Origin of the sequence: Nonomuraea sp. 10N515B (assembly GCF_052245915.1) — a bacterium.
GTDB lineage: Bacteria > Actinomycetota > Actinomycetes > Streptosporangiales > Streptosporangiaceae > Nonomuraea.
Genome location: NZ_JBQQBQ010000030.1, coordinates 56,450 through 114,120, shown reverse-complemented (window position 1 = coordinate 114,120; position 57,671 = coordinate 56,450). Strand labels below are relative to the sequence as shown.

Annotated in this window: 44 protein-coding genes (2 of these 44 running past the window's edge); 22 read left to right on the top strand and 22 right to left on the bottom strand. The window is 69.1% G+C overall.

The window, feature by feature from the left end:
* On the top strand, positions 1 to 224 hold the end of the coding sequence (locus tag ACTWQA_RS35310) for a protoporphyrinogen/coproporphyrinogen oxidase (protein ID WP_443163319.1). It extends 1,165 nt beyond the left edge of the window; only the last 224 of its 1,389 coding nucleotides appear in the window; the start codon falls outside the window, past its left edge; the stop codon is at positions 222 to 224.
* 6 nt (positions 225 to 230) lie between these two features.
* Here ACTWQA_RS35310 and ACTWQA_RS35305 read toward each other — a convergent pair whose 3' ends face one another.
* The gene (locus ACTWQA_RS35305) at positions 231 to 1,868 is read right to left on the bottom strand and encodes a lysylphosphatidylglycerol synthase domain-containing protein (RefSeq protein ID WP_443163318.1); all 1,638 of its coding nucleotides are present in this window, start codon (positions 1,866 to 1,868) and stop codon (positions 231 to 233) included.
* 175 nt (positions 1,869 to 2,043) lie between these two features.
* Here ACTWQA_RS35305 and ACTWQA_RS35300 point away from each other — a divergent pair, with 175 nt between their 5' ends.
* From ACTWQA_RS35300 to ACTWQA_RS35275, 6 genes are all read left to right on the top strand, one after another.
* Positions 2,044 to 2,943: an NAD-dependent epimerase/dehydratase family protein gene (locus ACTWQA_RS35300; protein WP_443163317.1), complete on the top strand. Its 900-nt coding sequence runs from the start codon at positions 2,044 to 2,046 to the stop codon at positions 2,941 to 2,943.
* Positions 2,940 to 4,337: a hypothetical protein gene (locus tag ACTWQA_RS35295; RefSeq protein ID WP_443163316.1), complete on the top strand. Its 1,398-nt coding sequence runs from the start codon at positions 2,940 to 2,942 to the stop codon at positions 4,335 to 4,337. The genes ACTWQA_RS35300 and ACTWQA_RS35295 overlap by 4 nt, the downstream gene beginning before the upstream one ends.
* A 40-nt stretch (positions 4,338 to 4,377) precedes the next feature.
* Positions 4,378 to 5,397: an iron ABC transporter substrate-binding protein gene (locus tag ACTWQA_RS35290; protein WP_443163315.1), complete on the top strand. Its 1,020-nt coding sequence runs from the start codon at positions 4,378 to 4,380 to the stop codon at positions 5,395 to 5,397.
* Positions 5,398 to 5,409: 12 nt separating this feature from the next.
* Positions 5,410 to 6,957, top strand: coding sequence for an ABC transporter permease (locus tag ACTWQA_RS35285; protein ID WP_443163314.1), 1,548 nt, complete (start codon positions 5,410 to 5,412; stop codon positions 6,955 to 6,957).
* Entirely contained in the window at positions 6,954 to 7,955 is a 1,002-nt protein-coding gene (locus ACTWQA_RS35280; RefSeq protein ID WP_443163313.1) for an ABC transporter ATP-binding protein, read from the top strand. The genes ACTWQA_RS35285 and ACTWQA_RS35280 overlap by 4 nt, the downstream gene beginning before the upstream one ends.
* Before the next feature lie 197 nt (positions 7,956 to 8,152).
* The gene (locus ACTWQA_RS35275; protein ID WP_443163312.1) at positions 8,153 to 8,377 is read left to right on the top strand and encodes a hypothetical protein; all 225 of its coding nucleotides are present in this window, start codon (positions 8,153 to 8,155) and stop codon (positions 8,375 to 8,377) included.
* 225 nt (positions 8,378 to 8,602) lie between these two features.
* Here ACTWQA_RS35275 and ACTWQA_RS35270 read toward each other — a convergent pair whose 3' ends face one another.
* The 10 genes from ACTWQA_RS35270 to ACTWQA_RS35225 all read right to left on the bottom strand — a co-directional run bounded on the left by ACTWQA_RS35270 (position 8,603) and on the right by ACTWQA_RS35225 (position 19,318).
* Entirely contained in the window at positions 8,603 to 9,088 is a 486-nt protein-coding gene (locus ACTWQA_RS35270; protein ID WP_443163311.1) for a hypothetical protein, read from the bottom strand.
* A gap of 148 nt (positions 9,089 to 9,236) precedes the next feature.
* Positions 9,237 to 10,535: an Nramp family divalent metal transporter gene (locus ACTWQA_RS35265; protein ID WP_443163310.1), complete on the bottom strand. Its 1,299-nt coding sequence runs from the start codon at positions 10,533 to 10,535 to the stop codon at positions 9,237 to 9,239.
* 28 nt (positions 10,536 to 10,563) lie between these two features.
* Positions 10,564 to 12,213 (bottom strand): chaperonin GroEL, encoded by a 1,650-nt coding sequence (gene groL / locus ACTWQA_RS35260; RefSeq protein ID WP_443163309.1) that lies wholly within the window; start codon positions 12,211 to 12,213, stop codon positions 10,564 to 10,566.
* 41 nt (positions 12,214 to 12,254) lie between these two features.
* Positions 12,255 to 13,280: an NAD(P)-dependent alcohol dehydrogenase gene (locus tag ACTWQA_RS35255; protein ID WP_443163308.1), complete on the bottom strand. Its 1,026-nt coding sequence runs from the start codon at positions 13,278 to 13,280 to the stop codon at positions 12,255 to 12,257.
* The gene (locus ACTWQA_RS35250; RefSeq protein WP_443163307.1) at positions 13,277 to 14,002 is read right to left on the bottom strand and encodes an iron-sulfur cluster assembly protein; all 726 of its coding nucleotides are present in this window, start codon (positions 14,000 to 14,002) and stop codon (positions 13,277 to 13,279) included. The genes ACTWQA_RS35255 and ACTWQA_RS35250 overlap by 4 nt, the downstream gene beginning before the upstream one ends.
* The gene (locus ACTWQA_RS35245) at positions 13,999 to 15,027 is read right to left on the bottom strand and encodes an amidohydrolase family protein (RefSeq protein ID WP_443163306.1); all 1,029 of its coding nucleotides are present in this window, start codon (positions 15,025 to 15,027) and stop codon (positions 13,999 to 14,001) included. The genes ACTWQA_RS35250 and ACTWQA_RS35245 overlap by 4 nt, the downstream gene beginning before the upstream one ends.
* A 15-nt stretch (positions 15,028 to 15,042) precedes the next feature.
* Positions 15,043 to 15,393: a propane 2-monooxygenase effector subunit MimD gene (gene mimD / locus ACTWQA_RS35240; RefSeq protein WP_206061129.1), complete on the bottom strand. Its 351-nt coding sequence runs from the start codon at positions 15,391 to 15,393 to the stop codon at positions 15,043 to 15,045.
* 1 nt (position 15,394) lies between these two features.
* Entirely contained in the window at positions 15,395 to 16,510 is a 1,116-nt protein-coding gene (locus ACTWQA_RS35235; RefSeq protein ID WP_443163305.1) for an aromatic/alkene monooxygenase hydroxylase subunit beta, read from the bottom strand.
* A gap of 34 nt (positions 16,511 to 16,544) precedes the next feature.
* Positions 16,545 to 17,585 (bottom strand): FAD-binding oxidoreductase, encoded by a 1,041-nt coding sequence (locus ACTWQA_RS35230; RefSeq protein WP_443163304.1) that lies wholly within the window; start codon positions 17,583 to 17,585, stop codon positions 16,545 to 16,547.
* A gap of 89 nt (positions 17,586 to 17,674) precedes the next feature.
* Positions 17,675 to 19,318 (bottom strand): hypothetical protein, encoded by a 1,644-nt coding sequence (locus ACTWQA_RS35225; protein ID WP_443163303.1) that lies wholly within the window; start codon positions 19,316 to 19,318, stop codon positions 17,675 to 17,677.
* A 202-nt stretch (positions 19,319 to 19,520) separates the two neighbouring features.
* Here ACTWQA_RS35225 and ACTWQA_RS35220 point away from each other — a divergent pair, with 202 nt between their 5' ends.
* Positions 19,521 to 21,320 (top strand): sigma-54-dependent Fis family transcriptional regulator, encoded by a 1,800-nt coding sequence (locus ACTWQA_RS35220; RefSeq protein ID WP_443163302.1) that lies wholly within the window; start codon positions 19,521 to 19,523, stop codon positions 21,318 to 21,320.
* Positions 21,321 to 21,833: 513 nt separating this feature from the next.
* Positions 21,834 to 23,276, top strand: coding sequence for a serine/threonine-protein kinase (locus ACTWQA_RS35215; protein WP_443163301.1), 1,443 nt, complete (start codon positions 21,834 to 21,836; stop codon positions 23,274 to 23,276).
* Positions 23,277 to 23,532: 256 nt separating this feature from the next.
* Here ACTWQA_RS35215 and ACTWQA_RS35210 read toward each other — a convergent pair whose 3' ends face one another.
* Positions 23,533 to 27,432: an ALF repeat-containing protein gene (locus tag ACTWQA_RS35210; RefSeq protein ID WP_443163300.1), complete on the bottom strand. Its 3,900-nt coding sequence runs from the start codon at positions 27,430 to 27,432 to the stop codon at positions 23,533 to 23,535.
* A 281-nt stretch (positions 27,433 to 27,713) separates the two neighbouring features.
* On the opposite strand from ACTWQA_RS35210, the gene ACTWQA_RS35205 reads away from it, so the two are divergent.
* Positions 27,714 to 30,242: an FG-GAP-like repeat-containing protein gene (locus ACTWQA_RS35205; protein WP_443163299.1), complete on the top strand. Its 2,529-nt coding sequence runs from the start codon at positions 27,714 to 27,716 to the stop codon at positions 30,240 to 30,242.
* Between the two features lie 200 nt (positions 30,243 to 30,442).
* Here ACTWQA_RS35205 and ACTWQA_RS35200 read toward each other — a convergent pair whose 3' ends face one another.
* Positions 30,443 to 31,510 carry a flavin-containing monooxygenase gene (locus tag ACTWQA_RS35200; protein ID WP_443163298.1) on the bottom strand — a complete coding sequence of 356 codons (1,068 nt, stop codon included), beginning with the start codon at positions 31,508 to 31,510 and terminating at the stop codon, positions 30,443 to 30,445.
* 49 nt (positions 31,511 to 31,559) lie between these two features.
* On the opposite strand from ACTWQA_RS35200, the gene ACTWQA_RS35195 reads away from it, so the two are divergent.
* The 7 genes from ACTWQA_RS35195 (at position 31,560) to ACTWQA_RS35165 (ending at position 36,599) form a co-directional block, all read left to right on the top strand.
* Positions 31,560 to 31,901, top strand: coding sequence for an ArsR/SmtB family transcription factor (locus ACTWQA_RS35195; RefSeq protein WP_241564472.1), 342 nt, complete (start codon positions 31,560 to 31,562; stop codon positions 31,899 to 31,901).
* 141 nt (positions 31,902 to 32,042) lie between these two features.
* Positions 32,043 to 32,180, top strand: a complete 138-nt coding sequence (locus ACTWQA_RS35190) for a hypothetical protein (protein ID WP_443163297.1) — start codon at positions 32,043 to 32,045, stop codon at positions 32,178 to 32,180.
* 32 nt (positions 32,181 to 32,212) lie between these two features.
* Positions 32,213 to 33,628, top strand: coding sequence for an FAD-dependent oxidoreductase (locus tag ACTWQA_RS35185; RefSeq protein WP_443163296.1), 1,416 nt, complete (start codon positions 32,213 to 32,215; stop codon positions 33,626 to 33,628).
* A 14-nt stretch (positions 33,629 to 33,642) separates the two neighbouring features.
* Positions 33,643 to 33,912: a hypothetical protein gene (locus ACTWQA_RS35180; RefSeq protein WP_443163295.1), complete on the top strand. Its 270-nt coding sequence runs from the start codon at positions 33,643 to 33,645 to the stop codon at positions 33,910 to 33,912.
* Positions 33,909 to 35,147 (top strand): MFS transporter, encoded by a 1,239-nt coding sequence (locus tag ACTWQA_RS35175; RefSeq protein WP_443163294.1) that lies wholly within the window; start codon positions 33,909 to 33,911, stop codon positions 35,145 to 35,147. The genes ACTWQA_RS35180 and ACTWQA_RS35175 overlap by 4 nt, the downstream gene beginning before the upstream one ends.
* A 31-nt stretch (positions 35,148 to 35,178) precedes the next feature.
* Positions 35,179 to 35,556 carry a metalloregulator ArsR/SmtB family transcription factor gene (locus ACTWQA_RS35170; RefSeq protein ID WP_443163293.1) on the top strand — a complete coding sequence of 126 codons (378 nt, stop codon included), beginning with the start codon at positions 35,179 to 35,181 and terminating at the stop codon, positions 35,554 to 35,556.
* Entirely contained in the window at positions 35,553 to 36,599 is a 1,047-nt protein-coding gene (locus ACTWQA_RS35165) for an ArsO family NAD(P)H-dependent flavin-containing monooxygenase (protein ID WP_443163292.1), read from the top strand. The genes ACTWQA_RS35170 and ACTWQA_RS35165 overlap by 4 nt, the downstream gene beginning before the upstream one ends.
* 132 nt (positions 36,600 to 36,731) lie before the next feature.
* On the opposite strand, the gene ACTWQA_RS35160 is transcribed toward ACTWQA_RS35165, so the two are convergent.
* From ACTWQA_RS35160 to ACTWQA_RS35150, 3 genes are read right to left on the bottom strand one after another with little or no spacing between them, the layout of a single operon-like run.
* Positions 36,732 to 37,205, bottom strand: a complete 474-nt coding sequence (locus tag ACTWQA_RS35160) for a DUF6463 family protein (protein WP_443163291.1) — start codon at positions 37,203 to 37,205, stop codon at positions 36,732 to 36,734.
* Positions 37,202 to 37,804: a DUF2867 domain-containing protein gene (locus ACTWQA_RS35155; protein WP_443163290.1), complete on the bottom strand. Its 603-nt coding sequence runs from the start codon at positions 37,802 to 37,804 to the stop codon at positions 37,202 to 37,204. Before ACTWQA_RS35155 ends, ACTWQA_RS35160 begins: the two co-directional genes overlap by 4 nt.
* Complete coding sequence (locus tag ACTWQA_RS35150; protein WP_443163289.1) at positions 37,801 to 39,723, bottom strand: fumarylacetoacetate hydrolase family protein; 1,923 nt, start codon at positions 39,721 to 39,723, stop codon at positions 37,801 to 37,803. Before ACTWQA_RS35150 ends, ACTWQA_RS35155 begins: the two co-directional genes overlap by 4 nt.
* A gap of 89 nt (positions 39,724 to 39,812) precedes the next feature.
* Here ACTWQA_RS35150 and ACTWQA_RS35145 point away from each other — a divergent pair, with 89 nt between their 5' ends.
* Entirely contained in the window at positions 39,813 to 40,379 is a 567-nt protein-coding gene (locus ACTWQA_RS35145) for a TetR/AcrR family transcriptional regulator (protein WP_443163288.1), read from the top strand.
* A gap of 731 nt (positions 40,380 to 41,110) precedes the next feature.
* Positions 41,111 to 42,319: a L,D-transpeptidase gene (locus ACTWQA_RS35140; RefSeq protein WP_443163287.1), complete on the top strand. Its 1,209-nt coding sequence runs from the start codon at positions 41,111 to 41,113 to the stop codon at positions 42,317 to 42,319.
* Positions 42,320 to 42,534: 215 nt separating this feature from the next.
* Here ACTWQA_RS35140 and ACTWQA_RS35135 read toward each other — a convergent pair whose 3' ends face one another.
* The gene (locus tag ACTWQA_RS35135) at positions 42,535 to 44,010 is read right to left on the bottom strand and encodes a SulP family inorganic anion transporter (RefSeq protein ID WP_443163322.1); all 1,476 of its coding nucleotides are present in this window, start codon (positions 44,008 to 44,010) and stop codon (positions 42,535 to 42,537) included.
* Positions 44,011 to 44,367: 357 nt separating this feature from the next.
* A complete protein-coding gene (locus tag ACTWQA_RS35130; protein ID WP_443163286.1) occupies positions 44,368 to 44,757 on the bottom strand; it encodes a MerR family transcriptional regulator in 390 nt (129 codons plus the stop codon).
* A 336-nt stretch (positions 44,758 to 45,093) separates the two neighbouring features.
* Here ACTWQA_RS35130 and ACTWQA_RS35125 point away from each other — a divergent pair, with 336 nt between their 5' ends.
* The gene (locus tag ACTWQA_RS35125; protein ID WP_443163285.1) at positions 45,094 to 45,270 is read left to right on the top strand and encodes a hypothetical protein; all 177 of its coding nucleotides are present in this window, start codon (positions 45,094 to 45,096) and stop codon (positions 45,268 to 45,270) included.
* 7 nt (positions 45,271 to 45,277) lie between these two features.
* On the top strand, positions 45,278 to 45,730 hold the full coding sequence (locus ACTWQA_RS35120; RefSeq protein WP_443163284.1) for a TIGR03618 family F420-dependent PPOX class oxidoreductase: 453 nt from the start codon (positions 45,278 to 45,280) through the stop codon (positions 45,728 to 45,730).
* A gap of 522 nt (positions 45,731 to 46,252) precedes the next feature.
* On the opposite strand, the gene ACTWQA_RS35115 is transcribed toward ACTWQA_RS35120, so the two are convergent.
* Positions 46,253 to 52,375, bottom strand: coding sequence for an RHS repeat-associated core domain-containing protein (locus tag ACTWQA_RS35115; RefSeq protein WP_443163283.1), 6,123 nt, complete (start codon positions 52,373 to 52,375; stop codon positions 46,253 to 46,255).
* Between the two features lie 9 nt (positions 52,376 to 52,384).
* A complete protein-coding gene (locus tag ACTWQA_RS35110; RefSeq protein ID WP_443163282.1) occupies positions 52,385 to 55,105 on the bottom strand; it encodes a LamG domain-containing protein in 2,721 nt (906 codons plus the stop codon).
* Between the two features lie 199 nt (positions 55,106 to 55,304).
* Here ACTWQA_RS35110 and ACTWQA_RS35105 point away from each other — a divergent pair, with 199 nt between their 5' ends.
* Complete coding sequence (locus ACTWQA_RS35105; RefSeq protein ID WP_443163281.1) at positions 55,305 to 55,655, top strand: hypothetical protein; 351 nt, start codon at positions 55,305 to 55,307, stop codon at positions 55,653 to 55,655.
* Here ACTWQA_RS35105 and ACTWQA_RS35100 read toward each other — a convergent pair.
* Positions 55,615 to 57,528 (bottom strand): BTAD domain-containing putative transcriptional regulator, encoded by a 1,914-nt coding sequence (locus tag ACTWQA_RS35100; RefSeq protein WP_443163280.1) that lies wholly within the window; start codon positions 57,526 to 57,528, stop codon positions 55,615 to 55,617. The genes ACTWQA_RS35105 and ACTWQA_RS35100 overlap by 41 nt on opposite strands.
* Positions 57,529 to 57,627: 99 nt before the next feature.
* A protein-coding gene (locus tag ACTWQA_RS35095) for an nSTAND1 domain-containing NTPase (protein WP_443163279.1) crosses the window boundary here: on the bottom strand, positions 57,628 to 57,671 show its final stretch. The gene runs 3,658 nt beyond the window's last position; the window shows 44 of its 3,702 coding nt (coding positions 3,659-3,702); its start codon lies beyond the right edge, outside the window; the stop codon is at positions 57,628 to 57,630.

Sequence of the window (57,671 nt, the reverse complement as noted above, 5' to 3'; positions counted from 1 at the left end):
ACGAGCAGGGCTATGCCCGGCACCTGCGCGGCTTGGACGACTGGGCTGACTCGCTGCCGGGCGTGACCACGTTCGGCAGACTGGGGCTCTTCGCTCACGACAACACCCACCACGCGATGGCCATGGGGTACGACGCGGTGGCGGCCCTGGGCCAGGAGGGATGGGACGCGGCGGAGTGGCGGGCGGCTCGTGGGCGCTTCGCCGCCCACGTCGTCGAGGATTGACCCGGCTCAGGGAGAGTTGAGCTCGCGATGGACGGCCGGGATGACCATGCGGAGGTAGCGGCCTAGTTTCACGAAGGACTCGCCGCTGATCCGGAACGCGTACCGGATCGGGACCTCCTGGTAGAGGTATCCCTTGGCGAGCAGGTCCAAGGTCAGCACCTGGGCGTAGTTGTAGTCGTGGATCACCTCGGCGTCGCGGGCGGCGGCGGGCGAGAAGGCGCGATACCCGCTCTGCCCGTCGGTGATGTCGTGCCTGGTCATCCATCTGACCCACCGGGTGAGCACACGGTTGCCGAACCGTCGGTGGGCCAGCATGCGCTCGATGTTTCCCGCGAACCTGGACCCGACCACGTAGTCGGCCTGGCCGGACAGGATGGGGGCCGCGACCCGTTCGATGTCCTCGGGGAAGTACTCCAGGTCCGCGTCGAGGTAGACGATGGCGGCGGGCGAGAGCCGTACGGCTTCGGACAGCCCTCGCCGGACGGCGGCGCCCAGCCCCAGGTTGCGGGGTTGCGCGAGCACGGTCGCGCCCGCCTGCGCCGCTCGTGCGGCGGAGTCGTCGATGGAGCCGTCGTCCACGACCAGGACATGCAGTCTTCTGCCACCCACGGTGGCCGGTAGGCGGCTGACCACCGTGCCGATCGTCTGCTCCTCGTTGAACATCGGGATGAAGGCCACGACGGGAGCCTCGGGGGTCACCGGCGCGGGCTCGGGACGGGACGGCAGGTGGCGGGGCAGCCGGAGGCGGCCGTAGTATCCCGGCTTTGGCACCGCCAGTGCGATGCCTCCGGTGGCGAGCGCGTAGGCCGTCTTCAGGGCGTGCGTGATGAAGGCGACGGCGAACGCCGGCCCGGCGGCGACACCGAGGGCGGTCAGGGTGGCGGCCGCGGCCGCCTCGTAGGACCCGAACCCGCCGGGGGTGACCGCGACGGTCTGCGCGGCGATCGTCACGGCCGTCACCGCGACCGCCTCTCCAGGCGACAGCTCGATCCCGGCGAGCCGGGCGACCTCGTACACGACCACGGATTCCAACACCCAGGCGGCCGCCGCCGCGAAGAGGATCACGGGCATAACGGCCGCCCACCTCGTGGTCTTCTCTCCGTCACCGGCCGTGGAACGGATCAACAGGACCAGACCGGCGAGCATCGCCACGCCCAGCCCGCAGACGATCGGCCAGAACCAGGGGACGGCGTTCCCCGGCAGGAGGCCGGGCGCGGCGACGGCGGCGAGCAACGCGACCGCGAGCAGGTCGGCGGAGCGCAGGCTCACGGTGGAGGCGATCACCGGACGCGCCGCCAGGTGCGTGCGGCGTGTCACCGACGTCACGCGCAGCACCTCACCCAGCCGGAACGGCAGCACGTGGTTTCCGAGCAGCGAGACGTGCAGGGCCGCCCAGGCCTGACCGAGCGGGAGCGCGGGAAGGACCAGCCGCCACGACCATGCGCGCAGCCCGAACGCGCCGGCGTACGCCACCAGCGCTACGGTCACCCCAACCGGGTCGGACAGCAGCGCGCCGAACCCGGACGCCAGGTCGCTCCCCGAGGCGATCCGCGTGAGATAGATCACCGCGATCACCAGCACGACCAGGCCGATTCCCCGGCGCGCGGCGGCGATCAGCGAGCGACCACGGGGTGGGACGCGCACAGGATCCTCACAGGTTTCTATCGGCAAGCTTTAATTTTGGACAAAGGTGAGGTTAGGCTAGCTTTACCTCACCCCGCAATGCCCGGGCCAGGCGGCCTGCCTGGAAATCCGGCAGGCGTCGGTCAGGTGCTGGAGTTCGACAGTTCGGCCGTTCAGGCAGAGGGGCAAGGCGCGGGTGACCTCGATCGTGACCGGATCCGCAGGTTTCATCGGGCGGATCCTGACCGAGTTGCTCATCGACTCGGGCGAGAAGGTGATCGGGATTGACCGGCGGTGGCAGCCTGAGCTACCTGGCTTGACGCGCATCACCGCCGACCTGCTCGATGACGACGACCTGGTGCGCGCCGCGCTCGAGAGCGCCGACGCGGTGTTCCACCTGGCCGGCTGCCCCGGAGTTCGGGACAGTGACCCCGGCATCACGGCGCGCCGGCACCGCGACAACGTGCTGGCGGGCGCCCGCGTGCTCTCGCTCGTCCCCGAGCGGGTCCCGCTGGTGGTGGCGTCCTCGAGCTCGGTGTACGGCGGGGCGCGCGACGGCCGGGCCAGCCACGAAAACGATCCATTGCGGCCCATCGGCGGGTACGCCGAAAGCAAGGTGCGCCTGGAACGGCTCTGCGCCCCCCGTATCGAACGTCGCCGCCCGACCGCCGTCGTCCGGCCCTTCACCGTGGCCGGGGAGGGCCAGCGGCCCGACATGGCGCTGTCGGTCTGGCTGGAGGCCGCCCGCCGCGGCCGTCCGCTGCGCGTGCTTGGCTCGCTCGAACGGACTCGTGACATCACCGACGTGCGGCAGGCGGCTCAGGCGATCATGGATGTCGCCGGATCCAGCGGCGTCGTCAACGTGGGCACCGGCAGAGGGCGCACGCTCCGCGAGATGGCGCAGGCGGTCGCGGAGGCGCTGGACACGGAGGTCACCTTCGCCGTCGAACCGGCCGCGGCCGTCGAGCCCAGCGATTCCCTGGCCGACGTCCGGCGGCTGCGCTCGCTGATCGGCTGGTCCCCCGAGACCGATCTCGCCGCTCTCGTGCGCCGCCAGGCGAGCACCGGGCAGCCGGCCGCGGCGGTGGCGCTATGACGGCTGTGACCGGCACGGCCACCGAGCGGCGGCTGCGGTCGGCGATGGTGCTGGTAGCCGCGGTGGCGATCGCGGCCGCCGCCCTCGGCATCGGCGTGCGCACCGGATTCGGGCACCACGTCTCCTCCGACGAGCCGCAGTACCTGCTGACCGCGCTGTCCCTGTTCGAGGACCGCGACCTCGACGTCTCCGACGAGATCGCCGAGCGGCGCTGGGCGGTCTTCGGGGGCACGTACCTTCCGCGCCAGACGGCCGTCCTCGCCGACGGCCGCGAGCTCAGCCCCCATGATCCGCTGCTCGCCGTCGTCCTCGCGCCCGCGATGGGCCTGTTCGGCTGGGTCGGCGCGAAGGCCACGCTGTCGCTGCTGGCCGGAGCGCTCGCCGCGCTGGTGTTGTGGGTGGCGGTCCGGCGGTTCGCGATCTCGCTCCCGCTCGCCACGGCCGGCGTGCTCGTCGCCTTCCCAAGCGCCCCCTTCGCGGTGTACGGGCAGCTCGTCTTCCCCGAACTGCCGGCCGCGCTCGCGGTGACAGGAGCAGTGGCCGTGCTCACCGGGGACCGGCCCCGCCCGCTCGCACTCGGCGCGCTGATCACCGCGCTGCCCTGGCTGTCGGTCAAGTACCTGCTCCCGGCGGCGATCCTGGCGGCGCTGGCGCTGATGAGGTGGCCGAACCGCAAGCCGTTCGCCGCCTGGCTGGCGGTCATGGGCGCGCTCTATCTCCTCATCCACCGGCTGGTGTGGGGCGGCTGGACGGTCTACGCCAGCGGCGTGCACTTCCAGAACGACAACGGCGAGATGGGCGTCATGATCGGGCGCGGCTTCAAGATCGTGGCCCGGCTGCTGCGCCTGGTCGGCCTGTTCGCCGACGAGGGCTACGGGATCGCCACCTGGCAGCCCGCCTGGCTCCTGCTCATCCCCGCGCTGGTGGCCGTGCTCCTCCTGCGACCGCCCAACTGGGAGGTCCTGGCCGCGCCACTGGCCGGCGGCTGGCTGGTGGCCGCGTTCGTCGCCAGCACCATGCACGGCTTCTGGTGGCCCGGCCGCCAGCTCGTGGTGGTCCTCCCGCTCGCCCTGCTGATCGTCTTGTGGTGGCTGGATCGTGCCACCCCTGGGCTCCGTACCGCCGCCGCCGTCGCCGGCGCCTCCGGGGTGGTGGCCTACGGCTGGCTGCTGGCCGACGGTTACGCCCGTCAGATCGCCTGGGCGAGCGAGTTCACCGCGACCACCTATCCGGTGTACCGGCTCATCGAACCGCTGCTGCTGCCCGACTACCGGTCGGGCTTCACCGGCTCGCCCCTGCCGCTGCTGGGCTGGCTGGCCGTGTTCGGGCTGCTCGCCTGGTACGGCTACCGCTCCGCGCGGGAGCCCGCGAACCCCCCACCCTCACGCAAGTGAGGGCAGGCTAAGCTAACTACAGGAATGTAAGGAAGAGCACATGTCGCCGCTGCGCAGGCTGATCGCCGCCGCACTCATCCCCATCGCCCTATGGACCACTGTGGCCTGTGGCGATGACAGCCCCACCTTCGACGACAACGCCCTGGTCATCTACTCCGGCCGGAACAAGAACCTGGTGAGCCCGCTGCTGGAGAAGCTGAAGACGGCAACCGGACTCAACGTCCAGGTCCGCTACGGCGACAGCGCCGAGCTGGCCGCGCAGATCCTCGAGGAAGGCGACGACACCCGAGCCGACCTGTTCTTCTCCCAGGACGCCGGTGCCCTCGGCGCGCTCGGCAAGGAGAACCTGCTCACCGCGCTCCCCCCGCAAGCCCTGGACCGGGTGGCCGCAAAGTATCGCGGCTCGCAGGGCACCTGGGTCGGCGTCTCCGGCCGCTCCCGTGTGATCGTCTACGATCCGCGCACCGTGCCGGCGCCGCCCACGTCCGTGTTCGAGCTGACGGACCCCAAGTACAAGGGCAAGGTCGGCTGGGCGCCCACCAACGCCTCCTTCCAGGCGTTCGTCACCGCGCTGCGGGTGCTCTCCGGTGAGGACAAGGCCCGCCAGTGGCTGGAGGCCATGCAGGCCAACGGCACGCAGAAGTTCCCCAACAACGTGTCCATCCTCGACGCCGTGGACGCGGGCAAGCTCCAGCTCGGGCTGATCAACCACTATTACTGGTACGAGAAGGTGGCCGAGAAGGGCCAGGCGGCGGTTCCTTCCAAGCTGGCCTTCCTGCCCGGCGGCGACCCCGGCGCGCTGGTCAACGTGGCGGGGGTAGGCGTGCTCAAGGCGTCCAAGCACGGTCCGGCGGCGCAGAAGGCCGTCGACTATCTGCTCGGCGCCGAGGCGCAGAAGCACTTCGCGGACCAGACCAAGGAATACCCGCTGGTCACCGGCGTGGCCACGGCCCCGGGCCTGCCCGCGCTGGACTCGCTCAAGGGACCGGACCTGGACCTGTCCAAGCTCGACTCGCTGGAGCAGACCCTCGAGCTCCTCCAAGACGTGGGTCTGGTCTAGGTCGCGCCGGTCATGTCCTCCGCACACGTGTCCGACCGCCCCAGGCCCGCCCGCCGGGGCGGCGGGCGGATCCCGGCCGCGCTGCTCGTCCCGTCGCTGCTCGCCGCCCTGCTGGCACTGTCACCGATCGCCTACCTGGTGGTGCGGGCGGGCGAGGGCGGCCTCGGCACGGCCGTCCGGGTGCTGTCGAGGCCGCGCACGCTGGAACTGGCCGCGCGCAGCATCGGGCTCGCGGCCACGGTGACCGCCCTGTGCGTGGCCATCGGGGTTTCGCTCGCCTGGCTGGTCGTGCGGACCGACCTGCCCGGGCGCCGCGTGTTCGGGGTGCTGGCCGCGCTGCCGCTCGCGGTCCCCTCATACGTCGCGGCCTACACCTGGGTGGCGGCCGTGCCCGATCTCACCGGATTCGCGGGGTCGGTGCTGGTCCTCACGCTCTGCAGCTATCCGTACGTCTACCTGCCGGTCGCCGCGGCGCTCAGCCGGATGGACCCGGCAATGGAGGAGGTCGCGCTCTCTCTGGGCCGGGGCCGCATGGCCGTCGTGATCCGCCAGCTCCGGCCGGCAGCGGCGGCCGGCGGGCTGCTGGTCGCGATGTACGTGCTCGCCGAGTTCGGCGCCGTGTCCATCATGCGCCTCGACGTGTTCACCACGCAGATCTACACCTCCTACCGGGCCGGCTTCGACCGCACTCCGGCGGCGGTGCTCGGGCTGCTGCTCGTGCTGATCACCCTCATCATCGTGGTGGCCGAGGCCCGGACGCGGGGAAAGGCCGCCTACGCCATGCGGGGCAGCCCGCCGCGCCGCCGTACCGTGATCCACCTCAGGGCCAGGGCTCTCGCGCTGGCCTGGTCCGGCGGTCTGGCCGCACTGGCCGTGGGATTTCCTCTGGCCAGCATCGGTTATTGGCTCGCGGGAGGCTCCTCAGCGAGCCTGCGTCCCGGCGAGCTCGCGGCGGCCGTGGGAGCGACACTCTCCGTGTCGGCAGCCGGCGCGCTGCTCACCACCGCGCTGGCCGTTCCGATCGGAATCATCGCGGCCCGGCACCGGGGCCGGACCGCGGCCTTCCTCGAGCAGTCCTCCTACGCCGGGCACTCACTGCCCGGCATCGTGATCGCGCTGTCCTTCGTGTTCTTCGCCGTCCGCTACGCCGAGCCGCTCTACCAACGTTCCCCGCTGCTGGTCCTCGCCTACGCGGTGCTCTTCCTGCCTGCCGCCGTGGGCGCCGTGCGCGCCTCGGTGCTGCAGTCGCCGCCGGTTCTGGAGGAGGTCGCCCGGTCGCTCGGCCGCACGCCGCTCGGGACGGTCCGCGAGGTCACGCTTCCGCTGGCGTTCCCGGGCGTCCTGGCGGGGGCCGCGCTGGTGTTCCTCACCGCGATGAAAGAGCTCCCGGCCACGCTCCTGCTACGCCCCACCGGCATGGAAACGCTCGCCACCCAGCTGTGGACGGAGACCGGTTCGGGCGCGTACGGCGCGGCCGCCCCGTACGCCGCGCTGCTGATGGCGCTCGCCGCCATCCCAGGGTTCCTGCTCGGCCACCGCTCCGTCAGGGAGTCGACATGAAAGTGACCGTCACCGAGGTGACCAAGTCGTTCGGCGGCACGCCGGTGCTCATAGGCTGCTCTCTGGTGGTGGAGGAGGGACAGCTCGTCGCGGTGCTCGGCCCGTCCGGCTGCGGCAAGACCACGCTGCTGCGGATCGTCGCCGGGTTCGAACGCGCCGACGCCGGGGCGGTGACGATCGGGGATCGCGTGGTGACGGGACTGCCGCCGGAGAAGCGGGGGGTAGGGATCGTCCCGCAGGAGGCGGCGCTGTTCCCCCACCTGACAGTCGCCCGGAACGTGGGCTTCGGCCTGCCTCGCGGCTCCCGCGACCGGGTCGCGGAATGTCTGGAGCTCGTGGGGTTGGCGGGGTTCGGCGAGCGCATGCCGCACGAGCTGTCCGGAGGGCAGCAGCAGCGCGTCGCCCTGGCCAGGGCGCTCGCCCCCAAGCCGGGCGTGGTCCTGCTGGATGAGCCGTTCAACGCGCTCGATCGATCCCTGCGGGTCAGCGTGCGCGACGACGTGCGCGCCGCGCTCAAGCGAGCCGGGGCAACGGCCGTGCTGGTCACGCACGACCAAGAAGAGGCCCTGTCGATGGCCGACACCGTGGCGGTCATGCGCGAGGGTCGCATCGTCCAGAAGGGGACACCCGCTTCGGTTTACGCGGCCCCGCACGACCTCGGCGTCGCGACGTTCATCGGTGAAGCCGTCGTCCTGCAGGCGCATGCGGCCGGCGGCATCGCCTCGTGCGCCCTGGGCGACCTCCCCCACCACGCCAATGGCGCCGACGGTCCGGGCCACGTCGCGCTGCGGCCCGAGCAGTTCGAACTGTCCGAGCGGGACACGGGGGTGAACGGCCGGGTCGAACGGGTGGAGTTCTTCGGCCACGACGCCGCGGTCACCGTCAGGCTGGACTCCGGCACCACGATCCGCGCCCGAACCCGCGGAGACATGCCGTACCGGCCCGGCAAGAGGATCGGCGTCACCGTCCAAGGCAAGATACTGTTCTACCCGGTCTGAGCAGAGCCTGGGCTGAGGGGCGGCGTGGTCAGCGCGAGCGCGGGGTCAGAGGTGGGCGTCCGGCTCGAACTTGACCTTGGCCTCGCGGGCCGGTCCTTGCTCTATACGGAGCCGGTAGCCGTCGTGATCGTTCGGTTGAGGCTGGGTTGTCTCACGGTGAGACGCGCGCCGTCGACGTGACGGGGTTAGATGTCTGCATGGAGTTGGTCACGCTCGCGGAAGCCATGGCACGGCTCGGCGCGCTCGGCCTCGGCACTGCGATCGTGAACGTCATCGCCCTGCGGCTGGTCCGGGTTGACGAGGTACCCGGCTGGGTCCAGGTCCGGATCCGCTGGTGGCGCGCGCACAACCCGGCGTTCCTGATGGCCAGCGCGGCGGTCATGGTCGTCGGCCTGGTGGCCCTCGCGGCGACCGCGCGCTGATTGCGGCGGTGGCCGAACGCGACCGCGACGCTGGTGCCGACCCGCCGCCGTCGACCAGCGAGGCCGCGATCATCGGCATCGACTGGCTGACAAGTCCGACTACGCCGAGACCACAAAACGACGTCCGGGCGTTGGAGGCACAGCAGTTCGTAGTTCGTGCCGCTCGGTGTCGTCGCGAGAGGCGATCCGGGACTTGGCCTGCGCCGAATGCTGGAGACCTCGTGCTCAACCGGATGCGGCCTCGCGGCGCCACGGCAGCACGACGCCCTGCCCGAGAACCGCGTCCCACGCCTGGAAGATCTGCATGACTCCGATTGCGGACGCGTCGTCGAGCAGGTTGCGCGGCCCCGACGCGACGGCGAGGAGCGCGTAGGAGAAAACCAGGCAGGTCTGCTTCTCTGGCGAGTTCTGGTGAGTCTCCAGCTCCCCCAATGCGGCCGGGATCACGCGTTTGGCGAGCCGGCTGATCCCGCCGATGCCACGGGTGGCGAAGTCGTGGGCTCCACGCACAATCTGCGCTCGGGCAGCGATGATCTCCGGCGTCGGCGCAGGCACTTCCGACGGGGCGAACCGCGCCGAGTTGACGATCGCGCCGAACAGGGCGCTCACGACGCGGCTGCCGTGCTCGACGGTGTACGGGGGTTGCCGGGGTCCGGCTCCCATCAGGTACTCAGCGATGTCGTCGAGGAGGAGCACCTCGACCGCGGGCATGGCATCGACGGTGAGCGCCGCGAGTCCGTCGAGACTCGCTTGCTGCCAAGACTTGCCGGTCATGGTGCTCCAATCTGGACTGTGCGGGGCCGCCCGCCGCGACTCGGCCAATTCGGTCACTGGACACGCATTCCCTCATCAACTACCACTAGCTGGTCAGTACGAGGTCGGTGATCACGAATCCGTTGAGCGCCAACACGACCGTCGTGACGACCACGCCGAAGAGGGTGGTCCGCACGCGGTTGGCGAACTCACCCATGAGGTCACGGCGAGCCGTGAAAATCATCAGGGGAACGAGCGCGAACGGCAGGCCGAACGCGAGTGCGACCTGGCTGAACACGAGCGCCTCGGTGGGGTCGCTCACCAGCGCCAGGACGACCAGTGCGGGAACCGAGGACACGGCCCGGCGCAGCCACACGCTGCTGTTGCGCCGCAGGAATCCTTGCATGACCGCCTGCCCGCTGTAGACACCCGCGCACGCCGAGGCGAGCCCGGAAGCGAGCAGCGCCACCGCGAAGACCGCCGCGAACAGCGCCCCCGAGCGGTCGAGGAACGCCGCGTGCACCGAGACGAGCGAGTCGCCGGTGCCCGCGGGCAACGAGGTCGCCACCAGGAGCATCAGGAGGTTCACCACGCCGGCCACGCCCAACGCGATGACCACGTCGCGGCGCAGGAACCGCAGGACGGCCTGTGTGCGCAGCGTGCCCTGCCGGTTCGGGGAGAGGCCGCCGATCAGCGAGGAGTGCAGGAACACCGCGTGCGGCATCACGGTGGCACCGATGATGCCGCACGCGAGCAGCGCGCTGCGGGAGTCCGGCAGGCCCGGCACCAGACCCGACACCGCGGCGACCGGATCCAGCGGTGAGTTCACCACCAGGTAGAGGAACGCGAGCGCCAGCACGAACAGCAGCCCGACGACGACGGCGGAGAAGCCCTCCCGGCCGCGCAGGCGCATCCGCAGGATGACCATGGTGGCCGCTGCCACGATGAGCCCCCCGTTGAACAGCGAGATGTCGAACAGCAGGTTCAACGCGACCGCGCCACCGACGAACTCGGCGAGGTCGGTCATGATCACCACAGCCTCGGCGACCAGCCACAGCCCCAACCGCACCGGCGTCGAGGTTTGGTCACGGCAGACCTCGGCGAGGCTGCGTCCGGTCGCCAGCCCGAGCTTGGCCGCCAGGTACTGGACGAACATGGCCATCAGGCACGCGGAGACCACCGCCCAGATCAGCATGTAGCGGTAGTCGATGCCGGCGCTGACGTTGGTGGCGACATTGCCGGGATCCACGAACGCGACCGCGGCGACGAAGGCCGGGCCGATGAGCCCCAGGAACCGGCCGCGGGCGAGGAACCCGTGGCCAGTCTTCGGGTCGACACCGGGCTGCTCAGGAGCGGGCGGCGCGTAGGCGACGTGCGCGTCGGCGGGGGGCAGTTGCGGGTTCATGTCGACTCCTGACGGGTCCGGCCGAGCGTCACGGGATGTTCGACGGCCGCACGAGACCTTCTGCGAGGTCACCGAATCCGGGTGCGTGGATCGCGCCCGGATTGCCCACGACCTCCTCGACGATCAGCGTCTCGGTGGTCAGCAGCAGCGCGGCGATGGAGGCGGCGCTCTGCAGGGCGGAGCGGGTCACCTTCAACGGGTCGATGATGCCGAAGTCGAACATGTCCCCGAAGTCACCGGTGACGGCATTGAACCCGTGCCCCGTCGGCAGGTTCTTGACGGCGTCGACGATCTCGTCCCCGTGGTAGCCCGCGTTGATGGCGATCCAGCGCAGCGGTTCCGCGAGGGCGTCGCGCACGATCCGGGCGCCCAACCCCTTCTCGCCCGGCAGTTCCAGCGCGTCGATCGCGCCGCCCGCCTGCACCAGCGCGGCGCCGCCGCCCGCCACGACGCCCTCTTCGAGCGCCGCCCTGGTCGCCGACAGCGAGTCCTCGACCCGGTGCTGCTTCTCGGTGAGCTCGACGCCGGTGGCCGCGCCGACGTGGATGACCGCGACGCTGCCGGACAGCCGGGCTATCCGGGCCTGCAGAGCGTCCCTGTCGTGGTCGTTGGCGGCCCGCTCGAACTCCGTCTTGAGCTGCTCGATGCGCGCGGAGACCTCGCGGTCCGCGCCGGCGCCGCCGACGAGCGTGGTCGTGTTGTCGGTGACGGTCACCCTGCGGACCTGGCCCAACTGGTCGAGTCGCACGGTGTCCAGGGCGAGGCCGGCGTCGGAGGTGATCACCTGGCCGCCCATCCAGATCGCCAGGTCGCTCAGCTCGGCGACGCGCCGATGGCCGAAACCGGGCGCGCGCACGACGACCGAGCGGAACGTGTTGTGCACGTTGTTGGCCACGAGCATGCCCAGTGCCGGGCCTTCGACGTTCTGGGCGAAGATCAGCAGCTGGCGACCGGACCTGGTGACCTGTTCCAGGACCGGCATCAGCTCCTGGACCTTGGTGATCTTCTCCGACGTGAGCAGCACGTAGGGGTTGTCGAAGACCGCTTCCATGCGTTCGCGGTCGGTCACCATGTAGGGCGAGATGTAGCCGTTGTCGATCTCGACGCCGTCGACGTAGGTGACGTCGAGCCCGAACGTCGGCGACTCCTCGACGGTGACGACCCCGCGGCGGCCGACCCGGCCGATGGCTGACGCGATCGCCTCACCGATCTCGCGGTCGTTGTTGGCCGACAACATCGCCACGCTCGCCAGGTCGGACGGGCCGCTTACTTCACTGGCCTCGCTGGACAACCGGTCGAGCACGGCTTCGACGGCGGCCTCGATGCCGACCTTGAGCAGCATCGGGTTGGCGCCCTCGCCCACCGCCCGCAGGCCCTCGCGGACCATGGCCTGCGCCAGCACGGTCGCGGTGGTGGTGCCGTCGCCCGCCACGCCATTGGTCTTGGTGGCCACCTCCTTGACGAGCTGTGCACCCATGTTGGCGAACGGGTTGCGTAGCTGGATCTCCCGCGCGATCGTGACGCCGTCGTTGGTGATCGTGGGCGCGCCGACCAGCTTCTCGATGACGGCGTTGCGCCCCTTGGGACCGAGGGTGACCTTGACCGCGTCGGCGAGCGCGTTCACGCCGGTCTCCAGCAGTTGCCGCGCCTCGACGTTGAACCGCAGATCCTTGGCCATGACGTCCTTCTTCCGGGGTGTGTGGTGGTGGCTGCGGGGATCTAGGGCACGAGGATCGCCCGGCCGCGGACCTCGCCGCGGTCGAGGTCGTCCAGGGCCTTGGCGAAGTCGGACAGGGCGTACGTGGAGGTGTGCAGGGTGACTTTGCCTTGGGCGGCCAGGACCATCAGCTCGGCAAGGTCGTTGTAGGAGCCGACCAGGTTGCCGATGAAGTTGATCTCGGTGGAGATGATGTCGATCGTCGGCACCTTGAGGGCGCCGCCGTAGCCGATGACGTAGTAGCTGCCGTTGCGGCGCAGGCTCGCGACGCCGTCCTCGATCGCGCCGCCCTCGCCGACGAAGTCGATGACCGCCTCGGCGCCGTTTCCACCGGTCAACTCCCGGACGGCGTCGATCTGGTTGCCGTCGGCGAGCACGGTGTGGTCGGCGCCGAGCTGCTTGGCCAGTGCCAAGGCGTCGGCGTTGCGGTCGACCACGATCATCTCCGCCGAGGACAACGCGCGCAGCACCTGGACACCGATGTGGCCGAGCCCGCCCGCGCCGATGACCAACGCCTTGTCACCGGGGCGCAGGACGCGGGCCGCCTTGGCCACCGCGTGGTAGGCGGTAAGCCCGGCGTCGGCGAGCGCTGCCACGTCGGCCGGCTGGAGCGAGTCGTCGAGCCGGATCGCCGACCGTGCCGTCGTCTTCAGGTACTCCGCGTACCCGCCATCCGTGTCGATGCCGGGGAACGAGGAGTTGACGCAGTGCACGTCGTCGCCGAAGCGGCAGGCCCGGCACAGCCCGCAGGTCACCAGCGGGTGCAGGATCACCGCGTCGCCGACGGCCACGTTGGTCACGGCGCTGCCGACCGCCTGTACCCAGCCCGCGTTCTCGTGGCCGATCGTGTACGGCAGATCCACATTGGACTTCTTCGCCCACTGGCCTTCGATGATGTGCAGGTCGGTTCTGCAGACACCGGCCCCGCCGATCCGGACGATCACGTCCAGCGGCGAGTTGATCTCCGGATCGGCGACGTGGACCAACTCCGGCGCCGCGTGATACTTCCCGAGCTGGACGGCCTTCATGCCGACGCCTCCTGTTCCGGGTGACGGGGTCGCTGGTCGGCGGCCGCGTGCGGGTAGCGGGTGGTGAGCAGGCCGCGGCAGAAGTGCGCGTTGCCTTCGATGCTCACGCGGACGGTGCGGGCGAACCGGAGCTGGAGCGGGATCTGCTCCGCCGGCACCGGTTCGCCACCTTCGTCGACGAACACCGGCGAGTCGGCTGCCACCGGCAGGCCGATGTCGGCGCGTCGACGCAGCAGGCTGGCGCGTTCGGGGCTGTCCGGTAGATCTCCCAGGTGCGCCTGGGACAACCCCTCGACCGTCCAGCCGTCCTTGATGAGCCGCCGGCAGGCGCGTTCCAGGCACGCGGTGTGCGCCTTGCGCTGGAAGGTGCGCCGCAGGTCGTGCAGTTCGGCCACGGCCTCCCCGGGGAACGAACCGACGAAGCCCGACTCGGCCGCGACACCTGCATTGATCTCGGCGGCGGCGAAGTGCTCCTCCAGCACGACGGACACGTGATCGACGCCCTCGACGGCCATCGCGGCGTCGTATGCGTCGGCCACCATGAGGTAGGCGAAGTTCGGCGCGCAGAAGTACGTCGGCAGCCGGAGCCGCACTTCCGCGCGGCCGCCCACGACCGTGGTCTCCGTGACGAATCCGAGGTCGACGATCGACTCGTCCAGCTCCGGATCCCGAACGGTGCTCAACGCGGTGACCACCGCACCGCGCGGGTCCTGGGCGATCATGCCGACGCACCCACCGCGACCTCGGCCGCGGGCTCCACCGGGATCTTCGACGCGAGCCCTTCCGGTACGGCCAGATCGTAGAGCCGGGCGGCGGTGAGGCCGAGGATCTTCCGCTTCACATCGGTCGTGAGCGGCGCGTACTCGTCCAGGTCCGCCGGGATCTGGAAGTCCACGAACTTCTCGATCAGCCACTTCGGCGTCCAGAGCGCGTAGTCGCTGGAGAACATGATCCGGTCCTCCCCGATCCAGTAGAGGAGCTCGCCGATGATCTGGGCGAAGTACCGCGGCCTGGTGTGGATGAACGGCATCGCGACGGCCAGTCCGCCGTAGACGTTGGGCTCCTGAGTGGCGATCCAGCAGAAGTCCTCCAGACGCGGCAGTCCGACGTGCTCCACGATGAAGTTGAGGTCGGTGAAGTCCGTCGCCACGGCGTCGATGTCGGCGACGTCGAAGGAGTCCCGGTCGAGCGGGCGGATCGTCGGTCCCTTGTGCACGTGGATGTTGGTGATGCCCAGTTCCTGGCAGGCTTCCAGGTACCGGTACAACCACGGGTCGGTGAGCTTGTAACCGCGGGAGTCGCCGTGCCACTCGGCGGTGTAGAGCTTGACTCCCTTGAGCCCGAACCGTTCGGCGTCCGCGCGCAGCCGGTCGAGCCCGGCCTGCTCGTTGCGCGGGTCGAAGTTGTGGTTGTACGTGAGCTTGCCGGGATGCTGCTGGGTCAGCGCCCACGCCTCTTCGGTCTGCCCGAACCCGTTGCGGTAGAAGTCGCCGAGGTAGGCCGGTTGGAAGATCGCGTGGTCGACGTAGCCGTCGGTGAAGAGGTCCTTCATCAGGCGTTCACCGCCGTAGTAGGTGTACTCGTCGTACGGCCACACGGCGTCTTCGGGGCTCAGGTTCTTGTGGTAGTCGTAGAAGCAGTCGATGAACTGCTTGCCGTGGATGTTGCGGCAGTTCTGCTCGCGGCCGTCCCACAGGGCGATGTGCGAATCGACGATGAAGTAGTCCTCGCCGTCCTTGGTGTACATCTGTTCGGATCTCCTCTACTCCACGGGCGTGAGATCGAAGCCGATGTACTCGGCGGCGTCCTCGGGATTGGCGAACATGATCGTCTTGTCGTCGAGGTGGACCATGCGGCCGTAGTGGGTCGACATGATCTCCTCGAAGTCCGATCCGTCGAACTCCGTGCCCAGAGCCTCGGAGATCTCCTGGTAGTCGAAGACGATCTTGTTTTGACCGTCCACGCGGATCATCGACGGGTACTCGGAGATCACGATGCCGTCCTTGGCGCCCATCACCTCCGCGACGACGTAGCCGTTCTGGTTGTTCATGAGCGTGACGCCGCACATGTTGGACGACGTCCGGTTGACGTCGAAACTCGCAGAAGAGGTCACTTCACTGCTCCTTCGCCGCGATGAGGCCGAGGTCGGTGATCAGGGTCTGGAAATCGGCGGTCGCGGCGGCGTACGAGTCCGCGAAGGTGACCACCCGGTCCGCCGGCTGCGACCAGATGGGCTGCAGCTCGTACGCGGCGCGCCGGCTGACCGGCACCCACTTGTCGAGCCAGCCCTGCATGACGGACCTGTTCTGCTCGCCGTGCTCGGCGTCGTTGGCCAGCAACGAGAACAGCGCGCGGGTGTAGCGCAGGTCGCGGGTGTAGTCGTTCTCGCCCGCGCCGATCAGCGTCGGGGTGATGTAGTCGCCGTTGCGCGCCGCGATCTGCATGATGAGGTCGCTGCGGAACAGCACACCCACGAGGGGCTCGAACACGACGTTGGTCGCGAACACCGCCTCGGCCCAGTCCTCGACCGCGGTCAGCAGTTCCACGTTCTCCCGAACCCCTTGCCACGACGGGTTGTCCTTCCATGTGGCGCGGTGCGCGCCGCCGTCGAAGGCCTCGAGGGACTGGCTCAGATCCAGGTTGTACAGCGCGATGTCCTGCGCGAAGCGCAGCCGGTGGACGCTGTTCACGGCGATCGCATTGTTGATCATGTTGGTCGGCGCGGACCGCTGCGCGGACACGAAGACGTGCATGCCCAGGCCCTGCTCGGCGTGCATCCAGGCGCCGACGTTCTCGGCGACGAACCGGGTCCAGGTCGGCGACCAGTGCGCGTAGGCGCCGGCCTCCTTGGCGTTCTGGAGGTTGAGTTCGATCTGCCGCACCACGTTGGCGTTGTTGCGGTAGATCGTCTGCTCCCACTCCTCGTTCGGGTCGAGGAAGGCGTGCCAGTTGCCGCTCTTGAGCGCGGTCCAGTCGAGCGGGTAGCCGCCTTCGCCGTCCGCGAACCCGTAGATCCAGCCCTGGGTGAGGTGCCGCTCCGGGTCCGGCTGGACGTCGGTGGTGACGTCCTCGTAAACGGTGGCGCGCATCTTCTTCGGTTTGAAGTAGTTGTAGGACCTGCTGTTGGAGCTCGGGAATTCCAGCATCCCCGCCTCCGCACCGGTGAACTCGGGCTTCGGGAAGCTGACGGGAGCCTGGTGCTGCCGCTTCTCCTTGGCTGGCGTGCTCATGAACAGCCTTCTTTCCTGGTGGTGTGGCGGGCGGTCAGTCGTCGCCGGATTCGGCGGTGATGGTGAACTTGTCGAAGTGGATCTGCTCCCGCGGGACGCCCACCTCGCTCAGCAGTCCCAGTGCGGCGTCGATCATGGGGGGCGGCCCGCACAGGTAGACGTCGCACGACGACAGCGAATCCTCGTGCCGGCCGACGACGTCGTGGACGAAGCCGGTGGTGGCCTCGTTCCAGTCCTCGGGCCAGGACTCCGACAGGCACGGCACGAACGTCAGTTGCGGCAACCGTTCCCGCAGTTCCGCGATGTCCTCGAGCGAGATCAGGTCCGCTTCGGTGCGCGCCCCGTAGTAGAAGACGACCTCGCGCTCGTTTCGGCTCTCGGCCATCTGCCGCAGCAGGGCCAGCATCGGCGCCATCCCGGCGCCACCGGCCGCGAACACGAGCCTGCGTTCCGAGGAGGCCTTGAGGGTGAACGTCCCGTACGGGCCGGTCACGTCGAGCTTGTCGCCGACGTCCAGATGCCCTTCCAGGAGACCGGAGAAGTGACCGCCGGGGTAGCGCTTGATGATGAACTCGAGCATCCCCTCCGGGGACGCCGGCGCCGCCATCGAGAACGACCGGTGCTCGTCGTGGTCCGGGATCCGGATGTCGACGTACTGGCCCGGGTAGAAGCGCAGCTCCCCCTCCACGATCCGCAGCACCAGCCGGGTGATGTCGCGGCTCAGGTCGGTCATCGACACGATCTCGGTGCTCACCGTCACCACCGGCAGCCCGGAGTGGATCATCTCCTCGTCGAAGTTGATCAGCTCGATCTGCAGGTCGGAGTAGGCGTGCGACCGGCAGAGCAGGACATATCCCTCGTCGCTCTCGTAGTCGGCGAGCGCGAACGTCGAGTAGCGGTCCATCTGGACGTCGCCGTCGAGCAGGAACGACTTGCACGCCGAACACTGGCCTTCTTTACACCCGTGCATGAGCATCACGCCCTGCCGGAATGCCGCGTCGAGAACGGTCTCGTCCTCGGACACCTCGATCTCGATGCCCACGGGCTCGAAACGCACCTTGTGCTGATCGTCCATCGCCTTGCCGCCCTTTCGACGCGGGTTCGGGACCCGTGCAGCGCGAGTGGGTGATGTGTATTGCCCACTCGCTCTGGTCACGGCGTCGGTCACACGCCCGACGGCGTCCGGTTCGGGTTGGCCCGGTAGGAGGCGGCCCACGCCTCGCGCTCGGCGTCGGTCATCTCGTTGAGGGTCACATTCGGGCTGCCGAACGGGATGCCGCGCACGTCGTCGAGCGTCCACAGCTTCTTGGGGTCGCTGAGGTCGAGGTGCGGTTGCGGGATGAGGGTCTTGCCGTCGTCCCGGACGTAACCGAGGTCGGAGATGATGTCGGCAAGGTCCTGGCCGTGGTACAGCGTTTCCCACTCCCGCGTGCCGGTGAGCCGCCCCATGTTCGGGGTGTCCCTGCCCTCGTACTCGGGCCGGAACGCCACCGCGTCGGTCCAGTGGCAGGTCTCCGAGCAGTAGGTGCGCCATTGGCCGTCGACCTTCTCGACGACCATGTCCTCGCGGATCAGCGCGGGCACCATGCACGTCCAGCAGCGGTGCGGGTACTCGTAGCCGACGTTCTCGAAGGCGATCGGCTTGTTCCTGCCGGGGTAGGCGAGCCGGTTGTAGGCCTCCCACCAGTTGCCGAACTGTTCGTACCAGCCGGGATACTTGTGCTCGAACCACTCGAAGTCGGCGTCGGTCATGGCGTCGATCCGCCAGTAGTTGACCGGCCAGCCGGTCGCGAAGAACTGCGCGACGCGGTGCACGTAGTGCTGGTTGTAGATCCGGTCCCACGCCTTCTCGACCAGGTCGTGCGGGATGACCAGGCCGTACTTCTCCAGCGGGATCAGGTAGCTGCGGTAGTAGTCGTCGTAGATCCACCGCCGCCACATCTCGGCGTAGGAGTCCCGGTCCTTGCGGCGGTCCTTCGTGCCGTACTCGATGAACGTGCCGATCGCCGCGTCCACGACGCAGTGGTTGTTCCACCAGGCGTAGCGCAGGTCCCGTTCCAGCAATTGGCGGTTGTCCTCGTCCGCCAGCGCCATCAGCAGGATCGAGTAGCCGTTGCTGATGTGCCGCGACTCGTCGGACTGCACCGAGTGGAACACCGTCGGGAGCAGGTAGTCGCCGTTGGCGGCCGCCTCGGACGGCATCGCCACGAACAGCGTGTTCGTGAACGCGGTCTCCGCGACCAGCGTCAGGTACACGTTCGCCGCGGTGATGGCGTCGCCGGTGATGAAGCCCTCGCCGAACTGGCGGCCGATGGTGCCGCAGTAGCTGTTGGCGAACGCCTTCTCGGTGATGTCGAACCCGGCCGGGTCGATGTAGTGGTTCATGTACAGGCGCTTGAGGTTCATCTGGATCGTCGAGTGCCGGACCTCGTCGATCATCTGCACCGCGAGGCCGTTGTGGATCTGCGGGTTGGGCACGGCGTCGATCGCCAGCGGCATCGCCCGCGCCGCCGAGATCTCCGGGAACGGGATGATGGACAGGAACAGCTTCTGCCACTCCATCCAGCGCTCCTGGACCTGCCGGAACATGTTCCCGCGAATCGCGCCGTCCATCGCGCCGAATACCCGGTTGTCCTTCTCCTCCTCCATCGGGAAGTAGGAGCGCAGGATCTGCTTCAGCGGGTCCTTCTTCGGCGACTTGTCGAACTTGTAGTCGGTGCCGAACTTCTTCGCCGGGGTGGCGAACGTCGGCTCCCACGACAATTCCGTGATCTTCTCGTGCGCCTTGCTCAGACTCTGTCTGCTCACTGCGTGGTCCTCTCTCGACACGGGATTCGGCGCCGCCGGCCGATGACCGTGGCGAAAACGCCGTCATCCACGAGCGGGGATGTTGACGCGGGGTTGCTGACTCATGACACCCCGGCTACGGGCGCGTTACCGTCTCAATCTGAGATCCCGGTCACACGCCCGACGCCTACTCTGGTGGAGACGGCAATCCAGGGAGGCTCCCGTGGCGAAGACGCTGGGCAGCGGATCCGCAGAGCCCGCACCCGCGGCGACCAACGACGCCGAGATCAGCCACGCCCGCGACAGCTTCCTCAGCGGCACGGGTGAGCGCGGTCCCAACGTCAGGCGGACGATCCTGGCGTCCTGGGAGCGGTCGCGGGACAACAACGTCGAGGCGGATCGGATCCTCGCCCCGTTCATCCGCGATCCCGATCTCGAAACGCCGTTGGCGCGCGGCGCGGCCCCCATCCTCGACATGCTGCACGAACAGTTGCGCGGTGAAGCGGTCAGCACGATCCTCACCGATCAAACCGGGCTGGTGCTCGATCGGCGGGTTTCCAGTTTCCAGATCAGCGAAGCCCTCGACGCGGTCCAGTTGGCGCCCGGTTTCAGCTACGCCGAGAAATTCGTCGGCACGAACGGAATCGGCACCGCCATCTCCAGCGGATCGTCCGCATTCGTCGACGGGAGCGAGCACTACGCGGGTCAACTGGGACAATTCGCCTGCGCGGGTATGCCCATCCGGCACCCGGTCCGCGGCAAGGTGATCGGCATCCTGGACATCACGACGTGGCGACATACGCCCGGACCGCTGCTGATCGCGCTGGCGGCGTCCACCGCCCGCCAGATCGAGGCGGAACTGCACGCCCAGACCGGCATGCGCGAACTTGCGTTGGTGCACGAATACATGAAGATCTGCCAACGGTCGCCGGGGCCGGTGCTCGCGCTGAACAACGACGTGGTGATGATGAACGACGCACTGCGGCAACTGGTCGACCCCGCCGAGCAGCAGACATTGATCGGCTACGCGGTCGACACGATGCGCGCGGACAATCGGCACGCGTTGCGGACGGTCGAGCTGCCCAGCGGACGCACGGCCCACCTGCGCTACTCCCCCGCGTCGACGGGTTCCGGGCTCGCGGGTGGCGTATTCCGCATCCGGGTCGAACGGCTTCCGGCACCACTGGCGGGCGGCGTCTCGCTGCACCGCGCTCACCGGATGAACCCACCCGGTTTGGCGGGCACCGGCCCGGCGTGGACGCGGTCGGTCCAGCAGGCCGCCGCCTGCTTCGCTACAGGTGACTGGTTCGCGATCGAGGGTGAAGCGGGTGTCGGCAAGCGCGCCCTGCTACGCGCGGTGCACCAGCAGCGCGAGCCGGGTAGGCACTTCCGCGTCACCCAGCCGCCCGCCGCGGACGAGTTCGACAGCTGGCTCGAGACCCTGACCGAGGACCTGACCACACCCGGCGCCACGGTCGTGCTCCGGCAGGCCGAGCGGTTGTCCGATCAGCAGGCGTCGGCGACGGCAGACCTGCTCACCGACCGCACGTGGGACGCGGCGCGGGTGGTCATCGCGCTGCGGACGCCCGACGCCGTGGCGCCCTTGCGGTCCATCTTCCCGCGCACCGTCGAAGTTCCCGCGTTGCGCCACCACATCGACGACCTGCCCGACCTCGTGCACCACCTGCTCCGGCAGCTGACCAAGGACGACCAGCTGATGTGCTCGCCCCAGGCGCTGGCACAGCTGGCCCGGCTCGACTGGCCGGGAAACGTGGGCCAACTGCGCGGGGTGCTCGCCACCACGATCAAGCACCGTCCCAAAGGCGTCGTCGACGTCGCCGACCTGCCGCCGGAATGCCGGTCCGCGAGCCATCGGCTGCTCACGCCGATCGAGGCGCTCGAACGCGACGCCATCGTCAACGCGTTGCGGGACAACCAGGAGAACCCGACCAAAGCCGCGAAGGCGATCGGCATGTCACGAGCCACGATCTACCGGAAGATCCGCCAGTACGGCATCTCGTGACCCCACAGGAGGACCAGGACACGATCTTCCTCGTCTCCAAGTCCCCATGCAATACGCGGCCGCCACCCCGAGCGCAGCGCGAGGCCGCCGCAGCAGCCGGCGTCGTATGTCGAAGCCCGGCTCTCGGCGCGGCGGCGTAGCTGGTCCGCCCGCGGCGAGCTCACCCACGATCGTGGCGTAACCGATCACGCGGTACTCAGGTAGGAGCTGGAAGCGGTGCCGGGACCTACTCCCGCTCGGTGAGCCGACGGGGACTGTACGGTCTCGGAACGGTGTACCGACCGGTAGACCCTGCCGCCCCCGGGTGTGCCGGCCCGGATCTGTCGCACGCCCGGCCCGACGGCGACGACTTCGGCGACGCATTCGTGGCCGATCGGGGGCGGCGCCATCGGGCAGCAGGATCCAGGCGGCGGCGAGATCACAGGCCGTCCCGTGTGTCTCGAGGGCGAGCGCGTTGAAGTACTGGTCAATAAGATCGTTGCTGTTGTGATGATCCGGCGATCGGGAGCCCCGATGAGCGACCCCGGCGGCTTCGGCCCGCTGACGGTGGACGAGCGCGAGACGATCGGTCCCTACCGGATCGTGGGCCGGATGGGGGCCGGCGGTATGGGGGTGGTCTACGCGGGAATCGCGGCCGACGGCACGCGGGTCGCGGTCAAGGAGATCCATCCGGGATTATCAGCCGACCCGCACTTCCGCGCCCGCTTCGTCCGTGAGGTCGATCTGCTGTCGCGGGTGCGTGGACGTTGCACGGTCTCGGTGCTGGCCTCCGACACCGCAGCGATTCCTCCCTGGCTGGCGACCGAGTTCGTCCCCGGCCCGACGCTCAGCACGTACGTGCAGGACAACGCGCCACTGCGGCCGCATGAGCTGCTCTCGTTCGGCGTGGACATCGCCGAGGCGCTGACCGACATCCACGGGGCCGGCATCGTGCACCGCGACCTCAAGCCCGGGAACGTGATCCTCTCCAGCTCCGGCGCGAAGGTACTGGACTTCGGCATCGCCCGGGCCCTCGACGAGAGCGGCCTCACGGGCACTGGCGCGTTGATCGGGACGCCCGGCTGGATCAGCCCCGAGCAGTATCGGGGCGACCAGGCGGACGCCGCCGCCGACGTCTTCGCCTGGGGCGCGCTGATGGCGTACGCCGCGACGGGGCGCCCGCCGTTCGGCATCGGCGCCCCCGACGTCCTCGCCTACCGCGTCATGAGCGTCGACCCCGACCTGTCCGGGGTCCCCACCCAGGTCCGCGACCTCGTACGAAGCGCGCTCGCCAAGAATCGGGCGGCCCGGCCCGCCGCGCGCGAGTTGCTTGCCCGGGTCACCGCGCTCAAGGCAGGCACGACCCCCATGGAGATGCCGGCACGCGACAAGCGCCTGATGGTGCCGCTGGTGCCGGCCGTCGCCGTCATGGCCGCGGTCGTGGCCGTCGGCGCGGTGTTCGCGGTGAACTGGGGTGAATCGCCGCAAGCACTTCAGAGCCCGAGCGCCCCTCCCTCGTCCTCGCCCGCCGAGAGCCTGGAGCCGGACACGAGCGAGAACCCGGACGAGGCGACGACAGCGGGCGAGACCCCCGAGGAGACGCCCAGCGAGAGGGCGACGGCCGAGGAGACGCCCACCACAAGGAAGACGAGCGCCAGCCCAAGCGCACGCCGCTCGGCCACCGGCGTACCGTGCGCCTCCAACGGCTCGATACTCCGGCAGGCCGCCGCGCTGAACGGCGGCAGCCTGCCGGACGACGCCGTGGTCGCGCGCAAGATGTGCTCGGGCAACTGGGTCGCGGCCGAGCTCGACTCCCCAAGCGTCGGCGGAATCGACCTGATCGCGAAGCGGAACGCGACCCGATTCGTGGACGGTGCGATCGGCAGTTACTTCTGCTCGCGGGAGAACCAGCCGACGCTCCTCGCGAGCGCGCCGGACAAGATCAAAACCTTCCTCTGCCCCAACGGCTTTGACTGACCCGGCCCTCTCCTGACGTCTCAGGCGAAGGTCAGAACGGGGTCTGGAGCGTGGTCCCGGGCCGGTGCCCGCGGCGAGCCGCCGGGCGAAGGAGCGGCCGATCACGCGCCGCCCTGGCTGGCTGGGGTCGATGTTCTCGAAGCGCGCGAGGATGGGGTGAATGGTCCCGGCGGCTCACTATGGGTACGCCCGGCTCCGCACCGGCACCCCGACCAGGGTGCCGGTGCGGACTTTTTGGATCGACTCCGCTTAAGAATCAATTACAGTTCGAGATCACCCTCGTCGCCCGTGTGGTCAGGTCGATCGCGGTCACCTTCGTGACGTTGGGATTGGACATGAGCGCGGGACACTCGATGTTCTTCCAGACGCTGCCCGGACCCAGGTCTTCTCCAAGAACCACCCTGACCTCTCCTGAGACACCTCGGGCATAGGCGGCGATCACCTTTTGCCACACCTCGACCAGCAAGGGGTGAGTGGAGCCCCGCTCCGCCTGCGGAATTCCGCGGCTGCCCATGAGAGCTTCGAGCGTGGTGCCGCCCATGCCTCGCGCTATCTCAGCGGCAGCATCGGGTCCTGCCGCCACGTACCCGCCAGACGATGTCGCGGTGCGGCCCGACCAGAAGAAAGCAGTGTTCATGGCGGTGGAGTAGTCACCGGCGAGCATCGCCTGAGCAGTCGGAACGGCGGCAACCGCCTTGGCTTGGCTCAGCGTTATTTGGACTTGGTAGACCGCCCCCGCGCCCATTCCAGCAGCCGCGTAAGCCGTCTTGAGCGCCTGGGAGCCGACGCTGAGCTGATCGAATAGCTCGTGGGAGAAAAGAATCGGGCCGTATTCAGACAGCGCCTCGGCCAGCGATTTATCACCTTTGATGAGATGGTAAACTCCGAGCCCGAATTTGAGAACGTTATTCAGGTTCTTCAGTACGTCGCGATTCTCTTTGGTAATCGCGGAACTCGGAATCCGACCCCTCAAAGTATACCAAAAGAGGGCCGAGTCCTGTATGAATCCCCAGGATTCCATCAATGCCCCGCTCAGCTCAGCGGCATAAGTGAGATTTTGCACTCCTCGGAACGCGGGATCCAGGACGGACTGAATGCAGTTCTCGTAAAGTTGAGTGGTTGGCGCATACAACATCTCGCAGAAGCCGGAGTTGAAGTATGCCCGCGGGATCAGCTCATCCGGGTCCGCAATAATGTTGCGGAGACAGGTTTCGTACCACTCGCCCCCGGGGTCGAGCAAGTTCTCCCACCCAGCGAGGTCTTCGCCACCGTAATCGACCTCGCATTGGAAGATGGCCGCGCCATAGGCGTCCTCATAGGCGGAGTAAGCCTCCTTGCCCGCCGAGATGGCACCGGCGGCATCCCTGCCGGCTCGACGAGCTGCCTCGTAGGCGACGCTGGCCGCTTTGAAGGCCGCATTGGCGGCGTTGACGGCGACCTGGTAGGAGTGGATCGCCCAAGTGGCCGACCGGATGGCGCTGCGAGCTGAGGTCGTGGCCCGGGTGGCCGCCGCGCGGGCGGTCTTGACCGCGGCTGCGGCCTTGTCCACCGAGGCCGCAGCTTGGCTGGCATAGGTGCTTGCCTTCTGCGCGTAGCCGGCAGCCCGGCTCGCCGAGTCGAGCGCCTGCTGAGCGTAGGACGCAGCCTGAGCGGCATCGTTGCGGGCTCGGGCGGCTACGCTCTGCGCTTTCAGAGCATCCTGCGCTGCCGTCTCGGCGACCTGACTGATCTTTTGGTGCAGACCTGCGACCACGGCAAGGTGAGTCGCGCTTTCGTAGTCCCGCTCGGCTGCGGTGAACCGGCCGGTGCTGAGGAACTGCCGCAGGCCTGGGGCCGGTCCCTCCAAGGCGATCTGCGCGGCCGCCTTCAATTCCGGCCCGCTGTCCGGGTTGGCCAGGATCTGGTTGACCAGCACCCGTTCACCGATGGTCGCCGCGGTGTACTGGCCGGTGTCGAGGAAGTCACGCAACGCCTGCAGCGTGTCGACGTCGAGGGCTTGCTGGGCCCGCTGCGCGAGCACGACGTCACCGGCCGCCTTGGCCGCGGTCAGGATCTGGTTGACCTTCGTCCGGTCCGCGCTGTAGCGGCCGGGATAGTTCTGCGTACGCAGGAAGGTCGCGACCGTCTGGTCGCTGCCGGCCAGCGCTGTATGGGCCGCTGCTGCCAAAGCGGCGTTCTCGTTCACCGCCAGGTTCATCACCGCGAGGCGGTTGTCCTGTGCCGCGGCACCGGCGATGCCAGTGCGGACGAACTCCAGCACGAGATCGTCAGCCCCGCCCAGCGCGGCAAGCGCCGCCTGCTTGGTCCAGGCGCCCTGGCCGCTGGCCAAGTTGAGCGCGACCTTGCGGGCCGCCGCCACCGCGGCGCCGCGCTCGGTCGTCGGGTTGATCGCCACGGCCATGAGACTGTTGGTTTCGGCGTCGCGTTTGGCGGCTTGGTCGATGTCCCAGTCGGCGACGCGCCGGTGCGCCTCATACGCGACGTTGGCTGCCCGGGCCTTCTCCAATCCCTCATCACGGGCCACCGCCAAGCGCTCGGCGTCGGCGGTCCGCGCCGCATCGAACAGCGCGGCCGCCTCGGCTGCGGTGTCCAGTGCCTCCTGCGCTGCCGCGGTGGCGGCGTTGGCATAGTCGGTGGCCCGTTTCGCCGCCTCTGCGGCCTCACCGGCGTGCTCCGCGGCATCAAGAGCCGCGGCTGCCGCGGCCTCGGCGTTGGCCGCTGCCCGGTTGGCGGCATCTCGCGCCTTGTACGCGGCATCGACGGCTACCCTGAGATAGTTCTCCGCCGCCCGTGCCGCCCGGACGGCCCGCTCGGCGTTGGCTCGCGCTCTCGCCGCCGCCTCGACAGCCTCCTCGGCAGCCCAGCCCGCCGCGTTGGCGAACCGGACCGCCTGCTCATTGGCGGACGCTGCCGCCATGGCATTCTCGGCCGCGCTCGTAGCGGATGCGACAGCACCATACATGGCCTCGAACGCCTTGGCTGCCTGTTCTGCTACGGCTACGAAGCTCTTCGTGTCCTTCGCGATCGCGGTGGCTACCTGCGCCGCATGTCGTGCGTCTGCCGCCTTCGAGGCATCTAGGACCGCCGCATTAGCCTTGAGATAGGCTGCGGTGGCATACTGATTGGCCTTCGTTGCCATCTGCGCAGCCAGCGCCGCTGCATGGGCGGCTGCTCGCGCCGCCCGGACCGCCGCCGCCGCGGCCTCAACGGCCACCTGAGCGGCGTCAGCCGCCTTCTGCGCTGCAGTCGCCGCCCGCTTGGCCTGCGCCTTCGCTTCAGCCATGTTGTTGCGCGCAGCCTCGGTCGCGGCAGCGGCCTCCTCCGCGGACCGGCGCGCCGCTGCTGCGGCGTCCTTGGCGCGGCCACCCTCGGCAACGGCGTTGGCGGTCTCCTGCGCCGCCAGCGCACCGGCCGCCTGCGCTTGGCCGAGCAGGTCTTGCAGCGTCGCGATCTCGTCGTCCCGCGCCGATGCCACCGCCCAGCCGTAGGTGAGGAATGCCTCCTGTGCTTCTGGCGTGCCCGCGTCGAGCGCCTTCTGGGCCGCGGCGCGGACCTGCGGGCCACCGGTGGCCATGGCCTGGTTGATCCGCAGCCGCTGGTCGGTGTTCCACTGCGCCTGCCAGCCGGACGTCAGGAACTCCTGCAGCTCCTGGGTGGTCCCGGAGTCCAGCACGGCCTGAGCCGCCTGCTTGACCTGATCGCCGCCGGCGGCCATCAACTGGTTCACTGACACGCGCGTATCGATGTCCGACGGGCCTTGCCATCCGCTGTTCAGGAAGGCGGGGATGGCGTTCTGGTCACCCGCGGCGTCCGCGTCCATGGCGGCCCGAGCCTTCGCGCGCAATGCCGGACCACCGTCGCTGATGATGTCCGCGAGGCTGTCCCGCTGGTCGAGGCGCTGGGCATGGTTCCATCCCTCGGCCAGGAACGCGCTGACCTGAGCGTCCGTGCCCAGCAGCGCCGCCTCGGCCGCTAATCGAACCTGCGGGCCGCCCTCTTGCCAGGCCGACACCACGAGGGAGCGATTGGCCGCGACCGACACCTCCGCATATGCCGGCATCACCTGCAGCAGGTTGGCCAGCAAAGCCAGGACCACGATTGCCGCGATCACCGCCTGCCGACGTATCGACATCCGCGCACGCACATTCAGCTGCACTGCAGCCTCCGTCACCGCTCGAACTCGCACACTGGGAGCGCTGAAGGAGCGAGTCTGGTCACCGTCCGTTCAGCTCTGCGGAGTGTCACACGATGCTCAGATGCCAGGCAATACCAGACATCGGCGGATATACCGGAAACATACCGGGCTTCACTAGCCTCATTTCGTACCCGCAGAGGCGCAAGCAAGGTGAACGGGTCGTGAACCCCTTCAACCGTCACGGTCGGCCTCAGCAGCCTATCGGAAGCTTCCGCGACAGCTCATCACCGGAGGTTTTGATCATGGGTTTATCACCGCGCTGGGTGACGCTGGGCGTCGCCGCGGCGATGGCAGCGTCCTTATCGGTAGCTGTCGGCCCAGCGCCAGCCAGCGCATCTGCGATCTCGCCTCCATCGCTGGTGGACAACGGCATCTACCCCTACCCCGGGGCGGCGGAGATCCTGGCGGCGCAGAACGTCAGGCTGATCTCCGGCGACGGCCACATCCTGTTGGTCGACTGCGCCACGCCGGTGCAGGGTGACATCGGCCTGCTGAAGATCTACACCACCGACGAAACCATCGGCCCCGACGGATTCGGCCGCCTCTGCTTCAAGGTGGCCGCCTCCTCCGGTGTACTGAACCTCGAAGTTCCGGGCGTCTACGAGATCCGCGGCGACGGCCAGCGTCAGGGCACCGGCCACCAGGTGACCGCGAAGCTGCGCAACGACGACGGCGAGAATCTCACCGTCAACGTGGACCCGGACGGCAGCACCTCAGTGGGCCTGGGCACCGACCCGAACGCCTCGCCCACCATGCTGCTGCAACTGCGTACCGGCACCGGCCCGGCACCGGGCACCGGCCCGCAGGCGGCGGTCGGCAAGCTCGCCGCTGACGGCCGCGAGTGCACCGTGACGCTGGTCGCACCACGCTGGGCGCTCGGCGCCGCGAGCTGCCTGGCCACCGATCCGAACCAGCCCCAGCTCACCGAAGGCGCGCCGGCCAGCGCTACCTATGTCGCGTTCCCCGGAAAGGCCGGTGTCAAGGTCGACTGGCTGAGCCCGCGTGCCGGCCGCGACGTGGTCCTGGCCCGGCTGGCCACCCCGGTCGAAGGGATCACCCCGATCCCGGTGGCCACCGCCGCTCCCACCGGTGTCGAGCTGTCCACCGTCGGCCACAGCCGCGCCGGCATGACGGCCACCGACTGGACGACCGACCAACAGCGCAGCGCGCAGGTCACCTTCACCGGCGCCACCGCCACGACACTATCCACCGCGGCCGGACCGCTGGTGTGCAGTGGGATGGCCGGTGCCCCTGTCCTCAACGGCGGCAAGATCGCAGCCGTTCTCAGTCAGGCGGGCCAGGCCGGATGCCCTGACACCGCCGGGAGCGACAGCGCCCTCACCGCCGCCCGCACTGACGATCTCGCGACCTGGGTCAACGCCATCACCACCGCCGTGGCCGACCACACCTGGACCCTGGCCGACCTGCCCGCCACAGCTACGTCGGGCACCGCCGTCAGCGCCGGCGCCGACAGCGCCTTCACCGGAACCGGCCTCCCGTTGACCGCCACCGCCGGCGCGACCTGGAAGACCGGCGACACCTTCAGCCCGGCCGTCGAACTCAACGGCACCACCGGAAGCCTTTCGGCCGGTGGCCCCGCCGTCGTCACCGATGCCGACTTCAGCCTCAGCGCCTGGGCCAAACCCGCCGCCGGTGGCACCGTTCTGTCCCAGGACGGCGTCAACACCGCCGGCTTCAAACTCTGGGCTGAGAACGGATCCTGGCGCTTCGCCATGAGCCGATCCGACGTGGCCAGTCCTGTCTGGGACACCGCCATCGCACCCGCGGGCAGCGCTCCGGCAGGTGTCTGGTCACAGGTCGCCGTGACCTACAAGGCCGCCACCGGCGTCGCGATCCTCTGGGTCAACGGACGGAACGTCGCCAGCGTGAGGCACACGGTGAAGTGGAAAGCCGCCGGCGCACTGCGTGCAGGCACGCACAAGACCGGCGCCGCAAGCCTCGGCGGCCACTTCAAGGGCGTACTGTCCACTCTCCAGACCTGGAACCGGCTTTCACTCACGCCCGCGCTGAACAAGCACGACTTCGACGGGGACGGTCGTAACGATGTCATCATCACCGACGGAGCCGGTGACCTGTGGATGTATCCGAACCAGGGCGGCTCGGGACTGACCACCGTCAGCGTCAGCAACCGGGTAAAGATCGGCAGCGGGTGGGGTCCCCTGAAATGGGTCGTCACTGACTGGGACGCCGACGGCCTTGCCGACGTCGTCATGAAGGGCTCCGACGGCGTTCTGTGGATGTATCCCAACCAGGGCGGATCTCTGTCCAGCAGCGGCAAGAAGCAGATCGGCACCGGCTGGGCCAACTATGTCCACGCCGCAGGCAACGCCAACAGCACCCCGCACGCCGACCTGTTCGGCATCAACGAGAGCAACGGCGCGCTGTATTACTACCCCGACGGGGGTGGCAAGACCCAGATCGGCACCAGCGGCTGGACCGACTTCCGCATCTTCCCCGCCGATTTCAGCGGCGACAACCGCGCCGATGTCATGGCGATCGACACCTCGGGCGAGCTCTGGTTCTATGCCAACACGAGCCAGAACGGTGTCACGCTTGCCGGCCGTACCCAATCCGGCACCGGCTGGAGCAATTTCAAGGTCGCGGCCATGGATCTGAGCGGTGACGGCAAGACTGACCTGGTCGCCCTCGACGGCAGTGGCAATCTGTGGGTCTATCCCGGCAATGGCAACGGTCGCTTCGGCAGCCGCTCCCAGATCGGGGTCGGCTGGACCGTCACCGCCATCGGCTGACACGCGCAATTCGGTGGGCTGGACGTCGGCGTCCAGCCCACCGATCTGTTGTACGTCCCGAGCAACTCCCGGACGTCGTCAAGGCCAGACCACAGTGCATCGAGCCGGGCGCCCCGGTCTGCGTCGGCCGCACAACCAGATCAACCGGTTCCATCGGCGGATCATTTGTGTCACCCCGACAGCGCGGTTCGGCAACGATGTCACAGGCCGTAGGCGGCCAGGGCCTTGCTCGCGTAAGCGGCGATCGGGGCGGCGACGTGGGCGGCGTCGCGGTGCACCCCGCGCAGGGTGTTGGAGGCGAAGGAGCGCTGGAACTCGAGCCCGACGTAACCCAGCCCCAAGTGGGTGGTGGAGATGCCGCCGACGTGCAGCGGCAACCCAGCGTCATCCAGGGCGCCGAGCGGCTGCAGGTAGTCCAGGTGGGGTCGGTAGCCGGTGGCGTAGACGACCGTGTCGACGTGTTCGCGCTCGCCGTCGGCCCAGATGACCCGGTGGCCGTCGAAGCCGGTGAACATGGGCCGCCGATCCATCCGGCCGGACTCCAGTGAGACGGCGTAGTCGCCGGTGTCCATCACCAGCGTGCCGGTCGCGATACGGGCCAGCCATTCCAGCGGCAGCGTGTCGAAGCCGGTGGTGGTGTGCCAGTAGTGCACGTCCTTGCCGCCGACGATCTGCGGCATGAACTGGATCGGCTGCCGGGAGGCGATCGTGACGGTGGCGACGGCGGCGAGTTCGTAGGCGACCTGGATGGCGGAGTTGCCGCCGCCCACCACCACGACGCGCTGTCCGGCATAGTGCTTGGGGTTGCGGTAGTCGGCCACGTGCAGGGCCTGGCCGGTGAAGCCGTCCTGGCCGGCCAGATCGGGCACGTACGGGTTGCCGAAGGAGCCACTGGCGGCCACGACGCCCATGGTCTGCAGGGTGTCACCGCTTGAGGGGTGCACGAGGAAACCGCCTGAGCCGTCGGCTTCCACCGCGCTGACGCGCGTGCCGGTGCGGATCTCCACGTCCAGGGTGTCGGCGTAGCGCCGCAGGTAGGCGACGACCTCGTCCCGGTGGGGGTAGTGGTCGGGGTCGCCAGGGAAGTCCAGGCCGGGCATGGTGCTGTAGCGGGCGGGTGAGAACAGGGCGAGGCTGTCGTAGTAGTGCGCCCAGGAGCCGGTGGGCTGGTCGCTCGCTTCCAGGATGACCGGGGTACGTCCGAGTTCGCGCAGCGCGAGGGCGGCAGCGAGGCCGGACTGGCCCGCGCCGATGACGATCGTGTCCATGCACCGCATCGTATCGTGAAATGACAATACGACGGTGTAGAGTCATCCTATGGAGATGGCGACCAACGGGATCCAGCTGACGGACGCGGCCCGCGGCTTCCTCAAGGCGCTGGCCAGCGACACCCGCCAGCAGATCCTCTTCCTGTTCGAGGGTGGGGTGGAACTGACGGTCAACGAGGTGGCCGAGCGGCTCTCGCTCGCCCAGTCCGCCGCCTCCACCCATCTGGCGACGCTCCGCGACGGCGGGGTGCTCACCGCGCGGCGCGAATGGAAGACCGTCCATTACCGCGCCAATCCCGACGGCGTGCGGCGCGCTCTGACGGATCTGCAGGATGCCCTGCAGGCGTGCTGCCCTCCCGGGGATGGCCCGTTCGCCGGCGGGTGCGGATAGGCCCGGACCAGGCCATCCCTCGATAGGGCTCGCGCCGACCCGGCGTCTCGGCAACTTAGGCCAACATCTAATTTGACAGATCTCTAATCAGTGGGGCATGCTGCCTATTGCTTCGAAAGTCATCTAAACAGGAGATGTGCGATGCGTGCTCTACTGCGCTGGTTCCGCCGTGACACCTCCGTCACGTTCGACGAGATCCGCGGCGAGGTCTGCGACGCCACCTGCCGGGCCGGCGCCGCGATCGATCGTGCCCGGACCACGAGCCTGATGCTCCGCTAGCCACCCGACGACCGAATGCGAGTGAGGCAATCATGAGTGACGGATGCTGCGGCACCACCGCGCCCCTGGAGGCAGAGCAGCCCATGAGCAGGATCGAGGCCGGCGAGCTGCCGGTGGTGGTCATCGGCGCGGGCCCGGTCGGTCTGGCCACCGCCGCGCACCTGGCTGAGCGCGGCCTGGACTTCCTGGTCTTGGAGGCCGGCGAGCAGGTGGCCGCCTCGGTCGCGCAGTGGGGGCACGTCCGGGTGTTCAGCCCGTGGAAGTTCAACATCGACGCCGCCGCCAAGCGCCTGCTGGAGGCCGACGGCTGGAGCGAACCGGACCCCGAGTGGCTGCCCACCGGCGCCGAGCTGATCACCGACTATCTCGCTCCGCTGGCCAAGCTGTTCGGCGACAAGGTACGGCTCAGCACCAAGGTGACGGCGATCAGCCGCCTCGGCTATGACCGGGTCCGGACCAACGGCCGCGAAGACGTCCCGTTCCTGATCCGTCTCGACGGCGGCGAGGAGTTGCAGGCCCGCGCGATCATCGACGCCTCCGGCACCTACTTCACGCCGAACGTCCTGGGCGCCAGCGGCCTGCCCGCCCACGGCGAGGCGGAGGCGGGCAGGCTGGTCGACCACGCCCTGCCCGACGTGCTCGGCGCCGACCGCGAAACCTACGAGGGCAGGCACACGCTGGTCGTGGGCGCCGGCCACTCGGCAGCCACCACCTTGCTGGCCCTCGCGCAACTCGACGGCACTCAGATCACCTGGGCGATCCGCGGGGGCAGCGCCAGCCGTACTTACGGCGGCGGCGCGGCCGACGCGCTGCCCGCACGTGGCGCGCTCGGCACCCGCCTGCGCGCCCACGTCGAGTCGGGCCGCATCCAGCTGCTGACCGGCTTCTTCGCCCACTCCGTCACCCGGAGCGGCGACCAGGTGAGCGTGGTCAGCCGTGACCCGTCCGGTGCCGAGCAGTCGGTCACGGTGGACCGCATCGTGGCCGCGACGGGCTACCGACCGGACCACTCCATCGCCTCCGAGCTGCGTCTGGACCTGGACCCGATCCTCGGCTCCACCCGGCAGCTGGCCCCGCTGATCGACCCCAATCAGCACTCCTGTGGCACCGTGCCCGCGCACGGCGTCGATGAGCTGGCCCACCCCGAACCGGGCTACTACGCCGTCGGCGTCAAGAGCTACGGCCGCGCCCCGACGTTCCTGATGGCCACCGGCTACGAACAGGTCCGCTCGGTCGTCGCGGCCATCGCGGGCGACTGGGAGGCTGCCCGCGACGTGCAGCTCGACCTGCCGGAGACCGGCGTGTGCTCCTCCAACCTCGCCGAGGCCCAGGAGCAGCGTGTAGGCCTGGCCACCGGTATCAGCGGCGGCCTGCTGGCCACCCCGTTGCCTCTGGCCACCGCCGGCGCCACTGTCGGTGCCTCCAACGACGGCGGCTGCTGCGGCTGAAAGCAGGGATCGACATGTCAGACGGATACCCCACCGCCGCCCAGAAGGAGGCCTTGCGCCTCATCTGCGACCACGGCCGGTTGCACACCGAAGAGCTCGGCCGCCAGTTGGTCAGCGCGCGACGATCCAGCACCAACCCGGGCTTCGCACCGGCCATCGCCCGCATGGCCGGCACCCTGGCCTGGCGGCTGGAGGCCCAGGGCTTCATCGCTGCAACGGGTGATGAGTGGTCGACGACCGCGGACGGCCGCCGCCTGATCTCGTGCTCGAGCGAGCCGGAGTGAGCTCCACCACCGAGACCGCCGCCCCAGGAGCCAGGGGCGGCGGTCAGCCGCGTTCCGGCCACGGCCGGCGGATCGTCGCCGCGCTGGCCGTCACCCAGACCATCGGGTACGGCGTGCTCTACTACGCCTTCTCCGTCTTCCTCGCGCCGATGGCCCGCGACCTGCACGCCACCAACGCCCAGATCGCCGCCGCGCTCACCCTGTCGATCCTGATCGCCGCGCTGTGCGCGCCGCTGGTCGGCCGCCGGCTGGATGCCCGCGGCGGCCGTGGCCTCATGACCGCCGGATCAATTCTCGGCACGGTCGCCGTGCTGGCGTGGTCGCGGGTGGAGAGCCTGTGGCAGCTGTACACGGTGTTCGCCGCGATGGGCATCGCCTGCGCCATGGTGCTCTACGAGTCGGCCTTCGCCGTCATCGTCAGCTGGTTCGACGGCCCTGCCCGGGAACGCGGCCGGGCAGGCGCCCTGCTCGCGCTCACTGTCGTGGCCGGCTTCGCCTCCTCGATCTTCCTGCCGCTCACCGGGCTGCTGGTGGAGTGGTACGGCTGGCGCCAGGCCCTGGTCGTCCTGGCGCTGATCTACGGCCTGGCCGCGATTCCCCTGCACGCGCTCGTCCTGCGCCGCCGCACCCACATCAAGCAGGAGCTCGCCACAGCAGAAGAGCGGGCCGGCATCGTCAAGGCCGCCACCCGTCAGCGGCCGTTCTGGCTGCTGGTGCTCGCCTTCACCGCCAACGGCGGCGCGGCGGCGGTCATGGCGGTGCTGCTCATCACCTACCTCATCCACCTCGGGCACTCATCCGTCCTGGCCGCCACGCTGGCCGGACTCCTGGGGGTGCTGTCGGTGACCGGACGCCTGCTCACCACCGGCCTGCAACGCCGCCTGCCCGCCGCACTCATCGCCGCTGCGATCTTCGCCCTGCAGGGCGTCTCCGTCCTGCTACTGCCGCTGGTCGGGCACACGGTGCCGGGCGCCATCGGCTGCGTCCTGGGATTCGGGCTGGGCTTCGGCATCGCCTCCATCACCCTGCCACACCTGCTGGTCGGCCGGTACGGCACCGCCGCTTACGCCTCGTTGTCCGGCCGCATCGCCGCCTTCTCCGTCGCTGACAAGGCCCTCGCTCCGCTGGGAGCGGTCGCGCTCGCCCAAGCGGTGGGCTACGTCTGGGTGATGGGCGCGGTCGCCGCCGCCTGCGTGATCGCCGCGTTCGCCTTGGTCGCCTACCATCGCGTATGATTTCGATAGATTTCGAAGTAAGGGGTGCCGGATGACCGCCGTCACGATCCAGTGCTGCGCGCCGATCGCGCGCGAGCCGCTGTCGGAGACCGACGCCGCCGAGCTGGCGGTCATGCTCAAGGCCGTCGCCGATCCGGTACGGCTGCGCCTGCTGTCGATGATCGGCTCCCACGCCGGAGGCGAGGCCTGCGTATGCGACCTCACCGACGCCTTCGACCTGACGGCCCCCACGATCTCGCACCACCTCAAGGTCTTGCGTACCGCGGGCTTGATCGACGGCGAACGCCGCGGCACCTGGGTCTACTACCGGATCATCCCCGAAGCGGTGAACAAGCTGGGCGCCCTGTTCGCGCCGCTCACCGAGCCCCCGTCCAGCAGGCCCGGCGAGCTGGAGCTCACCCCTGCATGACCGATACACCCCGCGCGGTCGATGTCCTGGTCATCGGCGGTGGCCAGGCGGGCTTAGCCGCCGGCTACTACCTGCGCCGCGCCAAGGCCGACTTCGTCATCCTCGACGCCCAAGACCGACCGGGCGGAGCGTGGCGGCATGCCTGGCCGTCGCTGCGGCTGTTCTCGCCCGCCCAGTACAGCTCGCTGCCCGGCCGCATGATGCCCTCGCCTCCCGGCGGCGGCTGCCCGAGTGCGGAGGACACCGTCTCCTACCTGGCCGACTACGAGCAGCGCTACCAGCTCCCGATCATCCGGCCCACGACGGCGCGCGCCGTCCGGCGCGGCGACGGGCATCTCGTCGTGGAGACCGACAGGGACGTCTGGCAGGCCAAGATCGTCATCAGTGCGACGGGAACCTGGTGGCGCCCCTATATCCCGAACTATCCGGGCATCGGCGACTTCCGCGGCCAGCAGCTCCACACCGCCGGCTACCGAGGCCCGGAGACCTTCCGTGGTCAGCGAGTGGTCGTGGTGGGCGGCGGCAACTCCGCCGCCCAGATCCTCGCGGATCTTTCTACCGTTGCGCACACCACCTGGACCACTCTGCGCCCGCCCCGCCTACTCCCTGACGAGGTAGACGGCCGCGTCTTGTTCGACCTTGCCACCCGCCGCCACAGAGCAGCCCAGACCGGTGAAACCGCACCCGGCATCGGCGACCTGGGCGACATCGTCGCCGTCCCACCCGTACGTGAGGCTCGCGACCGGGGAGCGCTCAAGGCCGAACCGATGTTCGCCCGCCTCACACCCACCGGGATCGCCTGGAGCGACGGCACCACGCTGGATGCCGACGCCATCATCTGGTGCACCGGCTTTCGCCCTGCCCTGGGCCACCTGGCACCGCTGCGACTGCGCGGCCCTGACGGACTCATCCCGACCGAAGGCACCCGAGCCGTCGGCGAGCCACGTCTGCACCTGCTCGGCTACGGCGACTGGACCGGCCCCGCCTCGGCCACCCTCATCGGCGCCGGCCGCACCGCCCGGCAAGTCGCCGCCCAGCTGTAGCCGCCACGCGCCCGCTGAACCAGACGACGTCCAATAATTCGACCATCGCCTTATCTTGGCGAGCATCTAATCAGCATGGGATCGTGACTCGATCGCGTCCAGCCGGACACCCTTGTGGCAGCGGCCCGTCTGCTAGTGGCTACCGTGTGGCTGCTGTCCGGCCGGCTCTCGATCTCGGGCCGCTCCCGCCCCAGCCTTATTCCGCGCCGCCAGGATCATGAGCACCCCGGAGACGATCCCGGCGAAGAACGGGGACGGCACGAGAAGGACGCCGCCTATCACACACCACGCCGCAAGGCCCCAGCCGACTCCTGCGGGCACAGCCACTCCGCGTCCAGCGAGGTGCCATGTCAGGCACCCCAGAAGGATCAGGGGCACGGCGAAGCTTCCCGGAGCGGCCCAGAAGGTGAGCTTGTTCTGAAGGGACTCCAGCGTCTGAACGGTCCCTCCGTCGGTGATTTCGAGCGGAACTGCTGCCCACATCCCTCGATCCACCCAGCCGGTGATGTCCTCCCAGGCGGCGAGCGCCAGCAACGATAGGTGCCCGATTCCCAGCACGAGCATGATCCCGCTCGCCCAGCGGAGCATCCGCTTCCTGGAGTTCATCGTGACGTTCCTTTCTCGTGGTCGCGGTCGAGCCAGGCTCGTTCCCATCGCCGGGTCAGGGAGGGGTAGACGATGAGGTACCGGAAAGGCGCGATGGCGGCCATGTAGAGCCGGCCGAACAGTCCGTTGGGCTTGACGAGGACGGCCATCCGCAGCTCGTGGTCGCCGTTCGCGCCCCGGACCCAGCCCAGGTGCATCACGGTGTGCACGGTCTTGTTGGCCAGCTCGCGGGCGGCTTCCGTGTCGAGCTCGTAGACCGGAGTGAGCGGCAGGTTCGGACTGTCCGGGCCGCGGGGAGCGTCGCGGAGGTCGCCGGGCAGGCGGTCGCGGAGCGAGGCGACCCGGCGGCCGATGCCCGCAGAGGGCTTGTCCCAGCCGAGAAGTGCCCCGATCTTCCACCGGAGGGCGAACAAATACCTCGCCGGCCCTGTCTGCTTCGCGAGTCCGCCGCCTGCTCGCATGGCGGCAAGCATCGCGGGGAAGTCGTCGGGACCGGCTCCGGGAGTGTGGAACGACCACACGTCCTCGACCGCGAAGTCCCTGGTGAGTGCGTGGATGCGCCACGGGAGGGACGTGTGCGCGGTCTTCTGCAGCCTCATGAGAGCCCCTTGTGCGCCATCATGGCCATCAGCGTCATCTGGTCCAGCTCGGGCGTGGCGGCGGGGTCGAGTTCGCGGTAACGGCGGTGGAGGTTGACCACGATTCGCTCGGCGTCCAGCCAGGTGGCGTACTCGCCGAGGTCCACCGCCTCGATCGCCTCCTGGAAGGTCAGGCCGCGGGCGTGGGCGGCGTCGGCCTGTTCGATCGCGTGGGTGAGGTAGCCGCGCACCGCGCGGATCCCGTCGGGGTCGGTGACCGGGCCGTGGCCGGGGACGATCGTGTGCGCGCCGGTGGCGATCATCTTGTCGCAGGCGCTGATCCAGTTGGCGATCGGGCCGCTCCACACGATCGGGGTGCAGCCGACGAACAGCAGATCGCCCGCGAAGAGCACGCCCGCGTCCGGCACGTGCACGACCGAGTCGGCGGCGGTGTGGGCGGGGCCGAGGTTCATCACCCGCACCTCGCGACCGCCCACGTCCAGGGTGAGCTCGCCGTCGTAGGTCAGGTCGGGCAGCCGCAGGCGGATGCCGCTGAAGTCGAAGGCGCCGAAGCGTTCGCGGAAGTAGGGGGTCGCCAGGCCGATGTCGACGACGTGGGTGGCGGTCAGCATCTCCTGGGGCATCTCGTGCCGCATCTCGGCGCAGGTGGCTTCCGCCGCGATGATCTGGACCTGCTCGCCCAGCAGTTGGTTGCCGTGGGTGTGGTCGCCGTTGGAGTGGGTGATGACGGCGTGGGTGAGGGGGCGCCTGTCGGTGACCTTCCGCATGGCGTCGAGCATCTCGGCCGTCAGTGGCAGGTCGAACAGGGTGTCGACCAGGAGGGACGCACCCTCGCCGGCGATCACTCCCGCGTTGCTCCAGCCGTACCCGCCGTCGGGCAGCAGCCAGGCCCACACGCCCGCGCCGACCTCGTGCAAGCCGCGGGTGTAGGGCAGCTTGGACGGGGCGCGGTTGACGCGCGGGCGGGGCGGCCGCCGGTCGGGGTTGTGCCGCGGCGCCAGCGGGTACGGCGGAGCGGACGCGCGCACGGTCTGGCGGGTACGGCCCAGCCTTTCGACCGTCAGCTCGACCACGTCGCCGTCCCGCAACCAGCCGGGGAAGGCGGAGGGGTCGGCGAGCGACAGGTGCTCGATGAGGCAGCAGCCGGGCACCGTACCGGATCCGAACACGTCTCCGGGCAGCAGATCCACGCCGCGCGAGGCGTAGGAGATGACCTCGCCGAAGCTCCAGTCCATGGCCTCGGTGCTTCCCGAGCCGATGGTCCGGCCGTTGACCTTCGCCTCGACGCGCAGGGCCGGCCGGCGACCGGGGCCCAACTCGTCGGGGGTGACCAGGTACGGGCCTAACGTGGTGGCGCCATCCTTGCCCTTGGCCTGCCCGATTGCCAGCGGGCTCTCGCGCAATTGCAGGTCTCGCGCCGACCAGTCGTTGTAGATGGTGTAGCCGATGATGCGCTCTTCGGCTACTTCCGGGGTGAGGTCACGGCCGCCCGGGCCGATGACCGCGGCGATCTCCAGCTCGAAGTCGAACCACGCTGCGCCCGGCGGCATCGCCACCTCGTCGTACGGGCCGACGACCGTGGAGGGGCAGGCGAAGTAGAAGGCCGGGATCTCGTACCAGGCGTCCTTGAGCGTGCGGGGTCGGCCGGCTGCCTGCTGGCACTTGCGCATGTGGTCCAGGAAGCACAGGCAGTCGCGCATGGATGGCGGGCGCGGGATGGGGGCTCGCAGCGTGGCTCCTGCCAACGGTACGGCGTGCGCCGCGGAGGCCAGGGCCGACTCCCCGGCGGCCCGCAGTTCCTCCCGGCCCCTGCCGATGAGCTCGATCAGGCTGACGCCAGGCGCGACCGGATGGATCCGGTCGTCACCGATCACTCCGACGCGGTCTCCGGCGTCCGTCGCGTAGGTCACCCAACGCATGGCGACCCCCCTTCTTCTATGTTGACCAACATAGGCTATATCGATCGGCATTCGCTCTGTCGCTCGGCATACCTGATTAGATGGACCGCATGGCCACGCGACGTATCGAGAGGACTCAAGAGAGCCGCCGGCTGCTGGTGACGGCCGCCGCCGAGCTGTTCGCCGAGAAGGGATACCGGCAGACGAGCTTCATCGACATCGCCGACAAGGCCGGCATCAGCCGCGGCTCCATCCCCTGGCACTTCGGCAACAAGCTGGGCCTGCTGGAAGCGGTGGTCGACGACCAGCTCCAGGCTGTGCTGACCGCTTTCCCTCCGACCGCCGGGGACCGCCCCGGCGACCCGCTCGACCAGGTCACAGGCTTCATCCGCCTGCCTGTCACGCGCTTGTTCATCACGCTGCTCGCCGAGGCCGTGGAGGTCGACTCGCCGATCCGTGAGCACTACGCACGGCTCCACGCGGCACTCCGGCAGGCGGTACAGGCCCGGGTACCGGCACAGGCGCTGCCTCCGGGAACGACCCCGGAGGCGTTCACGGTCTTGCTGGTGGGGGCCGTCATCGGTGTTCACGCCCAGTGGCGGGTCGCTCCCGAGGCGGTGGACCTGGAGGCCGTCCGCACCACGATCCGCGCCCTGCTACCGGTCAGCCTCGGATAGACCTCCGGACGCCGGCCTTCCGTGCGGCGTCACCGAATCTGCGCAGTTGCTCGACCGCGTGACCGGCCGGCTGCGCGAAGTCGATCTACTCGTCGCAAGCCGCATGGCCGGCCATCCGCTGCAGATCGGCATTGAGTGCCGTGGCCGCTCCAGAAAGGGGCAGTGTGGGCGCCGCCGCCCCGGGACTGCAACAGATGCAGGCTCAGCACCATCTCCCACATGGGGTCGGGACGGGTGGCGATCCGGATGCGAGCGAGATCCTCGGGAGTGAAAACAATCTTCAAGGTCCCCACGGTCATAGCGGCCCTGTGAGCTTGCCACAACTGACGTGGGGCCAGTCGTGACAGGTGATGCGCATCACGGTCGGCCCTTCCAGCGAGTCAGGGCTGCGGCGTGGGCATAGCGGACCACCTGGCGGCCGTCGGCGGTCAGTCGCTGCCACATCACGGCTCCTCGCGGGGGAAGCGCAGGCCGTGCTTGTAGTGCACGGCCTGTTTGGTGAGCCCGAGCCGGCGGGCGATGTCGCGCCAGGAGCAGCCTTGGGCGCGGGGTCCCTTGTTCGCAAGCGTGCCGAGTTCTCCAGGTCTCGCGTTTATGGCGCCACCTCGAAGCGGGCACCCCACTTGGGACACCCACTTTTGACGATCTTTGCCAGCTCCCTGATGTGACCATTCGCCACTAAGGGCAATAAAAGCGACAAAGCGGTCACCCTAGGACGAAGGGAGTCGCTCGTGGAGCGGATACCGTATGGATCGGCCGGCCTGCTGGCCTTGGCGCTGCTGACGGCATGCTCGGACGTCCCTGCCGGGAGCGGCAGGGATGGGGTCGCCATGGCCGGTGGAGGGGCCCGCGGGGCCTCCGTGTCGTTCTCGCCGCAGGACAAGACCTCCAATGTGCCCACCGACCAGCCCATGGTCGTGGCCGTCCACGGGGGCAGGCTCACGAGCGTACGGGTGGACGGCGGCAAGTCCGCCTCCCTCAAGGGCGTGCTGAGCGGTGACGGCACCCGCTGGCGCAGCATCGGCACCGCCCGCCCCGGCACCGCCTACACGGTCACCGCCGTCACCGAGGACGCCGCGGGCAAGCAGAGCACGAGCACCAGCACGTTCACAACGGTCAAGGGCAAAGAGACGTTCGACATCGAGACCATCACCCCGAACAAGGACGACACCGGGCTGACAGTGGGCGTCGGCATGCCCATCATGATCGCCTTCGACAAGCCGGTCACCGACCGGGTGTCCATCGAGCGCAACCTCACCGTCCGCAGCTCCAAGCCGGTGGAGGGCGCCTGGCACTGGTTCGACGACCAGCACGTCGACTTCCGGCCACAGAAGTACTGGCCCGCGCATACGAAGGTGCGGGTGGAAGCGCGGCTCGCGGGCGTCCGCGGCGGGCCCGGCATGTACGGCAAACGTGACGTCACGCTCAACTTCACGATCGGCCGCTCCCAGATCACCAAGGGCAGCACCGACGAGCACGTGCTCATCGTGCGGCGGGACGGCAAGAAGGTCCGGACGATGCCGATGAGTGCCGGGCAGGGCGGGGTGTGGAAGTACTACACGACCTCGGGCATCCACCTGGCGATGTCGCGCGAGCCCGTCACCGTCATGACCTCCCCGGGCATCGGGCCCGGCCAGGCCGGCTACTACCAGCTGACCGTCTACAACACCGTGCGCATCTCCAACAGCGGCGAGTACGTGCACAGCGCGCCCTGGTCGGTCGGCTCGCAGGGCAACTCGAACGTCAGCCACGGATGCGTCAACATCAGCCCCGACAATGCCGTCTGGTTCATCAAGAACACATTGATCGGCGACCCGATCATCATCACCGGCTCGCCGCGCAAGCTGGAGCCCACGAACGGCTGGGGGCACTGGCAGGAGAACTGGAAACAATGGCTGAAGTGGAGCTCCCTGAAGGCCGGCCCCACGATCAGCTTCTGATACCCGCACACCGCCGGTGGATCTAGCAGACACCAGATCTACCAGCCCGATGAGTCGCCGGGCGAGCAATGTGGTGAGGGCGGTGAGGGCCAGGGCGGCAGATCACATCTCAGGTTTGGGCGCAGGAATCACAGGCCTCCTTCGTCCAACGTGATCGATAGGAGCATCGTGCGTGCTGCCCGTCTCCACCCCCGAGCCGATTCCCGGAGGACTTTCTAGTGGCTGCCGGTGAGCTGCCCGGCGAGAGTGTCGTGCAGGCGGGCGCTGGGCTGGTTGAGGCCGACGATGGTGACCTTCTTGCCGCGGGCGGCGTACTTGGTCTCGACGGCGTCCAGCGCGGCCACCGACGAGGCGTCCCAGATGTGCGCATCGGTCAGGTCGATGACCACGTCATCAGGGTCACCGGCATAGTCGAACTGGTAGACCAGGTCGTTGCTGGAGGCGAAGAACAGCTCGCCGGTGACGGCGTAGACGACCTGCTTGCCGTCCGGATCGAGGCAGGCGGTGACGTTGGCGAGGTGGGCGACGCGACGGGCGAAGATGACCAGGCCGGTCAGCGAGCCGATGACGACGCCGATGGCCAGGTTGTGGGTGGCGACCACGACCGCGACGGTGACGACCATGACGGTGATCTCGCCGGTGGGCATGCGCTTGAGCGTGGCGGGGGCGATGGAGTGCCAGTCGAAGGTGGCGAACGACACCAGGATCATGACGGCCACCAGGGCGGCCATCGGGATCTGCGACACCCACGGGCCGAAGGCGATGCACAGAACCATGAGGAAGACGCCGGCGCAAAAGGTGGAGATGCGGGTGCGGGCGCCGTTCTTGACGTTGATCATGGTCTGGCCGATCATGGCGCAGCCGCCCATGCCGCCGAAGAAGCCGGTGATGATGTTGGCGACGCCCTGGCCGATGGACTCGCGGGTCTTGTTGGAGTGCGTGTCGGTGATGTCGTCGACGAGCTTGGCCGTCATCAGCGACTCCATCAGCCCGACCAGAGCGAGCGCGAGCGCGTACGGCGCGATGAGGGTCAGCGTGTCCAAGGTGAAGGGCACGTCTGGCAGGCCGGGGACGGGCAGCGAGGACGGCAGCACGCCCTTGTCGCCTACGGTCGGCACGGCCAGCCCGGCGCCGAGCGTGATGGCGGTCAGGATGGCGATGGACACCAGCGGCGCGGGCACGGCCTTGGTGATGCGCGGGAAGAACACCATGAGCGCCAGTCCACCGATCACCAGCGGGTAGACCACCCAGGGGACGTCGATCAGCTCGGGCACCTGGGCCATGAAGATCAGGATGGCGAGGGCGTTGACGAAGCCGACCATCACGCTGCGCGGCACGAACCGCATCAGCCGGGCCACGCCGAGCGCCCCCATCGCCACCTGGAACAGCCCGCCCAGAATGACGGCGGCGACCAGGTATCCGAGGCCGTGTTCGCGCGCCAGCGGCGCCACGACCAGGGCGATCGCCCCTGTTGCCGCGGAGATCATGGCCGATCGGCCGCCCACGATGGAGATCACCACGGCCATGGTGAACGAGGCGAACAACCCGATGCTGGGATCCACTCCGGCGATGATCGAGAACGAGATGGCCTCGGGGATCAGCGCCAGCGCGACCACCAGGCCGGACAGCACTTCGGTCCGCAGCACACGCGGGGTGAGGTGTCGCAGATCGGGCAACCGGAACCGGCGCATGGCCAGGGCAGAAGAAGTCAACACAACTCCAGGTCAAGGGTGTGTGCGCACCGCGAAGCGACCGCGCGAACGGCAAGCGAAAGGGGGCTACCGGTCAGCCTGTCGCGGGCGTGTGGCAGCGCTGTGACGCGGCAGTGACGCCGCCATGTCATTCAAGAAGGGGGTTACCGGATGCTGTCCGAGCGGCGCGGATGAACGGCAGGCTGGACGAGCATGATGAAATCCCCCGAGTAGATCACTGTCGTCCCCCGGTCAGGCCGGAATCCGGGGACCGGGCTCACGCAGATGGGCGGGCCACCCCCTAAAGCTACCCTGACGTGAGAGATGGCCCATCATCCGTAGGCGGTGAGAAAAATCTCATCGGGCCGGGACAGCCTGCCGGCGCTGGCGGCGCAACTGCTCGGCGAACTCCCTGGCCATCGCCAGCTGCTCGCGCAGCTTCTCGGCCCGGTCGGCGACCGCCCGCTCGAACATCTGCAACCGGCTCACCAGGCTCGGATCGTCGTCCCCGGCGGCGAGACGGTCGGTGATCTCCAGCAGGTCACGCATCTCCTCCAGACTGAACCCCAGCGGCTTCATCCGCTTGACCAGGGCCAGCCGGCCAATGTCGGTCTCGCTGTAGAGGCGGAAGCCGCCGGGCGTGCGCTCGGGCACCACCAGGCCGACCTCCTCGTAGTGCCGAATCGTCCGCAGGGACAGCCCGAGCCGCTCGGCCACCTCGCCGATCTGCACCAGACCCTCGGACATCCGTTCCTCCACCACTCGAACCCGGTTCTCGCCTGCCAGGAACGCGCCACTCTACCCTCACGTTAAGTTAACGTTAAGCGAGTGCGGCGATAGACGCTGACAGCGTTCTGGTGACCATACCCGCTTTCAGCGCGATGCCAGGGAAGGACCGATGGCTCAACAGATCGCATGCCCGTCACGCGGTGAGCGCGAGGACCTCAACGGCACACAGGTGCCCGTCGCCGGCTGGCGACACGGCCCGTTCTGCGTCAACTGCGACGCCGAGGTGGTGCATCCGACCTGCGACGGCAAGCCGATCCCCGCCGCACCCTCGTCGAGCGGACGACACGCCATGTCATGCTGGTCCACCTGCCGCACGACCACAGCGCGTCCTACCAGGGCAGCGCCATGCTCAGCAACGCGCTCGGACAACCTGAACTGATGGCCCGCCAGGCACGACGACTCAAACGATGGATCGACACGCTGGCAACATCAACAGGCCCGACCGGAAGACACATCGGAGAGAAAGGCTGACCCCAGCGTGACCGATCTAGCCGCCTTCGCCGAACTGACACCTCTCGATCACGGCTTGTGCGTGCTCAACACGCTGCGCCGCGATGGCAGCATCCAGTCCTCCGTGGTCAACGCCGGGGTGCTGGAACATCCACTCCGGGGAGGGTCGGTCGTCGGGCTCGTCGCCACCGGCGGCTCCCGCAAGCTGCACCATCTGCGTGCCGACCCCCGTGCCACGATCGTCGCCCGCGCCGGCTGGCGATGGGTAACCGTCGAGGGAGACGCCGAGATCATCGGCCCCGACGACCCGCACCCCGACGTCAACGGGGAAGCACTGCGGCTGTTGCTACGGGACATCTTCAAAGCCGCCGGTGGCACGCACGACGACTACGACACCTACGACCGAGTCATGGCCGAAGAGCGACGAGCCGCCGTCCTCATCGCTCCCCGCCGCGTCTACACCAATCCGCAGACCTCATGACGCGAGTCGACGTGCGACCCCGCCCTCCCCGATGAGTCCGCCCCCCGGCATACGTCGTACGGCGATGCCGGTCATGGCTCTCTGCCTGCTCGCCACGCTCGCGCCCCAGCAGGCCCTCGCGTCAACTCCCGGCGCCCTCGACTGTGGCCCCGGCCCGGGTGCCGATGGCGGTCTCGGCATGAAGTGCTCCGCGTGCCGGTGGACTGGTCCCAGCCCGCCCGACGAAAGATCACACTGATGCTCGGGCGGTTGTCCACCGATGGGCCGCGCAAGGATCTCATGAGATGGCACAGCTAGTGGCCCTCGTCCCGCGGCGGCAGGGCGGGCTCGCAGCTCGGCCATCCGCTCCAGAAACTCTTCGGCCGTGCTCGCCGTGGACGGATCCGGCGGATCTCCCGTGGGCGACTCGGTCGTGATTCCCTGCCAAGAGAGCGCGCCGCCTGTAGCGAAACCGCCCAGCGAGAGCTGGGCGGTTTCGCGTGAGGGTGCGCGGCTGCGGAAATCCGCGCTAGGCGAGCGGATCTACCACTGCGGGCCGCTGATCCTCGAGATGATGTCCCGATCGTCCCCCAGCGGTTGCTGGTTGGCCTGCTTCGGGCTGTAACGGATGACGCTGACCTCCATCCGGAATGACGAATTCACGAACTCGCCGCGTTTGTAGTTTCCGTTGTTGGGGTCGTAGGTGCGAGCGTAGTAGTCGGTCTGCACCCAGCGAACCGCGATCACCGGGGCCAGATAGGCGACCCTCGCGCCGGGTTCCACCTCTTCGGTCTGGATGGCCGCAACCCCTTCGGTTGTCGTCGTGTCCTCGCCCCACGTACGGACATACGCGATGTCGAACTTCTCGAGCTTGGCGCGAAGCTCGATGGAGTTCCGCACCGACTTCGCGGTCGCCTCGCTGACGTTCGTGTTTATCGCGATCGAGGTGGTGTTCTCCGTTATGGAGATCGGATTGATCGCGATGCCCTGGTCGATCCCGACTTCGCTCCACTGGCCCGTGTGCTCGACGCCCTCATATGGCGGGTAGCAGCCAGAGACCAGCCCGGACGGTGAGCAGGCGTCGAAGTACCGGGTGAACTGCTGGTGCCGCTGGGCGTCCGCGGCCCGGGAGGTCTCTATCCGCTTGCGCGCGCACTTGGAGTCGCACCAGTTCAGGCCCGCCTTGTCGGCGTACCGGTCCGCCGAACCCTGCGTGACCGGCACCGGGGCGGCACCGCCGCCGCCGGACCCGCACACGTCGTCGGCGCACGCCCGCAGACCGGTCGGATCGGCCATGGTGACGGGGTTGTTGTTGCTGTACGCGTAGCCATGCATCTGCTGGGGATCGTTGACGTCGATGATGGGATCGACGCTGATGAAGGCGCCGAGCGCGGGGTCGTATTCGCGCGCCCCGATGTGGGTGAGGCCGTTCGGGTCGTTCGTCCCGTCGACGAAGCCCTTGTCGCCGGCCCACCCGGCGGGAGCCGTACCGCGAACTCCGCCGAAGGGAAGGGTACGGCGGCGGGAAACGCTCAGATCGGTGGCCTTGATGAGGGCCTCGGTGGTGTTGTGGTGGTCTTGGGCGGTCCACGACAGGGCGCTCGGGGTGCGGACCGCGACGGCCGTACCCAGATGGGAGTAGTGGCGGGTGCCGGTCACCGTGCTGCCGGTCCGGCGTAGTTCGAGGCCGCCGGGCAGGTAGAGGGTGGCGCCGCCGGGGTCGCGGCGCAGCATCCGGGTGCCGTCGACGTCGTAGAGGTTGGTGGTGGTCAGGCCGCCCTGGGTGGAGCTCGCGAGATGGCCTTCCTTGTCCCATGCCAGGGTGGTGGTGACGCCGCCGACCGTGCGACTGGTGGTGTTCCCGGCCGCGTCGTAGGCGAAGGTGTCCGAGCCGGTCGCCGCGCCGGACTTGTCGATACGGGTGACGGTGTGCGGTTTGCTGCCGGCGGCGCCGCCCTGGGGAGGCTGCGCGTAGTCCCGGACCGTGTTCGTGGCGGCGTGCCAGGTCTCGACGTCGCGCCCGCCGGTGAGGGTGTAGCTGTAGGAGTGCCAGTAGCTCGCCGGGCCGCCCAGACCGGTCAGCGATCGCGCGGCGGCGCAGTCACCGGTGGACGGTGTCCAGGCTTCGACGAGGCGGCGGAGGTGGTCGGTGGTGTAGCACTGGTAGTCCGCGGGCTGGCCGCCGTTGGGGGTGTCCGCGATGCGGGTCACGTTGCCGGCGGCGTCGTGGGCGTAGCCGAAGTCGACGACTTCGCTCTTGAGTTCGGGGACCACCGAGAAGTTCGTGGTGCGGCCGGTCGGCTCATCGATGGTGCTGGTCTGCCAGACGCGCTTGCCGTCCTGGCCGAGGATGCGCTGGATCGCCTGACCGCGCTGGTTGTAGATCACGTCGTTGACATAGATCTGCGATCCGGCGCTCAGGTAGGTCGGCGCGCCGACGGCGTTGTAGCCGAAGGTGAGCGTCTCGGCGAGCAGGCCGCCGGTGGCGGGTGAGGTGGTGGAGGCGATCTGGCCGTCCTGGTTGTAGGTGGTTCTGAAGGCGTACGACCCGGCCAGCGCCCCCTCGGCCGCCGGGATTGTGAACTTCGTGTCGGTGGGGCGACCGCCCGGGTCGTAGGCGGTGACCTCGGAGATATAGAGGTTGGCCCCGTCGTGGCGGATGGATTTGGCCGGTTTGCCCACGCCGTTGGCGGCGGTGTCGTAGATCCATTCCGCGAGCGGGTTGCCGGCCGCGTCACGCAGGGAGGTTTTGCGGCCCAGCGCGTCATAGGTGTACGCGAGGGTGATGTTCCTGGCGTCCTTGACGGTGACGAGCTGACCAGCGGCGTCGTAGGTGGACTCGGAGACGCCCTTGTCCGGGTCCGCGGTCTTGATCTTCCGGCCGCGCTGGTCGTAGGTATAGCGCCAGACGTTGCCGGCGGCGTCGGTCACGGAGGCGAGGGCGCCGCCGTCGGTGTAGGTGTAGTCGGTGGCGTCGAAGGCCGTTCCCGTACGGTACTGCCGCAGTTGCGTTGTGCGCCCGCGGGCGTCGAGGAGGCTTTCGGTCTTGGTGCCCCCGGCCGGGGGCACCACGGTGGTGCGGTCGCCTCCGTGGGTGGTGACAGTTTTCCATCGGGGGACGCCGTTGGCCTTGAGCACGGTCTCCGTGATCCGCCCGGACCCGTCGTAATGGTTCTCGGTCACCGACGGGATCGCCGTCGTCGGAGTGACCAGCGTGGTGACCGGCGCGCTGCCGTCGTGGTAGTACGGAGCCGAGGTCCAGGCGACCAGGCCCCGGGAGTCGCGGACGGTGTCGGTGATCAGCCGCCCGCCGCCGACCGCCTGGGTCTGGCTCTGCCGCTCGCGGAGCAGGCCGTCGAAAAGGGTCACAGAGGTCAGGTACTTGTTGGTGCCGGTCGGCAGCAGCTTCCTGGAGGTGATCGCCGAGGGCGCGTTGGCGCGGATCAGGTAGGAGAAGGTCGTGTCGGCGCCTTGCGCACGATCCCGGCCGGGTAGCCAGACGGCTGTCAGGCGGCCGAGACCGTCGTAGACCAGATCCGTCCTGGCGGCGTTGGGGGCTTCGACGAGCTTCGGCTGCTGCCAGGCGATCTCCATGGTGGTGGTGGTCGCGTGGCCGGCCGGATCGGTGGTCTTGACGGTGGTCACCGGGCCCGCCTTGGCCGGGGTGTAGCCCGTCGTGGTCGTCCGGCCAAGCGCGTCGGCGCTGCTGGTCGTACGGCCGTTGGCGTCATAGCCGTTGATCGCGGTCACCACCCACTGCGGCGTGCTCCCGGACCACGAGCCGACCTCCTCCGTCTTGACGACCAGGCCCCGGGTGGGCGCGGTGCCGAAGGGCTTGCTGGGGTCGTCGAAGTAGCTGCGGGTCATCGACAGGACGTCGCCGGGGACGGCGGGCGTGGCCGTACAGGCGACTCCATAGGTGTTGACCTGGGAGACCCTGTTCCGCATCGTGTCGTTGATCAGATAGGTGGTCTTGATGCACCGGTCGTCCGACGCCGTGCTCTCGCCGCCGAGATCGCTTACCTCGACCGGCAGGTTGTCCGCGTTGACCTTGGTGATGGTCTTGGTCCACCGGGTGGTGTCGTTCCAGGTGAGATGGGTACGGGCGGCCGTGGTCGCGTCGCTGACCAGGTACGACTTGAGCGGGCCGCCCTGCGTGTTGACGCCGGTCTGGGTGTGGGCGGGCTCGACGAGCGAGCCGGTCAGCCAGGTTCCGCCCAGCCCGTTGTAGGTGATCTGCTCGCGCAGCCTGCCCGCCAGGGCCTCGTGGTCCTCGATCGGTTTGGAGTGCGGGTCGCCGGTGCCGTCGAGGGAGTCCCTGACCCAGACGTCGCGGGTTCCGGTCGGTTGTTTGTCGCCGTCCATGCCGCGGAAGTAGCGGTATTCGGTGGCCGACTGAGTCTCCAGACCGGTGCGCACCCGCACCCGGCCGTAGCCCCGCCATTGGCCCCAGGTGCGCTTTTTCTCCTCGGTCAGTTCAGAGTCGTCGTAGTGCCAGGCGGGCGTGTCCAGGTAGTCGTAGTTGGTCTGCTCGTGGGAGAAGCCGCCGGTGTTGTCGTAGACGTCAACGCGGGCGACGACGTACTTGTGGAACCAGTCGAGCGTCGGCTCGGTCCCGTCGGGAGAGTAGTACTGCGGCATGCAGCGCTTGGTGTTGCTGTGCTGGGTCGGCAGGCTTGACCGAGTGCAGTCGCCGGGGAGGTAGGTGACGCCGATCTGCGCCCCCGACTCGGTCGTGATCGACACGATCCGGAACCGGTTGAGCGCCGTGCGCCCGTCCGAAGGGCCGTCCACGCGGTTCGGGAAGGGGTCGGCGCCCGGCGAGAAGACGATCTCCGGGTGGGCCGTCGAGGCTCCGCCCGGCACCCCCGAGCCGGTATGGGTGATCCCGTCCAGCCACATCGGAACGCCCTCGGCCCGGCTGGATCCGGCGTTGAGGTAGGAGTGGCGCAAGGCCCAGGACTCGATCGTACGGTACTGCGCGGGGCTCAGGGACGCGTCCCACACCTGGGCCCTCACCTTGGCCAGCCGCTTCTGGGTCCAGTACGTCGGAGCGCCCTGCTCGGTGCACCGGGCGCCCGGCTGGCAGTACTGGTCCCACGGCGTGTCCGGCCAGGAGGCGGCGACCGGCTTTTGGGCCGAGTCGAAGCAGGTGGCGCCGGGCAGGCAGCGGTCGGCGACGTCGAAGACGACCTGCGCGGCGGGTTGCGCCTGATCGGTGCGGGTTCCGTACTGGATGCGGGACAGCCAGCCGCCGCGGTCGTAGAGGGTGCGCTTGCCGGGATCGTTCTCCCGGCCGTAGGCGCCTTGCTCCCGATCGTAGAACAGGCTCATCGTGTTGCCGTGGGGGTCCCGTACATGGTTGAGGTTCCACCGCCAGGCCTGGCTCCGGCGGGAACCCGCGAAGTCGCCCGCGGCATGGCCGGGCTCGCCCGGGTGGTTGCCGTAGACCTGGGTGGTCCAGGTGGATTTCGACGCGGCATCGCCGCCGAAGAAGTACTGGGTGCCGTCGATCGTGGTGACCTTCCAGTACTCGCCGTCCTGGTCGCCGTTGCCGACGCCGATGTCCTTGATCAGCTCGATTCTGGAGCCGTCGTCGGACACGCCCTTCCACCGGCCGCCGCCGACGTCGATCAGCTCGGTGGCCCGGCCGTTCAGCGACATCGTCGCGTTCGCCTTCCACCAGCACTGGTCACCGGTCTTGTCGCCCTTGTTGTTGGGATCGTTCCCGCCGGTCTGTTCGGTGTCGGAGGCGCACGATTTGTAGGTCCGCTCGATGAACCCCGGCCACAGGTCCCAGCCGTCGCCGATCCAGGAGCCCTGCGTGTTGGTCCCGCCAGTACGGCCGTCCACCGTCTGCGAGGAGTAGCTCAGCGACAGCGAGGGCACCGGGCCACCCGCGCCGGGGGGCAACCGGAGCGGATACGACCAGGAGAAGCCGCCGCTCTGCTGGGACACCTGCCAGGTGGCGGACGGGGACAGCGAGGTCGCCCGGTAGTCGCCGTTGTCGCCGGACGCGCCCGCGGTCGCGGCCAGCACCATCGACGCGCCATCCGCCGGGAGCCGCACGTCCGCGGTGAGTTCACGGGTGGCGGTGTCGTTCCTGGAGCTCACCGGTGTGGCGGCGTCCAGACCGCAGCCTTCGGTGCCGGGTGCGGTCAGCGCGCAGGGCGGCAGTTCGACCAGACGGAGCCGGGAGGCCCAGTCGCCGCCATAGGCGGAGCCGAAACCCGAGTAGTCGACACCGACCGAGATGGGGCCGGCGGCTCCCTTCTCGGTCCGCGCCACGGTGAAGAGCAACCCGGTGACACCGGCCTTGCCCGTCGTCGCGCGGTCGTGCACCCGCAACCCAATTTTGCCCGTCGCGGCCCCGCTCGCCAGGGCGGCGTTCGGCCGCCCGACCCACACCGGCGTGGCCGGCGCCCGGTCGGGGAGCGCGAGGTCCGCCACGGTGGTGGCGGCCGGCGGCCAGGACACCTCGGGGGCGCCGGCCCGGGGCGGCTGGACGACCTTCGGCGCGGTGCCGCCCTTCAGGTCCTTGACCGAGATGCTCGCCACGTCCTCGGGGACGGGCGGGCTCCACTGCGGCGCGGCCGCCAGCGTCTCACCGCCCATGAGCGGCATCGTGATCAGTAATGCGGTGGTTATCGTGAGAATTCGCTTCATTCCCGGCTCCTACGCCTGTGATCCGTCGAAGGAGATCTCGCCCTGAGTGAGAGCCCGCTGGTAGGCGGCCACGCGGTCGACCGCCCCCGGCCAGAACTGCGCCGGGACGCCCGACTGCTTCGCCCTGCCGACCGCCCAACCGTCGTTCGCCGACCAGCCGCCGGCGAACGACGCCACGTCGGTGCCGTCGAAGTTGTCGCCGTTCACGTAGAGGCGGATCCGGCCGCCCGCCTGGTCGTGGACCCCGGCCAGATGCACCCAGCCGGCGCCGACGGACTCGGTCGAGCAGGCCCTGCTCTCCGTGCCGCCGGCGGCCACCATCGTGAAGCACCAGGCGGGGTCGGGGGCCGCGTCACCGTCCTGGTCCAGGTCGGCGCGGTACTGCAGGAGGAACCCCGAGCCATCGGGGCCGTCGGCCGACACGGCGGTGACGGGGCCGGACACCACGGTGTCCGTCAGCTTCACCCAGGCGGTCACGGTGAAGGAGTTTCTCGTGTCCAGCACCGGAGTGATCGTGGTCCACGCGGTGCTCCCGTTCAGCGCGACCGCGCTGGTGCCGGCGCGTCCCGCCGTACGGGCCGCCGTCCCGGCGACAGTGAGCGGGCGGTCGCCGGGAACCGAGGCCGCCGTGGTTCCGCCGCTCTCGTCGAAGCCCCACACCCAGGTCTTCGTGGTGGCCGGCCGAACTAGGAACTCGTAGGTGGCCGCGCTCGCGGCCGTGTTCCCCGCCGGATCGGCCGCCCGCACGCTCAGCACGTTGGGCCCCTCCCGGTCGGGCGTCAGGGAGCCGGTCCAGGTGCCGCCGGGCGCGTCGAACCAGCCCTTGTTCACGCCGTTGAGGGTGAGCTCGACCTTCGAGGCGCCGGCCGCGGCAGCGGTGAACGCTCCTGCCTGACCGACCCCGCCGCTCCACACGCCCGAAGATTTGGGCGGGTACGCGGTCGAGGACACCGTCAGGCCGGTCGGCGGGGACTTGTCCACCGTGAAGTCGAACCAGGCGGAGTAGGCGCCGCAGAGGTAGGCGTCGCAGCCGCGCACCCGCCATGAGTAGCCGCCCTCGGGCAGGTCCGCCGACACCTGCCAGGACGCTGCCTGGTCGACCGCCCTATTGCTCACCGCGCCGCCCGACAACGCCATCTGGACCGTACGGCCGGCCTGGTCGTACACCTCGAACTCGACCCTGCTGAGGGTGCCCCCGTTGGGGTCGTCGGGGATCGCCTGCAACGTCGGCTTCCCGGACCGGACCTGCGCACCGGATGTGGCGCAGGAGGAACCGCAGTCGCCAGTGATCTGCAGCGCGGTGGGCGCGGTCGGCGTGTGGTTGTAGGTCACGGCCAGCGCCACGCTGTTGGGGAGGAAGTACGACCAGCCGTAGTGGTCGGACTCGTTACTCGATTTCAGGCCGAGCGTGACGGTGTCGGTGTTGGCGGTCGCCAGCGACTGGAGCTTGGCGTCCAGGACCGTGCCGGCCTCGTCGAAGATCTGCTGCTGGTCGGGATCGGGACAGCTGCTCTCGTTGGCCGCGAAGTGCTTGGTGTCAATATGCGCGAGATAGTCGTCGGCGGCCGTGTTCCAGGTGTAGGAGGAGAAGTTGCCGATGTACCTGGTCTGCCACAGCTGCGTCTTGTAGCCGCTGCAGGCGGCCACGTGGTCGGCGGTCACCTTCAGGGACGCGCCGAGGATCTTCGCGCCGTTCAGCTGGCCGATGTCGAACTGCATGAATGTCCGCCAGACGCAGCTCTCGTTCCACTTGCGCCCGACGCGCATGCCCGACCGGTACTGGGTGTAGTACGACCCGCTCTTGTCGCAGCTCGTCACGTGCGTCCAGTTGGCCGGAGACGGCTTGCTGAAGGTGGGGTCGATGTACAAGGGGAACTTCGTGTCCTCGCCCCGCAGCATGTCGGCCACCGGGGTGACCGTGAGCTCGGTCTCGGTGACCGTCGCCGCCATCTTCTCGACGCGGTGCCGTACGGCGTCCGCACCGGTCATCTCGCCGGTCGACGCCGAGCCGGAGTCCCACATCAGGGCGGAACCGGACTGGAACAGCGGCTTGCCCGCCGTGTCCACCACCTCCAGCACCCCGCCCCGCTTGCGGACCGCGCCTCCTTCCGCGTCGATCCCGAACCGGAGCCGGGTCAGCGCGGGATCCGCCGCCGCCCGGGCGTTCTTGACCACCAGCAGCTGCGAGAACCCGTCGGGCTCGGCGCGTACCTGGAGATCCACCCCCGGCAGCACCTCCGGGTAGGTGGCGGTGTCGCCGCTCAGGACCGGCGCGGGAAGCCGCCAGGGCGCCGCCAGGCGCACCCGGGTGCCCCGCTCGCCGAGCGTCACCAACGGCGCGGAACCTCCTCCGGAGAACCGCACGTCCGCGGTGGTCGCGCCCGGGACCACGCTGCCGTCGGCGTCGAAGTGGAGGGAGGTGTCGACCGCCCGCCATCCGCCGCCCGTCCTCACCCGCTGCGGTGTGATCGCCTGGACCGAGGTCAGCGTCCCGTCCGGATTGGCGAAGACCTGTCCCCGCTCCGTCCGCTGAGACAGGTCCTCGACCGTGGTACCGCACCGGGCCGCTTCCGCCACGGTCGCCGCACCGGTCGCCACGGCCGCGCACGGCGGTTCCTCCTGTGGTACGGCGGCTTCACTGGCCGGCGGAGCCGCAGCCAATCCGGCGAGAAGCAACCCCAGCACTACGCCGACACGAGCCGGCAACCTCAACTGCAACAGATACGCCATCGGTGACTCCGTGTTCGAACGAACGGCGGCAGTAGCCGCACCGCGCAACTGTCACAAGAGGGGCGTTATATCTCCGCATATCCGTGGATGTCCTGCCTGTACGACCGATATACGGCGCTTGTACCTGACCGTCGAAACCTTGGTGGCGAACAGCGCGGCAGGCATGTCGTGATCTCGATCAGCAAAGAGGAGACCTTCAGTGAACTCGCTCGGCAAGAAGATGGCCGCGGTCGGCGCCGCGGCGTTCGTCGCCCTGGTAGTCACGGCCGCACCGGCGTCCGCCGCCAGTGCCTGGTGCCGCATAGTGTTCGCTTCCTGCTCAACAGGCGACATCCCGCCCAGCGGCGACCACAAGATCCACATTGAGGCTCGCGGGAACCACATCTGCGCCGGCGGCTGGAAGGTGTACGACACCGGGAACGGCGCTCTGGTGGGATCGGGCGTGGTGCCTTTCGGCAAGGTCGTCACGGCGACGATCCCTGGGCTCTACGGCCGGTACTACCTCAAGATCAACGGGTGCCTCGGCCACACGGGAACGATCCGCAACTAGGCGTCCTTCGGTGCGGGAGAAGTGGCCCAGGACCACCCACTGGGGCCACTTCTTCATGATCACGCGCAATGGCGGTACCGCGGTCCTGGGGCGCGTTGCCGTCGGCGACGGCGCGTTCGCGGGCATACAGGCGGACGAGATCGTGAAACCGGTAGCGGGTGGTGCCCGTGTCGTCCTTGCCGGCGACTTCGAGAAGGTGGGCGTCGACCAGTTCCCGCAGCAGCGTGGTCGCGGACTCCGCGTCGATGCCCAGCAGCGCCGCGCCCAGGCCGGCCGGGAAGTCGGGCACCATCAGCAGGCCGAGCCCGTGGAACAGCGCCGCCGCAGGGGCGGTCAGGGTGGCGTAGGTGGCCGCGAAGCCGGTGCGCACCCGCACGTCGCCGTGGCTGAGCTCGTCCAGCCGACGGCCGTCCACGGCGAGCCGGTCCGCCAACTCCCGCGCGCTGAGGTGCACGTCGGCGGACAGCCGCGCCGCGGTGGTCCGCAGCGCCAGCGGAAGACCGGCGCACAGGGTGGCCAGCCGTTCCAGCGTCGGGGAATCGGCGTCCGGCCCGCTGTGCGCGGCCAGCAGGGCCAGTGAGTCGCGGGAGTTCAGACCGGTCAGCCGGACCAGGTGGGCGCCGTCGCCAGCGGCCAGCCCGTCGAGTCGGTTCCGGCCGGTCACGAGCACGGCGCTGCCCGGCGATCCCGGTAGCAGCGGCCGGACCTGGGCGGCCTCGCGCGCGTTGTCCAGCACGATGAGCACGCGCCGCCCGGACAGGACGCTCCTGAGCAGGGCGGCCCGCTCATCGGGATCGTCGGGAACCCGGCGTACGCCCAGGGCGCGCAGGAAACGATCCAGAGCCTGTCCGGGCGAGAGCGGCCGCAGGTCCTCGCCGTACCCCCGCAGATCGACGAAGAGCTTCCCGTCGGGGAACCGGTGGCCGGCGGAATGGGCCCAGCGGAGCGCCAGCGCGGTCTTCCCGACGCCGGCCAGACCGGTAAGCCCGACCAGCACCGGAACCCTCAGGTCCTGCGTCAGAAGATCCAGCTCGGCGAGTTCGTGCTGCCTGCCCACGAACACGGCGATGTCGGCCGGAAGCTGCGCCGGCAACGGGCGATCGGGCCGGCTCAACCGGACGGTGGCCGACTGTCGGCCCAGGGCGACGTCCTCACGGAGGATCGCCTCGTGCACTCTCCCGAGTTCGGGTCCCGGCTCCATACCCAGTTCACGTACCAGTATCTGACGCCCTTCCCGGTAGACCCTCAGGGCGTCGGCCCGGCGGCCGGACCGGTGGAGCGCGAGCATCAGGTGAGCGCGCAGCCGCTCTCGCAACGGATGGTCGACGACCAGGGCGGTGAGCTCGGCGATGAGGCCGGCGTGGCGGCCCAGGTCCAGGTCCGCGGTGATCCGCTGCTCGACCACCCGTAACCGGGCCTCAGTCAACCGCAGCACACTCCGCCGCACGAGCGGCAGATCCGCGAGATCGCCGAAGGCCGGGCCACGCCACAGCGCCAGCCCTTTCGCGTACGCCTCGCTCGCCCGCGCCGGCCGCCCGTCGGCCAGGGCGCGATCCCCCTCGCGGGCGAACTCCTCGAAGGTTTCCGCATCCACCTCGCCCGGCCGGACGACCAGCCGGAATCCTCCGGGGTCGCGGGCGATGCGATCGAGGTCGCCCAGCGCGCGGCGCAGATGGTAGAGGTACGTCCGCAGGTTCTCGGCGGCCGACGCTGGGGGCGACTCCCACAGCGACTCCATAAGGCGCTGGACGGACACGTTCCGTCCAGCGTGAGCCGCCAGGGTTGAGAGCAGTATGCGCTGTTTGGTCGAGCTGAGCTGAACCGGCTCCCCTTTGACGGTCAACGCCAGGGGACCGAGGATTCCCAACCGCATCCAATACCGCCCTTTCCCGATAAATCTCCTGATCGTGGGGATTCTCCGAGGTGAGCGAGTTGTTCGCTGGGGCTGGCGGGGTTAATCAATCAATTCCGGTCAACCGCAGATCGGCCGGTACGGCGTCGCGGGCACATAGGCCG

Excerpts from the sequence above, each read along its gene's own strand:
- ACTWQA_RS35190 (WP_443163297.1), top strand. The coding sequence starts at position 32,043 with ATGCGTGCTCTACTGCGCTGGTTCCGCCGTGACACCTCCGTCACGTTC.
- ACTWQA_RS35235 (WP_443163305.1), bottom strand. The coding sequence starts at position 16,510 with ATGAGCACGCCAGCCAAGGAGAAGCGGCAGCACCAGGCTCCCGTCAGC.
- ACTWQA_RS35245 (WP_443163306.1), bottom strand. The coding sequence starts at position 15,027 with ATGTACACCAAGGACGGCGAGGACTACTTCATCGTCGATTCGCACATC.
- ACTWQA_RS35145 (WP_443163288.1), top strand. The coding sequence starts at position 39,813 with ATGGCCACGCGACGTATCGAGAGGACTCAAGAGAGCCGCCGGCTGCTG.
- ACTWQA_RS35185 (WP_443163296.1), top strand. The coding sequence starts at position 32,213 with ATGAGTGACGGATGCTGCGGCACCACCGCGCCCCTGGAGGCAGAGCAG.
- ACTWQA_RS35215 (WP_443163301.1), top strand. The coding sequence starts at position 21,834 with ATGAGCGACCCCGGCGGCTTCGGCCCGCTGACGGTGGACGAGCGCGAG.
- ACTWQA_RS35230 (WP_443163304.1), bottom strand. The coding sequence starts at position 17,585 with ATGGACGATCAGCACAAGGTGCGTTTCGAGCCCGTGGGCATCGAGATC.
- ACTWQA_RS35295 (WP_443163316.1), top strand. The coding sequence starts at position 2,940 with ATGACGGCTGTGACCGGCACGGCCACCGAGCGGCGGCTGCGGTCGGCG.
- ACTWQA_RS35155 (WP_443163290.1), bottom strand. The coding sequence starts at position 37,804 with ATGAGGCTGCAGAAGACCGCGCACACGTCCCTCCCGTGGCGCATCCAC.
- ACTWQA_RS35115 (WP_443163283.1), bottom strand. The coding sequence starts at position 52,375 with ATGAAGCGAATTCTCACGATAACCACCGCATTACTGATCACGATGCCG.
- ACTWQA_RS35280 (WP_443163313.1), top strand. The coding sequence starts at position 6,954 with ATGAAAGTGACCGTCACCGAGGTGACCAAGTCGTTCGGCGGCACGCCG.
- ACTWQA_RS35270 (WP_443163311.1), bottom strand. The coding sequence starts at position 9,088 with ATGCCCGCGGTCGAGGTGCTCCTCCTCGACGACATCGCTGAGTACCTG.
- ACTWQA_RS35100 (WP_443163280.1), bottom strand. The coding sequence starts at position 57,528 with ATGCGGTTGGGAATCCTCGGTCCCCTGGCGTTGACCGTCAAAGGGGAG.
- ACTWQA_RS35200 (WP_443163298.1), bottom strand. The coding sequence starts at position 31,510 with ATGGACACGATCGTCATCGGCGCGGGCCAGTCCGGCCTCGCTGCCGCC.
- ACTWQA_RS35165 (WP_443163292.1), top strand. The coding sequence starts at position 35,553 with ATGACCGATACACCCCGCGCGGTCGATGTCCTGGTCATCGGCGGTGGC.
- ACTWQA_RS35150 (WP_443163289.1), bottom strand. The coding sequence starts at position 39,723 with ATGCGTTGGGTGACCTACGCGACGGACGCCGGAGACCGCGTCGGAGTG.
- ACTWQA_RS35130 (WP_443163286.1), bottom strand. The coding sequence starts at position 44,757 with ATGTCCGAGGGTCTGGTGCAGATCGGCGAGGTGGCCGAGCGGCTCGGG.
- ACTWQA_RS35195 (WP_241564472.1), top strand. The coding sequence starts at position 31,560 with ATGGAGATGGCGACCAACGGGATCCAGCTGACGGACGCGGCCCGCGGC.
- ACTWQA_RS35205 (WP_443163299.1), top strand. The coding sequence starts at position 27,714 with ATGGGTTTATCACCGCGCTGGGTGACGCTGGGCGTCGCCGCGGCGATG.
- ACTWQA_RS35285 (WP_443163314.1), top strand. The coding sequence starts at position 5,410 with ATGTCCTCCGCACACGTGTCCGACCGCCCCAGGCCCGCCCGCCGGGGC.
- ACTWQA_RS35110 (WP_443163282.1), bottom strand. The coding sequence starts at position 55,105 with ATGGCGTATCTGTTGCAGTTGAGGTTGCCGGCTCGTGTCGGCGTAGTG.
- ACTWQA_RS35250 (WP_443163307.1), bottom strand. The coding sequence starts at position 14,002 with ATGATCGCCCAGGACCCGCGCGGTGCGGTGGTCACCGCGTTGAGCACC.
- ACTWQA_RS35125 (WP_443163285.1), top strand. The coding sequence starts at position 45,094 with ATGCTGGTCCACCTGCCGCACGACCACAGCGCGTCCTACCAGGGCAGC.
- ACTWQA_RS35180 (WP_443163295.1), top strand. The coding sequence starts at position 33,643 with ATGTCAGACGGATACCCCACCGCCGCCCAGAAGGAGGCCTTGCGCCTC.
- ACTWQA_RS35170 (WP_443163293.1), top strand. The coding sequence starts at position 35,179 with ATGACCGCCGTCACGATCCAGTGCTGCGCGCCGATCGCGCGCGAGCCG.
- ACTWQA_RS35160 (WP_443163291.1), bottom strand. The coding sequence starts at position 37,205 with ATGAACTCCAGGAAGCGGATGCTCCGCTGGGCGAGCGGGATCATGCTC.
- ACTWQA_RS35290 (WP_443163315.1), top strand. The coding sequence starts at position 4,378 with ATGTCGCCGCTGCGCAGGCTGATCGCCGCCGCACTCATCCCCATCGCC.
- ACTWQA_RS35265 (WP_443163310.1), bottom strand. The coding sequence starts at position 10,535 with ATGAACCCGCAACTGCCCCCCGCCGACGCGCACGTCGCCTACGCGCCG.
- ACTWQA_RS35275 (WP_443163312.1), top strand. The coding sequence starts at position 8,153 with ATGGAGTTGGTCACGCTCGCGGAAGCCATGGCACGGCTCGGCGCGCTC.
- groL (WP_443163309.1), bottom strand. The coding sequence starts at position 12,213 with ATGGCCAAGGATCTGCGGTTCAACGTCGAGGCGCGGCAACTGCTGGAG.
- ACTWQA_RS35135 (WP_443163322.1), bottom strand. The coding sequence starts at position 44,010 with ATGCGCCGGTTCCGGTTGCCCGATCTGCGACACCTCACCCCGCGTGTG.
- ACTWQA_RS35255 (WP_443163308.1), bottom strand. The coding sequence starts at position 13,280 with ATGAAGGCCGTCCAGCTCGGGAAGTATCACGCGGCGCCGGAGTTGGTC.